This window comes from Streptomyces sp. NPDC020362 (assembly GCF_040642095.1).
Lineage (GTDB): Bacteria > Actinomycetota > Actinomycetes > Streptomycetales > Streptomycetaceae > Streptomyces.
Genome location: NZ_JBFAET010000012.1, coordinates 1 through 57,671, shown reverse-complemented (window position 1 = coordinate 57,671; position 57,671 = coordinate 1). Strand labels below are relative to the sequence as shown.

Genomic DNA, 57,671 nt, shown 5'->3' with positions numbered 1-57,671 from the left:
TACCCGCCCGCAGGCGCACCCGGCGCACCGGGCGCACCAGGGGCGGGCGGCGCGGGATGGCCCGGACGCGCGCCCGGCGTACCAGGGGCGCCCGGCGGAGGCGGAGGCGCGCCCGCCCCGCCGCGCGCCTTGCGCGGCGGTGGCGCGGCCTTGCTCGTCGCGGCATCCGCGATGTCCCCGGCGTTCGACGCGAGCGGCCGCCCGGGACCGGCCGGAGGCTGCGGCGCGTGCGGGGCACCGCCCGGCGCCTGCGGATAGCCGTAACCGGGAGCGGCCTGCGGACCGCCCGGGGCACCCGGACCCTGCGGGTAGCCGTAGCTCGGCCCAGGCGGAGGCGTGCTGCCCAGCGGAGCGCCCGGCGCACCGGGAGCCGCAGGGGGCGCGGGCTGCGTGGTGCCGGGCGCCGCGGAGTAGACCGGCGCGCCCGGCGGGGGCGTACCGGGGGCCGCCGGGCCCTGCGGGTAGCCGTACTGCGGCGCACCCGGAGCCGGCGGAGGCGTACTGCCCGCAGGCGGGGGCGTGCTGCCCAGCGGCGCGGCCGGGGCACCTGGGGCGACCGGGGTGCCCGGGGCGGGCGTGCCGCTCGGCGCACCCGGCGGCGGGAAGTTGTGCGCTCCCGGCGGCGGGAAGTTGTGCGCTCCCGGCACGTTCTGGGCATCGAGCGCCGGCGCGACCGCCGTGGGCGGCAGCTGGCTGCCCCCCGACATCAGCGCCGTCTTCGCCTCCGGCGCCGCCGGAGGCCGCGGAGCCGGGCCGTCCTGCTCACTCAACGGCGGTGCGAACACCGTCGCGGGCAACGGCACCGAACGGTCCTCACCGGCGTCGGCGTTCGTGTCCGTACCGGCCCACGGCGTGGCACCGGCAGGCACCTCCGGCGCACCGGGGACACCCGGGGCACCAGGCACACTGGCCGCAACCGGCCCACTGGGTGCACCTGGCACACGCGACGCATTGGGCACATGGGGCGCATTCGACGCACCCGGCACACCAGGTGCGCCCGATGCCGCAGCCGCAGCACCCGGCACCGCAGGCACCCCGGCCTGCGTCTCGGCAAGCGCCCCGCCCGCGGCAAAACCCCCTCCGGCCGCACTGCCACCCACACCGGCACCGGCACCAGACCCGGTCGCAGCCGGAACCGCAGCGCCCGAGTCCGCCCCCGACCGCCGGTCCGGAAGACCCAGCTTGTCCGCCGCCTCCTGCAACCACTCCGGCGGACTCAGCAGGAACGACGTCTGATTCAGATCCACCCGCGCAGGAGCCGGCGCCGGCACCGCGTCCTCGGGCTCCTCGGCACGGCCGTACTCCTCCTCGTACCGGCGGATCACCTCACCCACCGGCAACGCCGGCCACAGCGTCGCCTCGCCACTGTCCCGGGCGATCACCAGCCGCTGCCCGCCCGCATCCGAACGCGGGCCCTCCGCACGGTCCTCGCCCCACACCACGAAGCCCAGTTCGAACTCCCGCACCCGCACCTCACGATGCTGGTACGCCGGAACGTCCCCGTTGATCCACTCCTCGGCGCGCTCCTGCGCCTGCGCAAACGTCACCATCGCCGAAGCTCACTCCCCCACGGAAGAGACCGGAACGGCACGCGCGAAACCGCCGTCCACCATCAGGTTCGCCACCGTCTCCAACTCCGGCGGATTGCCCGCGAGCCGCGACAGGAAGGCGTCGAAATCGTCACCGCACGGCAGCAACAGCCGCTCCACCCGGTCGGCCGGCGGCCACGACGGATCCACGTCCCGCGCATCGTCGTACGCGCAGAACCACACCGAACCCAGCCGCTCGCCCTTCACCTTCACCGCGAGCAGACCGCCCTGCACAAAACCGACGCACAGATAGTCCTTCGTCAGATGGTCGCGCAGGCACTTGTTGGCGTACACCAGGTCATTGACCGCCGCCTCCTCCCGCACCGTGAAGAACGGCTGGTCCAGCAGCAGCCCCAACTCGGCGACCAGCGCCGTGCCCACGGGCGCACAGCCACCCGCCGCCTTCAGGAACGAGCGGTACGCGCCGGGCAGCCGGTAACCCAGGTCCTCCTCGACGCCCTGCACCTGCGACTCCGTCACCGCCACACCCGACTTCGGCAGCCCGAAGTGCGCCGGACGCGTCTCCTGCAACGGCCGCGTCCCCCGCTTGCCCTGGTCCACCGGAGCCGTCGCGATCCCACCGTGGTGCCGCAGCAACGCCTTCACCTCGACCGGAACCAGCTCCAGCCGCCGCGAGCCCACCACGTGATGCCACGTCCAGCCGTGCGGCGTCGCCACATCCGGCACCGTGTCCCACAACTCGTGCCCCGACGCCGCGAGCGCCGCGTTCGCCGACACATAGTCCGTCAGCCGCAACTCGTCGACACCGAAACCCTCCGGCGGCTCGGCGATCTCCGCCGCCGCGCGCGCGTACGCCGAGAAATCCGGGTAACCACTCTCATCGACCCGTACCCCTCTCGGGTGACGTGCCGCCCGGACCGGATCCGGGAAGTGCACGACCTGCCCGGCGTAGGCCGCGTTCGGCGGCGCGGCTTGCTGCCCGAGCCGACCTGTCGTCATGGCGGTTGCCCCCTGCGGCGTTCTCTCTGGCCTGAACGGCGGTGTCGATCGCGGATGCCGACAGCCTATGCGGTACACGAACCCCGGTCACCGGCCCACCGCATCCACAGGCCCACCCACCCCCCGTTCCCGCCACCCACCGACCCCCCACAACCGTGACCAGCCGTCACCCTGCCGTGACAGCCCGCCCAAACCCGGGCGTGTCGCACCGCCCCAGCTTCCCGACCAGCCACGGCATTTGGCACTCTGTGACCTTCGGGGGACGCCCGGGGAGGGGAAGGCGATCATGAATACCTTGCAGACCGGAGGTAACGACGTGCGGGCCGGAGACCCTCGCATCGGCTGGAGCGGCACCGGCACACCCCCCGCCCCCGCCCTCCTCCACCGCCGCGACGGCATCCTCCCCACCGTCGCCGCAGCCCTCTCCGTCCGCGGCGCCACCCTCACCGGCACCGCAGCCCGCGGCGACCAGCCCCCGCCCCTGCATCCCCTCGTCCAGGACTTCCTCGACACCCTCACCAGCGGCCAGCGCGACCGCTTCACCGGCCGCTGCGCCGAAACCATCCTCATCTCCCGGCACATCGCCGCCGCCGACGCCACCCGCTCCAGACGCGCCGCCCGCAAACCGATGACCAACGGCGAGGCCCGCAAAGTCCTCAAACAGGCCAAACTCACCGCCCGCCGCATACGCGAGGACGGCGACCCCCTCCACGGAAGCTTCGCCACCCCCTGCCGCGCCTGCACCGCCCTCAGCGCCCACTTCGGCGTCCGCATCGTCGACCCGGCCACAACCGACGGCTGAACCGACGCCCCAAGCGACGACCGAACCGGCATCCGAACCGACGCCCCAAGCGACGACCGAACCGGCATCCGAACCGACGACCGACCCGGCCACCGAACCGACCGCCGGACCCCGGCACCCGCCGGCCCAGCCCGGCACCGCACGGCACGACCCAGCAAGCACGACGATCGAAGGGCAGATGCACCCCGACCGCACCTCCACCACACGCTTCCCCGTACCCGTCGACGCCGCCCTGCGCGCCGCCGGCTGGCAACCCGGACGCTGGGACATAAAGCAGGCGGAAGTCTGGGCCGACACCCTGCGCGACCACACCTCACCCGCAGGGCACCGGCACACCGTCTTCCCCGCCGCCGTCGAAGCCTGGGCCGAATTCGGCAGCCTCCGCATCGCCCCCACCGGCCCCGGCCGCCAGATCGCCCCCGCCACCCTCCACCTCGACCCCCTGCACGGCCTCCACCTCGCCCGCACCCTCGGCGACCTCGGCCGCGCCCTCGCCACCGAGGTCTGCCCCCTCGGCGAGGAGACCGACACCGCCGCCCTCCTCGCCATCGACGCCCAGGGCCGCGTCTACACCCTCGACCACACCGGCGACTGGTACGTCGGCCCCGACATCGACCACGCCCTGGCCACCCTCATCGCCGGCATGGAACCCGCCCGCCTCACCACGGGCTGACCCACACACCCGCCTCACCACGGGCCGCCCCACGCCCGCTCACCACCGGCCGGCCTCCCACGGGCCGCCCCACCCCGCCTCACCCACCGGCCGCCCCCACCGAGCCACAGCACGCCGCAGGCCGCCCCACCCGGCCTACGTCGCCGGAATCACCGCCGACACCCGGAAACCGCCCGCATCCGTCGGCCCCGACACGAACACACCCCCCAGCGCCACGACCCGCTCCCGCATCCCCACCAGACCATTGCCGCCCGACGGCAACCGCGCCGCCGCCGCCGACGCCGGCTCCGGAGGCGGCTCGTTCTCCACCTGCATCGCGATCTCCACCCCCCGATGCGCCAGCCGCACATACGTCTTCGCACCCGCCGCATGCTTGTGGACGTTCGTCAACGCCTCCTGCACCACCCGGTACGCCGTCTGCTCCACCTCCGCCGCATACGAACGCGCCTCCCCCTGCACCGACAGATCCACCGCCATCCCCGCCGCGGCCGACTGCCCCACCAGCTCCTCCAGCTCCGACAGACACGGCCCCTCGACACCGCCGCCGTCCTCACCGGCCGCCCGCGACGCCGCCTCCGCGGCAGCCACCCCGACCGCCACCAACGGCGCCGAAGCCGCACGCCGCCCCGCGTCCTCCCCCGCCCGCAGCACCCCGAGCATCTCCCGCAGCTCCGTCAACGCCTGCCGCCCCATGTCCCCCACCAGCGCCGCGTTCTTCACCGCCTTCTCCGGATCCTTACGCGCAACCGCCTGCAACGCAGCCGCATGCACCACCATCAGACTCACCCGATGCGCGACCACGTCATGCATCTCACGGGCGATCCGCGTCCGCTCCTCGTTCCGCGCCCACTCGGCCCGCTCCTCCGCACGCTCCGCCAGCAGCTGAAGCTCCCGCTCCAGACTGTCCGCCCGCTCCCGCAGGCTCTCCATCAGCCGACGCCGCGCCCCCACGTACAACCCGAGCAGCAACGGCGGAGCCGTCAGCCCCAGAGACGTCGTGATCGACGCGAACGGGACAAACCAGTCACCGAGGGTCAGATCACCCCGCGCCATGTCCTGCCGCACCCGCACGAACGTCACGATCATCGTGCCCAGCAGCGTCATCCCCGCCAGCGCCACGATGATCCGGCGCGGCAGCTCACACGCGGCCAGCGTGTACAGGCCCACGATGCCCATCAGGAAACCCATCTGGGCCGGCGTGATCGCGATCGCGACCAGCACGACCGCGATCGGCCACTTCCTGCGCACCAGCAGCACCGAACCGGCGATCAGCCCGAACACGATCCCCACCGACACCGGGATCCCCGCATCCCGGGCGAACGGAATCCCCTCGGCACCGCACTCCACGGCCGACACCAGCGCGAGACTCCCGTCGAGCACCGCACTGCGCCACCTGGCCCACCACCACGGGCCGGTCAGGGCCCTGGCGCGCTCTTCCCCCGTCGTGGTCATGCCTCCAGCGTACGGGCGCGCACCACGGCATTTCCGGTGACTTTCGCCTACTGGCCTGGACCACACTCCGTAATCGAATGACACCAGAACCCACCGGAATCCCTCGAACTGCTGAACCACACCAGTTCGACACCGGAAGCCCACATTCCGCGCGGACGGTGTGCGTATGACACATGCATCCGGCAAGAGCAGCGGCAAGAACGGCAAGTACGAGGACTTCGAGGGATTGCGGGAGCGAGCGGTGGCGTTACGGCGGGAAGGGCTCAGCCGACGACAGATCCGCGACCGGCTGCACGTCGACAACAACGACATCCTCAACCGGCTCCTGGAAGGAGAACCACCGCCGCAGTGGACGAAGCGGCCGAACGCGAAGGACGACCTACAGGAGAAAGCACGGGAGCTGCGCCTCCAGGGGTGGACCTACGACCAGATCCAGGTCGCACTGGGGTGCTCGAAGAGTTCGATCTCCCTGTGGGTGCGGGATCTGCCGAAGCCGGAGCCCCGGGAACCGAGCGAACAAGCGAAGCTGGCAGCCCAGAAGCGGTGGGAGCACGAACTGGCGATCCGTGACGAGCAGCGACGACGCACCAAGACGGCGGCGGCGCAAGAAATCGGCCCCCTGTCCGACCGCGAGCTGTTCATCGCCGGCGTCGCCCTCTATTGGGCCGAGGGCACGAAGGACAAACCCCACGCCCGCCGCGAGCGAGTCGTCTTCGTCAACAGCGACCCCAACATGATTCGCCTGTTCCTGGCCTGGCTCGACCTGCTCCGGGTGCAGCGTGACGACATCGGCTATCGGCTGATGATCCACGAATCGGCCGACATCGAAGGGGCTGAAGAGTACTGGGCCGACCTGATCCCGGCCGACGCCAACGCCTTCGGCAAGACGACGCTGAAACGACACAACCCGAAGACGGTCCGGAAGAACACCGGCGAGGACTACCGCGGCTGCCTCGTCGTCACCGTGCGGCAAAGCGCCGAGTTGTACCGTCGCATCGAGGGCTGGTGGTACGGCATAGTAGGGGCTGTCACCGCAACCGATCTTCCAACTCGGACATAGCGGTAATCCCGGGTCGTCTAAGGGCAAGACGTCAGATTTTGGTTCTGATCATGGGGGTTCGAGTCCTCCCCCGGGAGCACATGCTTGGTTCGGGTCCTGACCGGTGACAGCACCGTCAGGGCCCGCACTCATATCCCCCCAACCCCACCCCGGTATCCTGCGGCTGTCACCCCCACCCATCCAGAGCCGAAGGGCAATTCCGTGAGCGCCATTCGCCCGGCAGCCGTCGTCGTTCTCGCAGCGGGTGAGGGCACCCGTATGAAGTCGGCCACACCGAAGGTCCTGCATCAGATCTGCGGCCGTTCCCTGGTCGGCCATGTGCTGGCCGCCGCCGGTGAGTTGGACCCGGCGAACCTGGTCGTCGTCGTGGGCCACGCCCGTGAGCAGGTCGCCGCGCACCTGGCGGAGATCGACCCGGCCGTGCGGACCGCCGTGCAGGCGCAGCAGAACGGGACCGGTCACGCGGTACGGATGGGGCTGGAGGAGCTGGGCGGGTCGGTCGACGGGACCGTGGTCGTCGTGTGCGGGGACACCCCCCTGCTCACCGGCGAGACGCTCACGCAGCTCGCCGCCACCCACCACGCCGACGGCAATGCCGTGACGGTGCTGACGGCCGAGGTTCCGGATGCGACCGGTTACGGCCGTATCGTGCGCGACGGGGCGAGTGGCGCCGTGACCGCGATCGTGGAGCACAAGGACGCCACCGAGGCGCAGCGGGCGATCCGGGAGATCAACAGCGGGGTGTTCGCGTTCGACGGGCAGTTGCTGTCGGACGCGCTGAAGAAGGTGCGGACGGACAACAGTCAGGGTGAGGAGTACCTGACCGATGTGCTGGGGATTCTGCGGGAGGCCGGGCATCGGGTCGGGGCTTGCGTGGCCGCCGATCACCGGGAGATCGCCGGTATCAACAACCGTGTGCAGCTGGCCGAGGCTCGTCGGATTCTCAATGACCGGCTGCTGACGCGGGCGATGCTGGACGGTGTGACGGTCGTGGATCCGGCCAGCACATGGGTCGATGTGACGGTGACGTTCGAGCAGGATGCGCTCGTGCACCCGAACACGCAGCTCACCGGTTCGACGCACATCGGTGAGGGTGCGGAGGTCGGGCCGAACAGCCGGCTGAAGGACACCCGGGTGGGTGCGGGGGCGCGGGTGGACAACACGGTGTCGGACGGGGCGCGGATCGGTCCGCAGGCGTCGGTGGGGCCGTATGCGTATCTGCGGCCGGGTACCCGTCTCGGGGTGAAGTCCAAGATCGGTACGTATGTGGAGACGAAGAACGCGGCGATCGGTGAGGGGACGAAGATTCCTCATCTGTCGTATGTGGGTGACGCGACGATCGGTGATTTCACGAACATCGGTGCGGCCAGTGTGTTTGTGAACTACGACGGTGAGAACAAGCACCACACGACGGTCGGGTCGCACTGCAAGACGGGTTCGGACAACATGTTTGTGGCTCCTGTCACGGTCGGGGACGGTGCTTACACCGCTGCCGGGTCCGTGATCACGAAGGATGTGCCGCCGGGTTCGCTGGCCGTGGCCCGTGGTCAGCAGCGGAATATCGAGGGTTGGGTGGCCCGGAAGCGTCCTGGGAGTGCGGCCGCGAAGGCGGCCGAGGCGGCGTCCCGGCAGGGTGAGGCCGAGGGCTGACCGGAAACGGGTGCGTCGAAGTCGGCGTACCGTGATAAGTGCACATCCGCACGAGTGCATACCCGCACCCCTACCAGCTGATACGGCCTCTCATGCCCAGCCGTGAGGTCGATCGAGCAGTCGGCTGGCTGAGACACCTCTGAGGAGACAGTGCTGTGACCGGGATCAAGACGACCGGCGAGAAGAAGTTGATGTTCTTCTCCGGCCGCGCCCACCCCGAGCTTGCCGAGGAGGTCGCCCAGCAGCTGGGTGTCGGGGTTGTCCCGACGAAGGCCTTCGATTTCGCCAATGGTGAGATCTACGTCCGTTACCAGGAGTCGGCTCGTGGTGCGGACTGCTTCCTGATCCAGAGCCACACGGCTCCGATCAACAAGTGGATCATGGAGCAGCTGATCATGATCGACGCGCTGAAGCGTGCGTCGGCTCGTTCCATCACGGTCATCGTGCCGTTCTACGGTTACGCGCGGCAGGACAAGAAGCACCGGGGTCGTGAACCGATTTCGGCGCGTCTGATCGCGGATCTGATGAAGACCGCGGGTGCGGACCGGATCCTGACGGTGGATCTGCACACGGATCAGATCCAGGGCTTCTTCGACGGTCCGGTGGATCACCTGTTCGCGCTGCCGCTGCTGGCGGACTACGTGGGCGGGAAGGTGGACCGGGACAAGCTGACCGTGGTGTCGCCGGACGCGGGCCGGGTGCGGGTGGCGGACCGGTGGTGCGACCGGCTGGGTGCGCCGCTGGCGATCGTGCACAAGCGCCGTGACAAGGACGTGGCGAACCAGGTGACCGTCCACGAGGTCGTGGGTGAGGTCAAGGGCCGGGTGTGTGTGCTGGTGGACGACATGATCGACACCGGTGGCACGATCTGTGCGGCCGCGGACGCGCTGTTCGCGCATGGTGCGGAGGACGTCATCGTGACGGCGACGCACGGTGTGCTGTCGGGTCCGGCTGCGGACCGGCTGAAGAACTCGCGGGTGAGTGAGTTCGTGTTCACGAACACGTTGCCGACGCCGGGTGAGCTGAGTGCGGATCTGGACAAGATCAAGGTGCTGTCGATCGCTCCGACGATTGCGAGCGCGGTGCGTGAGGTGTTCGAGGACGGGTCGGTGACCAGCCTCTTCGACGAGCAGTGAGGTTTCTGCACTAGCGTCCGGCGCTAGCGCTCACTGAAGATCCTTTTGGGTGCGGCCTCCCCCTCCGAGTAGACTGCTGCAGTTGCTCGGCGAGGGAGGCCGTAGTCGTGTGTGCGACTTCGGCGGTCCGTTATCGACGCGCTCTTCGTAGCAGGCCGTTCGTGGCCGGGTGACCACGTCCGTTCCCAGTTCTGCGAGGAGTGATCAATATGTCCGAGGTGAAGCTCGCCGCCGAGACGCGCACCGAGTTCGGCAAGGGTGCCGCCCGTCGTATCCGCCGTGACCACAAGGTGCCCGTCGTTCTGTACGGCCACGGTGCCGACCCGCTGCACCTGACCCTGCCGGGCCACGACCTGCTGCTGGCGCTGCGTACGCCGAACGTCCTGATCTCCCTGGACATCGACGGCAAGACCAACGAGCTGGCGATCCCGAAGGCCGTGCAGCGCGACCCGCTGAAGGGCCACCTGGAGCACGTCGACCTGCTGCTGGTCAAGCGTGGCGAGAAGGTCACGGTCGAGATTCCCGTGCACGCCGAGGGCGAGCTGGCCGCCGGTGGCAACCTGCTCGAGCACGTGCTGAACGCGCTGCCGGTCGAGGCCGAGGCCACGCACATCCCCGAGGCGCTCACCGTCTCCGTCGAGGGCCTGGAGGCCGGTGCCTCCGTCCACGCCAAGGACATCAAGCTGCCGTCCGGTGTGACCCTGGCCGTCGACGAGGACGCGGTCGTTCTGCAGGTTCTGCAGGCGCAGGTCGAGGAGGCCGTCGAGGGCGAGGGTGCCGAGGGCGCCGAAGAGGTCGCCGAGGCCTGAGCCTGCCCGACCGGCCCACAGCGGTAACAGCGATTCGGCTGCCACAGCGGAATCAGCCGCTGCTCCCCTTGGGGGAGCAGCGGCTCTCGCGTATCAAGGAGACATGGACGTGACCACCCCCGCCAGCGCACCCTGGCTCATCGTCGGGCTCGGGAATCCCGGGTCGGAGTACGCCATGAACCGGCACAACGTCGGGTTCATGGTGGTGGATCTGCTCGCGGAACGGATCGGGGGGAAGTTCAAGCGGGCGGGCAAGGCGCAGGCGCAGGTGCTGGAGGGGCGGATCGGGCCGGTCGGGCCGGCGGGCCGTCGGGTGGTCCTGGCCAAGCCGATGTCGTTCATGAACGTGTCGGGCGGTCCGGTCAACGCGTTGCGGGACTTCTACAAGGTGCCGGTGGCGAACATCGTCACGGTCCATGACGAGCTGGACATCGACTACGGCACGCTGCGGCTGAAGCTGGGCGGTGGCGACAACGGGCACAACGGTCTGAAGTCGATGACGAAGGCGATGGGGGCGGAGTACCACCGGGTGCGGTTCGGGATCGGCCGGCCGCCGGGGCGGATGCAGGTCGCGGACTTCGTGCTGAAGGACTTCTCGTCGGCGGAGCGCAAGGAGCTGGACTATTTCGTGGACCGTGCGGCGGACTCGGTGGAGTGTCTGGTGACCGAGGGGCTGGAGCGGGCGCAGAGCGCGTACAACACCTGAGCGCACGAGGCCGTCGTACACCTCCTGAGCGCACGAGGGCGGCGTACAACTCCCGACTTGTCGTGGCATCCTTCCCGGCGGAGTTGACCAGCCGCGTGAGTATGGCCAATGATCCCGGCCATGCCTGCCACAGCCGCCACCGCTCGCCAGGCCTCCGTGACCGCGCTGCGGTTCGGGCGGGTCGCATCGATGGGTGCGCTCGCCGCGCTGATTCTGTTCGCCGGGGTGTGGGGTTCCTGGGGGACCGCGCAGTACGTGATGCTGACGAAGGGGCGCGAGCGCGGCACGCTCCAGGTCACCCGGTGTGACGGGGGTACGTGTTCGGGGCGGTTCACGTCGGCGTCGAAGGACACGGCCGGCCGGAAGCGGGTGGTCATCGACGATTCGGTGGCGGTACGCAAGGGCCCGACGTACGCCGTCGTCGTGAAGCCCGGCACCGGGGACGCGGTGCGGTCCGGGCCGGCTGGGATCCTGTACGCCTGGGTGCCGCTCGGCGGGGCGCTGTTGCTGGCCGCGGTGGTGGTCGCCGGCGGGATGCGGCTGACCCGGGTGGCGTGGGTGCTGGGTGGTTCGGGGGCCGCGCTGCTGACGGCGGCGTTCGTGGCCCTGCAGTGACGTGAGACGGGTGTGCCCCCGGGTTCGTACGAACCCGGGGGCACAGTCATGTGCGGGTGGAGTCGTCAGCCGGTGTTGCGCAGGCCCGCCGCCACGCCGTTGACGGTGAGGAGGAGGGCGCGGGACAGGAGCGGGTCGGGCTCGGCGCCCGTGGCCGCGGCGTCGCGCTGGCGCTTGAGCAGGGTGACCTGGAGGTAGGAGATCGGGTCCAGGTAGGCGTCGCGGACGGTGAAGGTCTGGCGGAGGGCGGGCTGGGCGTCGAGGAGTTCGTTCTCGCCGGTGATGCGCAGGACCTCGCTGACGGTCAGCTCGTGTTCGGCCTTGATGGTGTCGAAGACGTGCTTGAGCTCGTCGGGGACGAGCGTGTCGACGTAGTGCTGGGCGATCCTGAGGTCGGTCTTGGCGAGGGTCATCTCGACGTTGGAGATGAAGTTGCGGAAGAAGTGCCACTGCTGGCGCATCTCGTCGAGGACGGTGTCCAGACCGGCCTCGCGCAGGGCCTTGAGGCCGGAGCCGACGCCGAACCAGCCGGGGACGATCTGCCGGGACTGGGTCCAGCCGAACACCCACGGGATGGCGCGCAGGCCGTCCAGGCCGGCGCCGGAGTCGGGGCGGCGGGAGGGCCGGGAGCCGAGGTGGAGGTCGGCGAGCTGGTCCACGGGGGTGGAGGCGAAGAAGTAGGCGGGCAGGTCGGGGTCCTCGACCAGGCTGCGGTAGGCGGCGTGGGCGGCGTCGGAGACGACGTCCATGGCCGCGTCCCAGCGGGCGAGGGCCTCGTCGGACTGGCGGGGGGCGGTGTGCAGGGCGGAGGCCTGCAGGGTGGCCGCGACCGTCAGTTCCAGGTTCTCCCGGGCGAGGGAGGGGATGAGGTACTTGTCGGAGATGACCTCGCCCTGTTCGGTGACCTTGATCTCGCCCTCCAGGGTGCCCCAGGGCTGGGCGAGGATGGCGTCGTGGGAGGGGCCGCCGCCGCGGCCGACGGTGCCGCCGCGGCCGTGGAAGAGGCGCAGGCGCACGCCGTAGCGGTGGGCGACGTCGCGCAGTCGGCGCTGGGCGCGGTGGATCTCCCACTGGCTGGTGGTGATGCCGCCGAACTTGGAGGAGTCGGAGTAGCCGAGCATGACCTCCTGGACGTCGCCGCGCAGCGCGACCAGGCGCCGGTAGGACGGGTCGGAGAGCATGTCCTCGAGGATGGTGTCGGCGGCGCGCAGCTCGTCGGTGGTCTCCAGGAGGGGGACGATACCGATCTTGGCCCAGCCGGCGTGGAGGTCGACGAGTCCGGCCTCGCGGGCGAGGACGGCGGCGGCGAAGACGTCGTCGGCGCCCTGGCACATGGAGATGATGTAGGACTCGACGACCTCGGGTCCGAAGACTTCGAGGGCGCGCTTGACCGTCTCGAAGACGCCGAGGGTCTTGGCGCCGGCCGCGTCGACGGGGGCCGGGGTGGGTGCGAGCGGGCGGCGGGAGCGCAGTTCCTTGGCGAGGAGCTTGGCCCGGTATTCGCGGGGCATGTCGGCGTAGCGCCAGGATTCCTCGCCGAGGCGGTCGAAGAGCTGGCCGAGGGCGTGGTGGTGGGCGTCGGCGTGTTCGCGGACGTCCATGGTGGCGAGCTGGAGGCCGAAGGCGGCCAGGGTGCGGATGGTGCGGCTCATGCGGCCGTCGGCGAAGAGTGCGCCGCGGTGCTCGCGCAGGGAGGTCTGGATGAGCCTGAGGTCGGTGAGCAGTTCGCCGGTGCCGAGGTAGTCGCGGCCGTCCTCGTGCGGGGTGCCCTTGGCGAGGCGCTGCTTGGTGTTCTCCAGCTTCTGCCGGATGCAGGTGGCCTTGAGGCGGTAGGGCTCCTCGGCGTTGAGGCGCTTGTAGCGGGGGCTGATCTCGGGCAGCCGCTCCAGGTCGGTCTGGAGGGACTGGAGGAGTTCGTCGGTGGCGCCGGCGTAGCGGATGGAGTTGGAGAGCAGGCCGCGCAGTTCGTCGATCATCTCCAGGGCGTCGTTGATGCCGTGTTCGTGCTGGAGGATGAGGACGTCCCAGGTGACCTGGGGGGTGACGTTGGGGTTGCCGTCGCGGTCGCCGCCGATCCAGGTGCCGAAGGTGAGGGGGCGGGTGTCGTCGGGGAGCTTGACGCCGACGCGCTCCAGTTCGGCGGTGAGGTCCTCCAGGACGTCGCCGACGGCGTCGGCGTGCAGCTCGTCGAGGTAGTAGATGGCGTTGCGGGCCTCGTCGGCGGGCTCGGGACGTACGACGCGCAGTTCGTCGGTCTGCCAGACGAGGTCGATGTTCTCGGCGAGGCGGACGTCGTGGCGGCGGCGGTCGGAGTCGAGGACGGGGGTGTCCAGGAGCGCGGCGATGCGCCGGAGCTTGTTGAGGACCGAACGGCGCGCGGCCTCGGTGGGGTGTGCCGTGAACACCGGGCGAACGTTGAGGTGCTCGACGGCCTGCCTCAGGTGCTCGGGGTCGGCGTCCTTGAGGCGGTCGGCGGTGCGGGCGAGCAGGCCGCCCTCGGCGGCGCGCCGGGCGCGCAGCTCGCGGCCGCGGTGCACCTGTTCGGTGACGTTGGCCAGGTGGAAGTAGGTGGAGAAGGCTCGGACCAGCTGGGCGGCGGTCTGCAGTTCGGTGCCGCGCAGCAGCTCGGCGGCGGCCTCGCCGTCCTCTCGGGTGAGGCGGCGGACCTTCTCGACCAGTTCCAGGAGGTCGGGGCCTTCCTGCCGTACGAGGGTCTCGCCCAGGAGGTCACCCAGTCGCCTGATGTCGGCGCGCAGCTCGCTGCTGGTCGTGGTGGTCTGGTCGTCGGCACTGCTCACAGGTGCGGCTCCTTGCAGTGTTGAAGCTCATCTGGGAGGGAACCCGGGGCATCGATCCACCACGCGGCGGGTACCGCATACGGGCCGGATGGTCCGGGAAGGAATCAGAGCGGACCGCGCTGTCCGACCGACTCCCAGGATAGGTGTCCACTCGGACGCGCAGGTTCTCGGGCTCTTGCCGCCGGGCGATGCGCTGCCATACTTACGACGCCGTAGGTTACGGAACCGTAGGGAGGTCCCGTTCCTGTCCCGTCCGGTCCGCGGGCACCACGGCAGCTGCTTCCACCCTCGAACCCCCCAGGGGACGCGCATGACCTCAAGTTCCGATGTGATCGAAGAAGCCCGTCAGGCCACCGACACGACCACCCCCTCCGCCACGCTGGGCGGCGAGCAGAAGCGTTCGATCGAGCAGATCACGCTGCTCCTGTTCATCCTCGTGCCGTTCCTGGCACTCGTGGCGGCTGTGCCGCTGGCCTGGGGCTGGGGGGTGAGCTGGCTCGATCTGGGCCTGATGGTGTTCTTCTACTACCTCGGGTGCCACGGCATCACGATCGGTTTCCACCGGTATTTCACCCATGGTTCGTTCAAGGCCAGGCGGCCCCTGCGGATCGCGTTGGCGATCATGGGTTCGATGGCGGTCGAGGGCCCGCTGGTGCGGTGGGTGGCCGACCACCGAAAGCATCACAAGTTCTCCGACGCCGAGGGTGACCCGCATTCGCCGTGGCGGTTCGGGGAGACGGTTCCCGCGCTGGTCAAGGGTCTGTGGTGGGCGCACATCGGCTGGCTGTTCGACGAGGAGCAGACCTCGCAGGAGAAGTACGCGCCGGACCTGATCAAGGACGGCGCCATCCGGGCGGTCTCCCGCCAGTTCGTGCTGTGGACGGCCGTGTCCCTGCTGCTGCCTCCGCTGATCGGCGGGCTGGTGACGATGTCCTGGTGGGGTGCGTTCACCGCGTTCTTCTGGGGGTCACTCGTGCGAGTGGCGCTGCTGCACCATGTGACGTGGTCGATCAACTCGATCTGTCATGCGGTGGGCAAGCGGCCGTTCAAGTCGCGGGACCGTTCGGGCAACGTGTGGTGGCTGGCGGTGCTGTCGTGCGGGGAGTCCTGGCACAACCTGCACCACGCCGACCCGACCTCCGCGCGTCACGGCGTGATGCGCGGCCAGATCGACTCCTCCGCGCGGATCATCCGCTGGTTCGAGCTGCTGGGCTGGGCGTACGACGTGCGCTGGCCGTCACGCTCGCGTATCGATTCGCGGCGTAATACCGAGGAAGGCGGCTCCCGGCGCCGGAAGGAGACCGTAAAGGCGGCATGATTGACGCCGTGGCGACCGACTCCAGCACTCCCAGTACCGATAAGCCGCGGCGAGCGCGCCGGACCCGTATGACCGGTGCCGAGCGCCGCCAGCAGCTGCTGGAGATCGGTCGCACCCTCTTTGCGGCGAAGGGTTTCGAGGGCACTTCGGTGGAGGAGATCGCGGCGAAGGCCGGGGTGTCCAAGCCGGTGGTGTACGAGCACTTCGGTGGCAAGGAGGGGCTGTACGCGGTGGTGGTGGACCGCGAGATGCGCCGCCTGCTGGACATGGTCACCGGTTCCCTCACGGCCGGCCACCCCCGTGAACTGTGCGAGCAGGCCGCTTTCGCTCTCCTGGACTACATCGAGGAGTGCACGGACGGTTTCCGCATCCTGGTGCGTGATTCGCCGATCCCGCAGTCGACCGGCTCGTTCGCGTCGCTGATCTCGGACATCGCCACCCAGGTGGAGGACATCCTGGGCCGCGAGTTCAAGTCCCGCGGCTTCGATCCCAAGCTCGCGCCGCTGTATGCGCAGGCCCTGGTCGGCATGGTCGCGCTGACCGGGCAGTGGTGGCTGGACGTGCGCCGCCCGAAGAAGGCGGAGGTCGCGGCCCATCTGGTGAACCTGGCGTGGCACGGCCTGGACGGGCTGGAGCCGAAGCCGCGGTTGATAGGGCACCGGAAAAGCTGACATTCGCCTCAAGAGGTGACATCAATGGACCACGAGATGCGTCTTGTGGAACGAACGAGGCGCGACCGAGCGTGCGATCAGCGCTGCTCGTGCCCGACTCGGTGACCTCGTCCGGCGTGCGGCGCACGGACGCGGTGTCCGAGCCGGGAGGCCGTCGACGCTCGCCGGAACACCACTCCACCGCCTGCGGTGTCACCGTCCGGCGCCTGCGGGTGGGCGACCACCGCATGCTGTGCGCCGTCGGCGACGAGGTGATCCACGTTCTCGTCACCCACCCGGGCCGGACGGCCTGAGCGCCTCCAGGAACTCCAGCCGGTTGCCGACCGGGTCCTCGGAGTAGAAGCGCAGGTGGCCGGGCAGGTTGTCGTCCCAGGTCACGGGGGCGCCGTGGGCGGCGAGGCGGGCCGCGTAGGCCTCGATGTCCGTCACGCGCAGCCCCGGGTGGGCCTTCCTCGCGGGGCGGAAGTCTTTCTCGATGCCCAGGTGGAGCTGCACGGATCCCGCCTGGAACCAGCAGCCGCCGCGTGCCGCGAGCGCCGGCGGCTTGACGATCTCCGTCATGCCGAGGGCGTCCTCGTAGTACGTCCGCAGCTCCGGCTCGGATCGGGGCGGGGCCGCCAGCTGGACGTGATCGACGGCGGCGAGCATCCTCACGCCCCCTTCACGGCCACGGCGAACAGGCGCCGGAAGGGCAGGACCGTGCCGTAGGGCGCGCTCGGGTAGGCCTCGCGGAGCAGGTCGCGGTACTCGGTGACGAAGGCGTCGCGGGCCTCGGGGTCGTCGGCGAGGGCGGTCAGGGCGGGGCGCAGGCCGGTGCCCTTGACCCAGTCCAGGACCGGGTCCTCACCGGCGAGGACGTGGCAGTAGGTCGTCTGCCACACGTCGGTGGCGCAGCCGAGGCGGGCGAGGCGGTCCAGGTAGGTGCCGGGGGTGTGGACGGAGTCCGTGCGGCGCAGGACGTCGGCGAGGCGGGCCTTCCAGCGGGGTGTGGCGGCGAGGTCGCGCATCAGGGCGTGCAGCGGGGCGTCGATGTTGTCGGGGACCTGGAAGGCGAAGGTGCCGCCGGGTTTCAGGGCGGCGATCCAGTCGGGGAAGCGGTCGGTGTGCCCCGGCACCCAGTGGAGGGTGGCGTTGGAGACGATCAGGTCGCAGGGTTCGTCAGGCGTCCAGGTGCGGGCGTCGGCGGGGGCGAAGTCCAGGCGGCCGCCCTGGGCCGTGGCGCCGGCGTGGTCGACGTGGGCCTTGTCGAGCATCTCGGGCGAGTTGTCGTAGCCGGTGATGTGCGCGGTGGGCCAGCGGTCGGCGAGCAGGGCGGTGACGTTGCCGGGGCCGCAGCCGAGGTCGGCGATGCGCGGGCGCTCGTCCGGGAGGGCGGGGATGCGGGCGAGGAGGTCGGTGAAGGGGCGGGCGCGGTGGCCGGCGTGGCGGAGGTACTGGGCAGGGTCCCAGGTGGGCGTCGTCATGTCGTCCACTGTCCCGCCCCATATATCTTGATGTCAAGAGACTCGAGATCAAGAGACTTCATGTCGACACAACCACTACACTGATCTCCATGGAGGACGAGGTCGATCGACTGGTCGCAGCGTGGCGCCGGGAGCGTCCGGACCTCGATGTGGAGCCGCTGGAAGTGCTCAGCCGGGTGAGCAGACTGGCCCGGCACCTGGACCGCGCACGCCGGCTCGCCTTTTCCGAGCATGAGCTGGAGCCCTGGGAGTTCGACGTGCTGACCGCCCTCAGGCGCGCGGGCACGCCGTACCAGCTCTCGCCCGGGCAGCTGCTGACGCAGACCCTGGTCACCTCGGGCACGATGACCAACCGGATCGACCGGCTCGCGAAGAAGGGCCTGGTGGAGCGGCTGCCCGATCCGAGCGACCGGCGGGGCGTCCTGGTCCGGCTGACCGATACGGGCCGCGACCGTGCCGACCAGGCGCTGGCGGGCCTGCTGGAGCAGGAGCGGGCGATCCTCGCCGAGCTGTCCCGCACCCAGCGGGGCGAACTGGCCGGTCTGCTACGCCAGTTGACGGCCCCGTTCGACAACATCCCCGGTTAGGGACCTGCCGGGCGGCTCCTGCCGAAGACGCGGGGTCCGGCACGCACATCTGCGGCGTTGTCGTCACTCTCCCCCACGCTCGAACGAGCTCGCGCGGGGGCACCCCCATCGCTCCGCCTCGACTCCCTTCTCCGCCTTGCAGCTGCACGCACCAGACCCCGCTCGGGTGTGCGGATCAGGCGCTGTTCGTTTCCTCCGGCATGACCCGCCCGGCAGGCCCCAGGTCGACCGGCCCCACGCCCGCCCGCCGGGCGAGCGCCACGGCGGCCAGCGTCGAGTGGACGCCCAGCTTGCCGAGGACGTTCTGCATATGGGTGCGCACGGTGTGCGGGGAGAGGAACAGCCGCTCGGCGACGGCCTTGCGGCCGAGCCCCGCGACCATGCAGCGCAGCACCTCCCGCTCGCGCGGGGTCAGCGACTCCACCAGCCGCTCGCTCTCGGTGCGGTGCTTGCGCGCCGCCGTCAGCTCCTTGAGGACGCCGGTGAGCAGCGCGGGCGGCAGATGGGTCTCGTCGCGCAGCACCCCTCGTATCACCGTCAGCAGCCGGGACAGCGAGCAGTCCTTGGCGACCCAGCCGGAGGCGCCGGCCTGCAGGGCGAGGGCCGCGCGCCGGGCGTCGTCCTTCTCGGCGAGGACCACGGTGCGCACCGCGGGCTGCGCCGAGCGGACGCCCGCGACCAGCGAGATGCCGTCGACCAGGCCCTCCTCGTCACCCTCCTGCACGGACACGGCCGGGCGTATGGCCGGCAGGTTGCCGCCGAGGTCGGCGTCGACCAGAAGGACGTCGTAGCGGCGGCCCTCGGCGGCCGCGCGCTCCAGGCAGCGCAGCGCGGCCGGGCCGCTGCCCGCGGCAAAGACGTCGACGTCGGGCTCGGCCGCCAGAGCGGCCGCGAGCGACTCCGCGAAGATGCGGTGGTCGTCGACCACCAGGACTCGAATACGAACCACGAAACCCCCTTCCCCGGGCTCCGCACGGAGCAGGGGATAGCCAAGGTCCGGAAAACGGCGACCCGAGCGGGCACGACACCTGCGGAGGGAATGCCGACCGGACGGCCGCCGCCGCCTCGGAAACTGCTACCCCCACCACAGGCGCCGTACCCGCCTGTCTCGCCCCCTGATCAGCACCGGCCCCCACCGGTGCTGTCCATCAGAGTACGGATGGGAGCAGTGCGCGGAAGTCGATTTGCAGAACTGGCTGTCCGGCACGTTTATGGTGTGCCGCATGTTTCGTATTGAGGCGGAAGTCGACAAAGCCCGACGTGATCTGCTCCGCTCCCGGCTGCGGGACACCAACACGGCGGCTTCGCCGGTGCTGGCGGCCCTGCGCGGCACGCCCGGCGAACGCGAAGTGCCCCTCCACGTCTGGGCCATGCACGGCTCGGGCGACCTGGCCGGCGGCATGGTCGGTCACACCTGGGCGACCTGGCTGCACGTCACCTACCTGTGGGTCGACGCCCGGCACCGCGGCGCGGGCCTCGGCTCCCGCCTCCTGGCCGAGGCCGAGCGCATCGCCCGCACCGACCGCGGCTGCGTCTCGGCCCGCCTGGAGACCTGGGACTTCCAGGCACCGCAGTTCTACCGCAGGCAGGGCTACGACGTGGTGTGCGTGGTCCCCGACTATCCGCCGGGGATCACGGAGTTCACGCTGACCAAGCGCCTGGGCTGACGGAGGGTCACTCCGGCGCGGGAGGGTGTGGCGGGGGCGGAGGCGGGGGCGGGTAGAGCGGCCGGGGCGGGATCCTGGGCGCGGGCGGACCCGCCGGTGCGGGCGGAGGCGGCTGAGGCTCCATCGACCGCCGGGGACGGGGTGCCGGCGGCCGGGGCGTCAGGGGCGGCGCCGGGGCCGGCGGCGAAGGCGGAGACAACGGCGGCTCGTCCTCCGCCAGCACCGGGCCGCCCGCCCGCAGCCGCTCGATGGTCCGCTCGGCCCGGCGCCGGGCCCGGGGGTCGTCGTCGCGCCGGAAGCGCAGCCCGACGCTCGAGGGGGTGCGATAGGTGGAGGCGGGGAACTGGACGACTCTGCCGCCGCGCTGCTCGACGGAGACCAACTCGTACCCGAGCGCGTGCGCGATCTGCTCGGCCAGCGCTCTCTGCCCCAGGCCGAGCCGGAGTTCGACGTGACCCCGCCCGTCGAAGCGGGACCGTATCGCGTCGGCGTCCATCAGGCCCCGCCTCCCGTGAAAGTCCGTCGGCCCCGCACAGTCGTGCGAGGCCGACGAGGCTATCGCAGGTTCAGCCGACCCGGCGTGCCCCCGCCGAAGGCACCGCCTCGAACACCCGCGGTGCCGTGAAGCCGGCCGCGGCGAAGGCCTCCTCGACCGCCTTGGTGAGGGTGCCGACGTCCGTGGCCTCCGTGAGGACGATCGCCGAGCCGCCGAAGCCGCCGCCGGTCATCCGGGCGCCGAGCGCGCCGTTCTCCAGCGCGGTGTCCACGACCAGGTCCAGCTCCGGGCAGGAGATGCGGAAGTCGTCCCGCAGGGAGGCGTGGCCCGCGGTGAGGACCGGTCCGATGGCGCGGGTCTCACCGGAACGCAGCAGTTCCACGACCCGCTCCACCCGCTGGTCCTCGGTGACGACGTGCCGGACCAGGCGGACGACCTCCTCCTCGTCGCCGAGGCGGGCGAGGGCCGCGTCGAGTCCGGCGTACGGGATGTCACGGAGGGCGTCGACACCCAGCAGGGCCGCGCCCTTCTCGCAGCCGGCCCGGCGCTTGCCGTACTCGCCGCCGCTGTGGGCGTGCTTGACCTGCGTGTCGACCACCAGCAGACGCAGGCCCTCGGCCGCCAGATCGAACGGGATCTGCTGCTGGGACAGGTCGCGGGTGTCGAGGAAGAGCGCATGGCCCTCCTCGCAGCAGGCCGAGGCCGTCTGGTCCATGATCCCGGTCGGCGCGCCGACGTAGACGTTCTCGGCGCGCTGGCACAGCCGGGCCAGCTGCCAGCGCTGCAGGCCGAGGCCGTACAGGTCGTTCAGCGCGAGCGCGATCACGACCTCCAGGGCCGCGGAGGAGGACAGGCCCGCGCCGGTCGGGACCGTGGCGGCGAGGTGGATGTCGGCACCGGCGACCGGGTGCCCGGCCTCGCGCAGGGCCCAGACCACGCCCGCCGGGTACGCCGTCCACGTCGCGTCGCTCTGCGGTGCGAGAGCCTCCAACGCCAGCTCCACGACCGGGCCCTCGACGTCCGCCGAGTGCAGGCGCAGGATGCCGTCGGTGCGGCGGGAGACGGCCGCCGTCGCGCGGTGCGGCAGCGCGAACGGCATCACGAAGCCGTCGTTGTAGTCGGTGTGCTCGCCGATCAGGTTGACCCGGCCCGGCGCCGCCCACACCCCTTCCGGCTCGGCCCCGTACAGCTCGGCGAAGTGCTCCCGGACCTGCTGTGCCCCCACTAGTGCTCCTCTGCGATGTGCTGAGTGAACTCCCACGCGTCCGCGACGATCCCCGCGAGGTCCGCACGGGACGGGTTCCAGCCCAGCTTCTCGCGGGCCGTGTCCGCCGAGGCGACCAGCACCGCCGGGTCGCCGCCGCGGCGCGGGGCCACGACCTCGGGGATCGGGTGCCCGGTGACCTTGCGGACGGTCTCGACGACCTCGCGGACGGAGAAGCCGCTGCCGTTGCCGAGGTTGCAGATCAGGTGCTCGCCGGGCTGTGCGGCCGTCAGGGCCAGCAGGTGGGCCTCGGCCAGGTCCGCGACGTGGATGTAGTCGCGGATGCAGGTGCCGTCCGGGGTCGGGTAGTCGTCGCCGTAGACGGAGATCGCGTCGCGGCGGCCCTGGGCGACCTGGAGGACGAGCGGGATGAGGTGGGACTCGGGGTCGTGGCGCTCGCCGTGGGCGCCGTACGCACCGGCCACGTTGAAGTAGCGCAGGGACACCGCGGCCAGGCCGTGGGCGTTCGCCTCGCTGGTGATCATGTGGTCGACGGCGAGCTTGCTGGCGCCGTAGGGGTTGGTGGGCCTGGTCGGGGCGCTCTCCACGATCGGGACCTGCTCCGGCTCGCCGTAGGTGGCCGCGGTGGAGGAGAAGACCAGCTTGCGGACGCCCGACTCGCGCATCGCGCCGAGCAGGGCCATGCTGCCGGCCACGTTGTTGTCCCAGTACTTCTCGGGCTTCACCACCGACTCGCCGACCTGCGAGGACGCGGCGAAGTGCAGCACGCCGTCGTAGGAGGAGTCGAGCCACTTCGCGGCGTCGCGGATGTCGCCCTCGACGAACGCGGCACCGGCGGGCACGCCCTCGCGAAAGCCGGTGGAGAGGTTGTCGAGGACGGTGACCTCGTGGCCGGCCTCCAGCAGATGCTGGGCCACGACACTGCCGACGTAACCCGCGCCACCCGTCACCAGGTACTTCATGAACTCGCTACCTCTCGCAGTCGCTCGGCCGCGCGCTCCGGCGGCACGTCGTTGATGAACACACTCATGCCGGACTCGGAACCCGCGAGAAACTTCAGCTTGCCGGAAGTGCGGCGAATGGTGAAAAGCTCGAGGTGGAGCGCGAAGTCGTCCCGCGTCACACCGTCGAACTCCGCCAGCGCGCCGAACGGGGCCTGGTGCCAGGCCGCGATGTACGGCGTCGGCGGCTCGTCCACCGGGTTCTCCCCTCTGTCCAGCGCGAAGTTCTCCCCTCCGACCCGGCCGTCGAAGATCCGGTCGAAGCGCCTCAAGAGTTCCAGATAGATCTGGGGGAATTCTGTGCGTGCCGCCTCGTCGAGCGCGAGCAGATCGGGCACGCGGCGCTTCGGGTACAGGTGGACCTCGTAGGGCCAGTGCGCCGCGTAGGGCACGAAGGCCGCCCAGTGTTCACCCTCAAGGACGACCCGCTCCCCGGCGAGTTCCCGCTCCAGAGCGGCGTCGAACAGGTTCTCCCCGCCCGTCGCCTCCCGGTGGGCGGCGAGCGAGCGGAGCATCAGCGCGGTGCGGGGGGTGGTGAAGGGGTAGGCGTAGATCTGACCGTGCGGGTGGCCGAGCGTCACTCCGATCTCCTCGCCCCGGTTCTCGAAACAGAACACCTGCTCGACGGAGGGCAGATGCGACAGCTCCGACGTGCGGTCCGTCCAGGCGTCCAGCACCAGGCGCGCCTGCTCCTCGGTGAGGTCGGCGAAGGAGGCATCGTGGTCGGAGGTGAAGCAGACCACCTCGCAGCGTCCGAGGTCGCCGGCGAGCGAGGGGAAGCGGTTCTCGAAGACGACGACGTCGTAGGAGGAGTCCGGGATCTCGCTCAGCCGCCCGTCCCGGGTCGGGCACAGCGGGCACTCGTCGGCCGGCGGGTGGTAGGTGCGGCCCTGCCGGTGGGAGGCGATCGCGACCGGGTCGCCGAGCAGCACGTCCCGGCGGATCTCGGACGTGGTGACCGTACGGTCCAGCGGGCGGCGGTCGACCGCGTCCCGCACGGTGTCGTCCCGGAGGTCGTAGTAGATCAGCTCACGACCGTCGGCGAGCCGGGTCGAGGTCTTCTTCACAACAACTCGCCTTTCGTCTGTGCCGAGGGAGACGTCCGCACTCAATCACCCAACACAATCAAACATAACAGACCACAACCCGACAACCTCTAGGACCATCACAATCAAACAAAGAACATCAACAGAAGTGTTCAATTACTGAACGCGGAGGCGTAGGTTCCGCTCTGGATCAGTTCGCGCAACGAAGCGAGTTCTCATGCAAACCCCCACACAAGCCACCCTCCAGCTGGCGGCGGAGCTACGGCTCCCCACCAACTGGCTGGACTACACGATCCTGGCGATCTACTTCGTCGTCGTCCTCGGCATCGGCTTCGCGGCCCGCCGCTCGGTGAAGACCACCCTCGACTTCTTCCTCTCGGGACGCTCGCTGCCCGCGTGGATCACCGGCCTCGCCTTCATCTCCGCGAACCTGGCAGCAACCGAGATCCTGGGCATGGCCGCGAACAGCGCCCAGTACGGCGCCTACACCGTGCACTGGTACTGGATCGGCGCCATCCCGGCCATGGTCTTCCTGGGCCTGGTGATGATGCCCTTCTACTACGGCAGCAAGGTCCGCTCGGTCCCCGAGTTCCTGCTGCTGCGCTTCGACCGGGGCGCCCACCTGCTCAGTTCGATCCTGTTCGCCTTCGCCGCCATCCTGATCGCCGGCGTCAACCTCTACGCCCTCGCGATCGTCGTCGAGGCCCTGCTCGGCTGGCCGCAGTGGGTGGCCATCGTGGTCGCCGGCGCCTTCGTGCTGGCGTACATCACGCTCGGCGGCCTGTCCTCCGCGATCTACAACGAGGTGCTGCAGTTCTTCGTGATCCTGGCCGCCCTCATCCCGATCACCGTCCTCGGCCTGAAGAAGGTCGGCGGCTGGGGCGGCCTGACCGACAAGCTCACCGCCGCCCACGGCGAGCACTTCACCACCGCCTGGGGCGGCACCGGCATCGGCAGCGCCAACCCGCTCGGCGCCAACTGGCTGACCATCGTCCTCGGCCTCGGCTTCGTCCTCTCCTTCGGCTACTGGACGACCAACTTCGCCGAGGTGCAGCGCGCCCTGTCCGCGAAGAACCTCTCCGCCTCCCAGCGCACCCCGCTGATCGCCGCCTACCCGAAGGTCTTCATCGTCTTCCTGGTGATGATCCCCGGCCTGGTCGCCGCCGCGCTCATCCCGAACTTCGGCACCACCGGCTCCGGCTACCAGTACAACGACGCCATCCCGTACCTGATGCAGGAGCTGCTGCCCAACGGCGTGCTCGGCATCGCCGTCACCGGTCTGCTCGCCGCGTTCATGGCCGGCATGGCCGCCAACGTGTCGTCGTTCAACACGGTGTTCACCAACGACATCTGGGGCCGCTACGTCGTGCGGGGACGCGAGGACGGGTACTACGTGCGCTTCGGCCGGCTCATCACCGCGATCGGGGTGGCCGCATCGGTCGGCACGGCGTTCCTGGCGTCCTCGTTCTCGAACATCATGAGCTACCTGCAGACGCTGTTTTCCTTCTTCAACGTGCCGATGTTCGTCGTCTTCATCGTCGGCATGTTCTGGAAGCGGGCGTCCGCCAAGTCCGGCTTCTGGGGCCTGCTCGCCGGCACGGTCACGGCGATGGTCAACTACTTCGTCCTCTACAAGAGGGGCATCATCTCGATCCCCACCGACCAGGGCGCCAACTTCGTCTCCGCCATCGCGGGCTTCGTCGCCGGCGCGGTCGTCATGTTCGCCGTGTCCCTGTTCACCAGGCCGAAGCCGGAGCAGGAGCTGCAGGGTCTCGTCTACGGCACCCGCTCCCCCGGCATGTCCGAACCGCCCGCCCCCGGCGACGAGGCCTGGTACCGCAGGCCCGCCCTGCTGGGCTGGGGCGCGATCGTCCTGGCCGCCGCCTGCTACATCCCGTTCTCGCTCTGACCGCGGGAGGATGAGGAAACCATGACCGAGCACTCCGACCGCTCCCACGAGCACTTCCACTACTCGGAGGAGGACGTCCAGCGGGAGGTCTCCGAGCTGGAGACCAAGTCCGCGACGGCCGCCCGCATCTTCGACCTGCGCCGCATCATCGGCGGCCTGTTCGTGCTCTACGGCGTCATCGTCACGATCACCGGCATCACCGACTCCCAGGCCGCCATCGACAAGGCCGAAGGCGTCAACATCAACCTGTGGACCGGCATCGGCATGCTGCTGCTGGGCCTCTTCTTCCTGGCCTGGCTCAAGCTGCGGCCCACCCCGCCGCCGCTTCCTCCGGAGGGCTTGCCGGAAGAGAAGGAGTAGCGCCGGCGGGTTGAGGATCGTCCCCGGCTGCGGGCCGTTCCCGGCTGCGGCCGCCCCAGGCTTCGGACCGTTCCCGGCTGCGGGCCGCCCCAGGCTTCGGACCGTTCCCGGCTGCGGGTGCGTGGGGGCTGGTCGCGCAGTTCCCCGCGCCCCTTACGGGGGCGCGTGCAGCTTGCGTGGTTGCCAGCCCAGGAGAGCTGGTCGCGCCCAGCGGCGGAGCCGCATGCCGACACAGCCCCGCGCCCCTGACGGGGCGCGCGCAGCTCGCGCAATTGCCCGCCCGCCGTGCTGCGGAGCCGCAGGCCGTTACGGATCCGCGCCCCTTCAACCCGGCTGCGGGCAGTCTTGTCTCCCCCCAGTGCCTTGAGGGCCTCGGGGACCCCAGGGCGGCACGGGTGGGCGCGGCGGCACCCGGTCGGCACCGGTGAGCGTGCCCACCCGGGGCCGGCAGCAACACCGGGCACCCACCAGGGGCCGGGACTCCCTACAGCTCCGGTCCCGGGGCGTCCGTCCGTGCGCCCGCGCGGTCCAGTAGGCCCGTGCGGGCCGCCAGTGCCGCCGCCTCCAGGCGGGACCCCACGCCGAGTTTCATCAGCACCCGCTGCACATGCGTACGCGCAGTGCTCGGCGCGATGCCCATGCCGGCCGCGATCAGTCTGGTGTCCTCGCCGTCGGCCACCCGGACCAGCACCTCCACCTCCCGCGGCGTCAGCATCTGCAGCAGCCGCTGCCCCTCGTCGTCGGGCTGTGCCGCCGGATTGAGCAGCTCACCGAAGGCGCCCTGCAGCAGCTGCGGCGCCACCGCCGCCTCTCCCGCCCTGGCCTTCATGATGGCCCGCTCGACCCCCTCGATCCGCTCGTCGTGCCGCACGTACCCCGACGCGCCGGAGGCGAAGGCCGCCGCGATGCCCCGCGGAGACGGCACCGGACCCAGCACCAGTACCGCGACCTGCGGCCGCTCCCGCTTGATCTTCACCACCGGGTCGAAGGCCCCCGGCTCGGCCGGCGCCGCCGTGCCCAGCAGGCACACTTCCGGCGCCCGCGCGATCACCAGATCCGCCGCGCCCGCGGCGGGCGCAGCCGCAGCCAGCACCCGGTGCCCGCGCAGCTTCAGCGCAGACGCCAGCGCCTCCGCGAGCAGCCGGTGGTCGTCGACCACCATGAGCCGCACTCCCATTAGAGCAACCCCCCAGTCCCCCCCATGGATGCCCCACTATGGACGCCCACCGGACCACAAGGACAGAGGGCCCCCCGGCCCCCGCCCTCCATATGCCCCCGGAAGCTACACGCTTGTTCGACGTCGCGCTGCCCCTACGAAGGAGAAGTGCCCCGGATCGATGAAATCCGGGGCACTCCCTTGGTAATCCCTCGTAAGGGGCCCGGCGCTCGGAAGCGCCGGGAGGCGTACGGTCAGCCGCCTGCGCCGAAGGCGACCAGCAGGTACTCCTTGCCGTAGGACACCTTGTGTGCGAACACCGCCGACATGTACAGCCGGCCCTGCCCGTACAGGAACTCCGCGTAGTCCGGCAGCATCGTGGTCTCCGCCTGCCGTGCGTCCTGTGTGGCCGGGTTCTCCAGCAGCTTGGTCGCCTTGAAGGAGCCGCCGTCGATGCTGACGACCTGGCCGCCCTTGTCGTACGGCGGGTGCTTGTAGGCGAGCAGGTTGCCGCCGTCCATGCGCAGCGGGTAGATCGTGTAGCCGTCGCCGGCGTCGGCCTTCTGGCCGGTCTCCTTGCCGGTGTTCAGGTCGAAGGCGACGATCTCGTTGGTCCTGTTGTACTGCCCGGTGCCGTCGTGCTCCACCGTCGGCAAGTACAGCTTGCCGTTGCCGACGACGATCTCCTTGCAGTCCTCGATGCGGGTGATGCCGTCGCACTTGCCGCCGTAGGTCTTGCCCGGCGCGGAGATGTGGCTGAGCAGCTTGCCGGTCTTGTTGTCGATGGAGAAGTAGTCCAAGCCGTCGTCACCGCCGCCGCTGTCGCCCACGCGGGCAGCCACCACCAGCGGGTCGGTGGAGACGACGGCGGCGTAGTCGATGCCCGGGTCCATCTTGTACTCGGAGATCACCTTCCCGGACTTCGGGTCGATGGTCTGGATGTGCAGCTGGCGGTTGTCGTACTCGCCGCACTTGCGCACCGCGACCAGCTTGGTGCCGCCGCCGTACCCGGCGTCGTAGCAGGTGTCCCCCGGCTTGGGCTGCCACAGCACCTTGCCGGAGTCGATGTCGAACGCGGCGCCGCCGCTGCTGCTGCCGAGGGCGACGGTGTGCTGGGCGACCGTCACGTTGTCGAAGGTCATCGGGGAGTCGCCGTTCTTGACCGTCTTGGTCCACAGCCGGGCGCCCCGGTCGAGGTCGATGGCCGCGATCTGGCTGCATCCCGCGGTGGTGTTCTGCGAGGGCATCTTCGGCTGGAAGGCGATCGCCGTCTTGTTGTCCGCGGTGACCTGCTTGGTGGCCGCGCACACCGGGCCGGGCAGCTTCAGCGTCCACAGCTTGGTGCCCCTGGCGGGGTCGTAGCCGACGACCTCGGCGATGCCGCTCTTGGCGTACACCTTGTCGGTCAGCCAGGAGCCGGAGGTGACGACGGTGTCGTCCGTCTTGGGCAGCGGGACCTGGAAGAGGACCTTGGCGGCGGGGTCCGACGGCACCTTCTCCTTGCCGCCGGTCGTCCCCCCGGAGCCGTCCTTGCCGCCCGTGCCGCCGCTGGAGCTCGCGCTGTCGTGCTTCTTGTCGTCGCCGCCGGAGGACTTGGCGTACCAGACACCACCGGCGACGATCAGGGCGATCACGACGAGCGCGGACACGATGACGGCCACCGTGGTGTTGTTGCGGCCGCCGCCGGACGGCGCGGGCTGCGCGGGCATCGGCGCGGTGGGCGCGCCCGGATAGCCGTACCCCGGCTGCTGGCCGTACGGGGCGGTCTGCCCGTACGGGTTCTGCTGCGTGCCCGGGTAGCCGTAGCCGGGCTGGGGCTGCTGGGGTGCTTGGGGCGCCTGGGGATAGCCGTAGGAGGGCTGCGGCGGCTGGGGGGCCTGCGGGTGCGGGTGGCCGTAGCCGGGCTGGGGCTGCTGGGGCGCCGGGGGCTGCTGGGGGTAGCCGTAGCCGGGCTGGGGGCCGCCCTTCTGCATGCTCGGCGGGGTCTGGGGCGCCGGCGGGCCGGCGGGGGGCGGCGGCGTCGCCGGGGCCGTGGGCGGCTGGTCCTGGGGCGGGCCGAAACCGCCCTGCTGCGGGGGCTGGTTGGGCGGCTGGTTCGGCGGCGGAGGGGGCGGCTGGGTCATGACGGGTGTACCTCGGTGAAGCGCTCGGGGCCGGACGGCGGAAGGGGGACGGAGAACGGGCCGGGGCTCACTTGCCGAAGGCCATCATCAGCTTCTCCTTGGAGGAGTTGCTGCCGGTCAGCCGGGTGGAGGAGATGAAGAAGCGCCCGTCGACCCAGTCGATGGCACCTTGGAAGAAGGTGTTCTCGACCTCCGCGCTGCCCGAAGGGTTCTGCAGCAGCTTGACCGGCTTGTGCGAGCCGCCGGTGACCGGGACGGACACGATCTGGCCACCGGTGTCGTACGACGGCTGCACATAGGCGACGAGCTTGCCGCCCTCGGTCCTGATCGGGGACATGGGCTCGTCCGCCGGCGACTTGACGCGCCACTTCTCCTTGCCGTTGGCAAGGCTGATGGCGACGATCTCGTTGGCGCCGGTCGTCGCGTTCGTGGGCAGGTAGAGCGTGTCGGCGTCGGCGGCGACGCCCTGGCAGCCCTGCAGGTCGCGTGCGAGGAACGACAGGTCGCAGCGCGGGGCGAACTTCTCGTCCACCTTGACCTCGGAGCGGAACTTGCCGTTCTTGGTGAAGGTGGAGATGTTCCAGGCCTTCTTGTCCTGGTTGGTCAGGTAGACCACGAGCGGGTCGAGGGAGTACACCCGCGAGGCCGACCAGCCCTTCTTGACCGGCTGCGTCCACTTGACCTTGCCGGTGGCCGGGTCGAGTTCCTGGATCTCGTCGTGCTCGTTGCTGCCGCCCGCGCCGCAGGAGGCCACCTGGACCAGCCGACCGGAACCGCCCGCGTACCCGGCCGGGAAGCAGGCCGAGCCGTACTTCTCCTTGTCGTACAGCTTGCGGCCGCTGTCGACGTCGTACGCCGTGCCCGACTCCGAGCGGCCCACCATCAGCGTCTTGCCGCTGACGGTCAGCTCGATGCTGATCGCGCTGTCGAACAGCCCGCCGTCGGCGACCTCGCCGCTCCAGCCCTTCTTGCCGGTGTTCAGGTCGATCTGCTGGAGCTGGTTGCACTTGGCACGGCTGCTGACGCCGTTCATGTACGCCACGACGATCTTGTCGTCGGCCGTCTTCTGCGGGGTGACCGCGCAGATCTTCTGCGGGAAGCTGATCGGGTCCCAGGCGGCTGTGCCGTTGCCGACGTTGTAGGCGAAGACCTGCTTGTACGCCGCCTTGACCGCCGTCTTGTCGGTGATCCACATGCCGGGGGCGTCGGCACCGGAACCCGGGGCGTCGGGTGCCGACTTGTACCAGAGCACCTTCGCGTCGCCGGGCTTGCGGCCGTCGTTGAGGTTCTCCGGGTCGCCGCCGCCGTTGCCGTTGCCGGGGTCGACCGGCGTGCCGGAGGAGGACTGCTTGCCGTCGTCGCTCTTCTCGGCGACCGGCTTCTTCTTGCCGCCGCCGTCGTCACTGGTGACCGCGTAGACGGTGCCGCCGACGACGAGCAGCGCGGCCGCCGCCGCGCCGATGATCAGCGCGGTCCTCCCCTTGGACGCCGGCTTGCCGCCGGGCGGGGTGCCGGGACCGCCCGGGTACTGCGGCTGCCCCGGGTACTGGGGCTGCTGCGGGTAGCCGTAGCCGGGCTGCGCGGCGTACGGGCCGGGCTGCGCGGGCTGGCCGTACGGGCCCGGCTGGGCGTAGGGGCCGGGCTGCTGCGGGTAGCCGTAGCCGGGCTGGGGAGGCTGAGCCGGTGCCTGGGGCGGCTGGGCCGGCGGAGGCGGCGTCTGCGGGGCGCCGAATCCGCCGCCGTGCGGCGGCTGGTCCTGCGGTGCTCCGAAGCCACCCTGCGGCGGCTGGTTGGGCGGCTGAGTCATCAGCGCTCTTCCCCCTCGTTCACTGATTTTTAGCCACGCCCTGAGGTTCGCTCACGGACCCAAGGTCGTACTCAGATTGTTCTCAGACGGCTCTTTCTATCACCCGGCACCGACAGGGCACGGGCTCGGAGGCGCCGCTGTTCCCAAGGGAGGACCGGCCTGTGATGCCGCCGTTATGCGCCTTCACGCCCCCTTCACGCGGCGCGCGCAACCGCAGTGCGGGGCCGGTTCGCGCCCCTACGCGTCCTCCGCCAGTTCCAGCCAGCGCAGCTCCAGTTCCTCGCGCTCCCCGGCCAGGTCCCGCAACTCGGCGTCCAGTTCGGCGACCTTCGCGAAGTCCGTGGCGTTCTCGGCGATCTGGGCGTGCAGCTTGGACTCCTTCTCGGAAATCTTGTCCAACTGGCGCTCGATCTTCTGGAGTTCCTTCTTGGCGGCGCGCTGGTCGGCGGCGCTCTTCTCCGGGGCGGCCGCCCTGGGTGCCGCGGCGGCTGCCTGGGCGGCGACCGCCTCCTCCATCCGCTGCCGCCGCTCCAGGTACTCGTCGATGCCGCGCGGCAGCATGCGCAGGGTGCCGTCACCGAGAAGGGCGAACACCCGGTCCGTGGTGCGCTCCACGAAGAACCGGTCGTGGGAGATGACGATCATCGAGCCGGGCCAGCCGTCGAGGACGTCCTCCAACTGGGTGAGGGTCTCGATGTCGAGGTCGTTGGTGGGCTCGTCGAGGAAGAGGACGTTCGGCTCGTCCATGAGCAGGCGCAGCAGCTGCAGGCGCCGCCGCTCGCCGCCCGACAGGTCACCGACCGGCGTCCACTGCTTCTCCTTGTTGAAGCCGAACGTCTCGCACAGCTGTCCGGCGGTCATCTCGCGGCCCTTGCCGAGGTCGACGCGCTCGCGGACCTGCTGCACGGCCTCCAGGACCCGCAGGGCGGGGTCGAGTTCGGCGACCTCCTGGGAGAGGTAGGCGAGCTTGACGGTCTTGCCGACGGCGATGCGTCCGCCGGCCGGCTGTGCCTCGCCCTCGGTCCGCGCCGCCTGGGCCATGGCCCGCAACAGGGAGGTCTTGCCGGCGCCGTTGACACCGACCAGGCCGATGCGGTCGCCGGGGCCGAGCTGCCAGGTGACGTGCTGGAGAAGGACCTTGGGCCCGGCCTGCACGGTGATGTTCTCGAGGTCGAAGACCGTCTTGCCGAGGCGGGAGGAGGCGAACTTCATCAGCTCGCTGCTGTCCCGGGGCGGCGGCACGTCCGCGATCAGCTCGTTGGCGGCCTCGACCCTGAAGCGCGGCTTGGAGGTGCGCGCGGGCGCCCCGCGCCGCAGCCAGGCCAGCTCCTTGCGGATCAGGTTCTGCCGCTTGGCCTCCTCGGTGGCGGCGATCCGCTCGCGCTCCGCGCGCGCGAAGACGTAGTCGGTGTAGCCGCCCTCGTACTCGTAGACGTCACCGCGCTGCACGTCCCACATGCGGGTGCAGACCTGGTCGAGGAACCAGCGGTCGTGGGTCACGCAGACCAGCGCCGAGCGCCGGTTCTGCAGGTGCCGGGCGAGCCAGGCGATGCCCTCGACGTCGAGGTGGTTGGTGGGCTCGTCGAGGACGAGGAGGTCCTGCTCCTCGATGAGCAGCTTGGCGAGCGCGATACGGCGCCGCTCGCCGCCGGACAGCGGTCCGATGACGGTGTCCAGGCCCTTGGGGAAGCCCGGCAGGTCGAGGCCGCCGAACAGTCCGGTCAGCACGTCACGGACCTTGGCGTTGCCCGCCCACTCGTGGTCGGCCATGTCGCCGATGACCTCGTGGCGGACGGTGGCGGCGGGGTCGAGGGAGTCGTGCTGGGTGAGCACGCCGAGGCGCAGCCCGCCGGAGTGGGTGACGCGTCCGGTGTCCGCCTCCTCCAGCTTGGCGAGCATCCGGATGAGGGTGGTCTTGCCGTCGCCGTTGCGGCCCACCACGCCGATCCGATCGCCCTCGGACACGCCGAGCGAGACGCCGTCCAGCAGGGCACGGGTGCCGTACACCTTGCTGACGTTCTCGACATTGACCAGGTTGACGGCCATTTCACTCCTGCCCCGGGGGATGGATCGACCCTCCAGGGTAGTCGGAGGGAAGGTGTCGATCTTCTGCCCGCTCCTCCCGGCGCCGCCGGTAGTGCCAGACCGCCGTCAGCGGCAGCCTCTCGTGCGCGTACTCCCCTTTCGCCTCCAGGGGACCGATGCGGTGTTCGGCCTCCACGCAGCGCGGATCGTCGCGCGCGGCCAGCCCCGCGACCGCGTAGGCGCGCGTGCGCTGCCGCTCGTCACGGGTGAGTTCCAGCAACACGTCCACGATCTCCGGCTCGGTGCCCCGGTAGTGCGCGAGCCAGAAGCACGTCCGGTCCCGTACGTCGGCGTCCGGGTCGCGGGCCAGGGCGAGGACCGCGGCCAGGCTCCGTGGGGCGAGCCCCTGCGGGTCGACGTCCAGCAGATCCGGCACCCAGGAGCGGACGTCCGGATCCGGATGTGTGGCGTACGACAGGCCCACCGCCTCGGTCTCGGGACCATCGACCCAGGTCAGCCCGTTGAGCAGGACCTGCAGCACCTGCCCGTCCCGCTCCCGCTCGGCCCAGGGGACGAACTCCCGGGCCCGGTCCTGGAAGCGGGACTTGCGCTGCCGCGCGTCCGCGATGACCAGGCTCAGCTGCACATCCGCGGCGAAGAGGCGGTTCAGCGGGTCGGGGTCGCGGCTCAGGTCCCCCGCCTCGGCCCAGGTCTCCTCGTCCAGCCGGTTGCCCAGCACCATCACCGTCTCCGACCACGTCTGGTGGTCCCGGTCCGGGTACGCCCGGGCGCGCGCGAGGAGCTCGTCGAAGGGCGTGCGCAGCCGGAGCTTGGCCTCCAGGGAGGTGAGGATCGCCAGATGCCCTTCGCACAGCGTCTGCCCGCCGAGCGTGAGCCGCTCGTACCAGCAGCCGGTCCCGTCCTCCGCTCTGGTGCGCTCGGCCGGGCCGGGCAGGCCGGTCCTGCGCCGCAGTTCGGCCTCCGGGTCGGTCCGCGCCCAGTGGCGGGCGCGGTCCAGCAGCTCCTCGCGGGCCGGGCCGGGCCGGCGTACCACCTCGGGGAACACGGCCCACGTCAGGCACAGCGAGCCGCTCGCCACCGCCCGCAGCAGCGGGGTGGTGCCGTCGGGCAGCCGGCGCAGCGGGTCCGCCCCGTACGCCACCAGAGCCTCGGCGACCGGCTCGTCGTGCGCGGCGATCGCCCGGCACAGCACGGGCAGGCCCGTGCTCTCGTCGAGTGCGTCCGGAGCGGCGCCGGCGTCCAGCAGGTCGCGGACGCGCTCGGCGTCCCCGTGCCGTACGGCTGCGACGAGCCGTCCCCCGTCCCCCGCGCCCATGTGCCCGCCCTCTTTGGCCGTCGGCGGTTCCCCCGTGGAACCGGCCGGGCGAGCTTAGAGCGCCCCTCCGGCGGGGGCAGCCGAATTACGGGGCGGCGGGGTGGCCGGTCACCGTGGCGCCCGGCGCGGGCGCCGTCGCCGTGCGCACCGTGCGGCAGGTGCCGGAGGAGCGGAGGGCGTCGGCGATCTTCGCGGCCGACTCGGGGTCGCGGGCGAGGAAGGCCGTGGTGGGACCCGAGCCGGAGACGAGCGCGGCGAGGGCGCCGGCGCCGCGGCCCGCGTCGAGCGTGCCGGCCAGCTCCGGGAAGAGGGAGAGCGCGGCGGGCTGCAGATCGTTGGAGACGGCGGCCGCGAGCGCGTCGGGGTCGCCCTTGGCGAGCGCGTCGAGGAGGTCGGGCGAGGCGACCGGCTCGGGGATGTCACGTCCCTCGGCGAGGCGGTCGAACTCACGGAAGACGGCCGGGGTCGACAGGCCGCGTCCGGCCATCGCGAACACCCAGTGGAAGGTGCCGCCGACCTCCAGGGCGGTCAGCTGCTCGCCGCGCCCGATGCCGAGGGCCGCGCCCCCGACCAGGCTGAAGGGGACGTCGCTGCCCAGTTCGGCGCAGATGGCGAGCAGCTCGGCGCGGGAGGCGCCGGCGCTCCACAGGGTGTTGCAGGCGAGCAGCGCGCCCGCGCCGTCCGCGCTGCCGCCCGCCATGCCGCCGGCGACCGGGATGTCCTTCGTGATGTGGATGTGCACGGCCGGTTCGATGCCCCGGCGCGTGGCGAGGGCGACGGCCGCGCGCGCGGCGAGGTTGGTGCCGTCCAGCGGGACCTGGTCGGCGTCCGGCCCCTCGCAGGTGATGCGCAGCTCGTCCGCCGGGGTGACGGTGACCTCGTCGTACAGGCCGACGGCGAGGAAGACGTTGGCGAGGTCGTGGAACCCGTCGGGGCGGGCGGCGCCCACCGCGAGCTGGACGTTGACCTTCGCCGGCACCCGGACCGTCACGCTCACTTGCCCGCCTCCTTCTGCTCGGCGATGCGAGCGAACTCCTCCACCGTCAGGGACTCTCCGCGCGCCTGCGGCGAGATGCCGGCCGCGACCAGGGCCGCCTCGGCGGCCGCCGGGGACCCGGCCCAGCCGCCGAGTGCCGCCCGCAGGGTCTTGCGGCGCTGCGCGAACGCCGCGTCGACGACCGCGAAGACCTCCTTCTTGGAGGCCGTGGTCCTGATCGGCTCGGCCCGCCTCACGAGCGAGACCAGCCCGCTGTCGACGTTCGGCGCGGGCCAGAAGACGTTGCGCCCGATGGCACCGGCGCGCTTCACGTCGGCGTACCAGTTGGCCTTCACGGACGGCACGCCGTACACCTTGTTGCCGGGGGCGGCGGCGAGCCGGTCGGCGACCTCGGACTGGACCATCACGAGGGTGCGCTCGATGCCGGGGAAGGTGTCGAGCATGTGCAGCAGCACGGGTACGGCCACGTTGTAGGGCAGGTTGGCCACCAGGGCCGTCGGTGCGGGGCCGGGGAGCTCCGTCACGTCCATGGCGTCGGAGTGGACCAGCGCGAACCGGTCGGCGCGCTCCGGCATGCGGGCGGCGATGGTCGCGGGCAGCGCGCCGGCGAGCACGTCGTCGATCTCGACGACGGTGACCCGGTCGGCGACCTCCAGCAGCGCGAGGGTGAGGGAGCCGAGCCCCGGGCCCACCTCGACGACCACGTCCTCGGGGTGGACCTCGGCGGTGCGGACGATCCGGCGGACCGTGTTCGCGTCGATCACGAAGTTCTGGCCGCGCTGTTTGGTGGGACGGACACCGAGCGCTGCCGCGAGTTCACGGATGTCGGCCGGGCCGAGAAGGGCGTCGGGGGTGGGGCTGCTCACGGGACAAGGGTACGGGGGTGTGAATGCCGGGGTGGCCGGGGTGCCCGGGGCTTCGGCCGGGCGGGGTGGATGTCGCTCACTGCAAGCGCCTCGGAAGGGGCGCGGGGCTGTGACGACATGCGGCTGCGGGTGCGTGTGCGGGGCGCGACCAGCCCCACGCACCCGCAGCCGAACCACGACCCTCAGTGCCCCGGCCGCAACGCCACGGTCACCCGTGCAGCCGCGCCCCGCAGGCCGGCCAGGGGCTCGTGCCACGGCTCATGTACAGCTTCTTCGCCCGGTAGGTCTGCTCCTCCGAGCTCGCGTCCTGCGGCCGTCCGTTGCCGCCGAGGCTGTGCCAGGTGCGCGCGTCGAACTGGTAGAGCCCGCCGTAGGTCCCCGAGGGGTCGACGGCGCCCGGGCGGCCGCCGGACTCGCAGGCGGCGAGGCCGTGCCAGTTGAGGTGGTCGGCTCCCTGCACGGACTTCGGCCGGGGTTTGCTGCCCACCTTCACCACCTGCTTGGTCGGCTTGCGCACCACCTCGGTCTTCTCCCGGCGCGGCTTCTCCTGGACGCCGTTGACGGTGCGCAGGAGGTAGGTGATGCGCCGCAGTCCGGGCTGTCCGAGGCGTTCGATCACCTCGGTGCCCTTGAAGAGGGTGGGGTCCTCGGTCCGCTCCACGTCGAACGGGATCAGCTGCTCGCGCACCTCGGTGACACCGGTCACCCGCAGCACGCTCACCGTCTGACCGTCGCGCGGGAAGCTGGTGAGCGGGACGGAGGTGATGTCCTGCTGGTGCAGGCTGACGCCGGCCTCCTCGACGGCCTCGCGGACGGTGGCCGCGTTGGTGCGGATGGTACGGGTGCGGCCGTCCGCCATGATCGTGACGGCACGCTCGGTGCGTACGTCGAGCGTGAGCCCTGTGCGGCCGATGTTCCGGGAGGGCGAGGCCGACAGGTACGCGCCCTCTGCACGCACCCCCAGCTCCCTGAGCGCCCCGTCCACGGTGTGCGCCGTGGTCCACACCTCGCGCCGCTGGCCGTCCAGGGTGAGCAGGACGGGGCGCCCGTAGTGCACCGCGACCCGGTCGCCGCTGGCGAGCGCCGTGCCGGGGGCGGGCGCGATCCTGTCGTGCTCCCCGACGTGCACGCCCTCGGCGGCCAGCAGTTCCGACGCGTCGTCCGCGAACGTGTGCAGGGTGCGCTGCTTGCCGTCGACGCTCAGCTCGATCGTCTTGTCCTCGGCGACGAAGGCGGTGGTGCCGCCGGCGAGGAACGCGACGACCAGCGCCTGCGGCAGCAGCCTGCGCACCGCGGACTCCGGGCGCTCGGCGGAGCGCGCCCTGCGCCGGCGCGCGGCCCGCCGTCTCGCCCCGGCCCGGGCGCGACGCCGACGCGTCTCCTCACCGGCGGCACGCACGTCGTCGTAGAACGCGCCCCCGCCCCCGTCCTCGTGGGCCGGGCTTTGGTCCTCGCCCTCGTCCTCGTAGAAGGGGTTCCCGTCCGCGTAGAACGGGTTCCCCTCGTCGAAGGGGTTCCCCTGGTCGAACTGGTTCCCCTCGTCGAGCGGGGTCCCGCCCTCGTGGAACGCGCTCTGCTCGTCGACGAGCGTGCCTCCGGCGTCCTCGAAGGCGCTCCCGTGCTGCCGTGGCAGGACGGGCTCCCTCACCCGTGCGTACAACGGGGTCCGCGTCGGCAGCTGGGCCGGCGCGGGCGGCTGCATCTCGTACGCGGGACGATAGGTGTCGTCGTGGATCACCCCGTAGGTCACGCCGTACGCGACGCCGTGCGCCACTCCGTACGCGACCGTCTCCGCGTCGTGCAGGCCGGGCCACACACCGCCGGGCGCGCCGCCCGGCGGGCTGTAGGGGCCGTACGCCTCATACCGCTCGTACTGCGAGTTGCTCACGCCGACACGCTCCAGGGGGCCAGAGGGGTCCGGATCGGGCCCAGAACCTAGCGGAGCGCCGGGCACTCTCCAAAGCGGCGCGACTACGCACAGCGACGAGAGGAGAGGTGAGACCCCAAAGAGCGTTACCCTTCGGTGACAAAACGAACACTGTCAGTAGTCAAAAGCGCGGGCGGTGTTCGCGCCCAGGGCTGTCGCCAGCGCATCCTCGTCCAGGCCGCGCACAGCCGCCATCGCGCGCACCGTGACCGGAACGAGATACGGGGCGTTGGGCCGTCCGCGGTACGGCGCCGGGGTGAGGAAGGGCGCGTCGGTCTCCACGAGGACGAGTTCCAGCGGGGCGACGGCGAGGGCGTCGCGCAGGTTCTGGGCGTTCTTGAAGGTGATGTTTCCGGCGAAGGACATGAAGTATCCCTCACGGGCGCAGATCCGGGCCATCTCGGCGTCGCCGGAGTAGCAGTGGAAGACGGTGCGCTCGGGGGCGCCCTCCTCCTTCAGGACGCGCAGGACGTCGTCGTGGGCGTCGCGGTCGTGGATGACGAGGGCCTTGCCGTGCCGTTTGGCGATCTCGATGTGGGCGCGGAAGGACCGCTCCTGGGCGGCCTTGCCCTCGGGGCCGGTGCGGAAGTGGTCGAGGCCGGTCTCGCCGACGCCCCTGACGTGGGGCAGGGCGGCGAGCCGGTCGATCTCGGCGAGGGCCTCGTCCAGCGCGGCGTCGCCACCCGGCTCGCGGGCGCCCTGCCGGGACCAGCCGTCGGGGTCGCCGTGCACGATGCGCGGGGCCTCGTTGGGGTGGAGGGCGACGGCGGCGTGGACGTTCTCGTACGCGGCGGCCGTCTCGGCGGCCCACTGCGAGCCCTTGATGTCGCAGCCGACCTGGACGACCGCCGTCACGCCCACCGAAGCGGCCTTGGCAAGGCCCTCCTCGACGGTTCCGGACTGCATGTCGAGGTGGGTGTGGGAGTCGGCGACGGGCACCCGGAGGGGAGCCGGGAGCGGCGGTGCGGCGCTCTTGTCGTTCTTGTCGTGGGCGGCGCGGCCGGCGTTCGAAGGCATGCCCCGATCCTACGAAAGGGGCACGACGGGCCGGCCGGGGCTCCGGACCGCCCGTCGTCCGAGGGGGTCAGCTCGCCTTGCGGTGGAACGGATGCAGGAGATCGGACAGGTGCCAGTGGTGGCGCTTGGTCCCGCCGTCGCCGCCGTCCACGCCCTGCCCGTCCGGTACGGCGGGCACCTGGGCCTGCCCGCTGTGACGGTGGTGGGCCGCGCTGCGCACCGACTCGACCTGCCCCGCGCGCATGATCCGCACGACGTGGCCGTCGCAGTTCTGGCACGCGGGCCGGCTCAACGGGGACGGCACGACGCGGCCGTCGGCGACGTACTGGACGAACTCGTGGCCGTCGGCGTCCGTGTGGTGCTCTATCTCGTACGACTGCTCCCAGCCGTGCCCGCAGCGCATGCAGGCGAACGCATACGACTCGTGAACAATGGCTGTGGCCGTACCCCGGAGGCCGGTCTGCCCTGCGATCTCACTCATGCCAGCTCCTCTTGTCCGCTGGACAAGCGCCCCGCATCGGGATTCCCCCCGGAATCCCTGGGGCGAGGGACGGGTGCGTCCCTTTGACCAGTGGACGCCTCCACGGGACCGAATGCATCAGGCCTGTCGAGTGTTGGAGGCGATTTGGACGGGGCTTGCCAAATCGGCCTCTGGACGGGGGTCTGGTCTTTGCTTTCGGCTCCCCCCTTTTGCCCTCGCATGGGGCGCGCGCTCATGGGAGAAGCTCCCTGCTCAGAGGGCGAATTTGCGCAGGCCGGGGGGGCACACGGCAGTCCCGGAAAAGGCATGGGCCCGTAGCGATGCGGGGCTCCGCCGTGTGGGCCCGACCAGCCGCACACGGCCTCTGCCACGCCGACAAGGTCAACCCCGGCGGCGATACCCGGAACCGGCCTATTCGGCCACCCGCTTGGCCGCGACCACCGCGTCGAAGACAACCCGTTTGGGCAACCCGGCCTCCGTCGCCACCGCGGCGATCGCCTCCTTGCGCCGCTCGCCCGCCTCCTCGCGGACCCGCACCCTGCGCACCAGTTCCTCGGCGTCCAGTTCCTCGGGGCCGGCCGCGGGGGCGCCCTCCACGACGACGGTGATCTCCCCGCGCACGCCCTCGGCGGCCCACCGGGCCAGCTCGGCGAGCGGACCGCGGCGTACCTCCTCGTACGTCTTGGTCAGCTCGCGGCAGACGGCGGCCCGCCGGTCGGCGCCGAAGACCTCGGCCATGGCGGCAAGGGTGTCGTCGAGCCGGTGCGGGGCCTCGAAGTAGACGAGCGTCCGCCGCTCGGCGGCGACCTCGCGCAGCCGGGACAGCCGCTCCCCGGCCTTGCGGGGCAGGAAGCCCTCGAAGCAGAACCGGTCGACGGGCAGCCCCGACAGGGCGAGGGCGGTGAGCACGGCGGAGGGACCGGGGACGGCGGTGACCCGGATGTCCTTCTCCACGGCGGCCGCCACCAGCCGGTAGCCGGGGTCGGAGACCGACGGCATCCCGGCGTCCGTGACGAGCAGCACGCGTGCGCCGCCGAGCAGCTCCTCGACCAGCTCAGGGGTGCGCGCGGACTCGTTGCCCTCGAAGTACGACACGACGCGGCCCTTGGGCGTCACGCCCAGCGCCTGGGTGAGCCGGCGCAGCCGCCGGGTGTCCTCGGCGGCGACGACGTCGGCGCCGGCCAGCTCCTCGGCCAGCCGGGGCGGTGCGTCCGCGGTGTCGCCGATGGGGGTACCTGCCAGGACAAGGGTTCCAGTCACGCCCCCATCCTCCCAGGGCCGGGGGAAAGCTCCTCCCGGCACCCGGAGGCGGCGTGCTCGGGGGCCCCGGCCGGGCACCTGCCGCGGGGCTCCCGGGCCTGCGGCAGAGGGGCGGCCGGGGCTTCGGCAGGGGGGCGGCCCGGAACGACCCCGCCCCAACCGGTACCGCCCATGCACGGGACTCACACAGAAGGGTTCCCTACGATGGCGCGGTGACCAGTACCGCGTCCTCCACGGACCTCCGGCAGGGCCAGGCGCCGCACGACCAGCGGCCGTCGTGGCAGCAGCGGCTGCGCCGATTCGGGTACACGCCCGTCCAGGAAGCACCCTCGGGCGACGTACGCGACCGCCTGGTGCCGCCGTACGCCGAGCCGAGCCCGCGCCTGTGGCAGGTGCTGGGTCTCCCGCCGGTCCTCGCGGAGCGGATCGCCCGCTGGTCGGGCTGGGGCGGTCCACTGCTGGTGACGCTGATGGCGGGCCTGATGCGGTTCTGGAACCTGGGCAGCCCCCGTGCGGTGATATTCGACGAGACGTACTACGCCAAGGACGCCTGGGCGCTCGTCCACCGCGGCTACGAGGTCAACTGGGACAAGAACGCCAACGACCTCGTCCTGCAGACGCACGGGCACCTCACCATTCCCACGGACGCGGCCTATGTCGTGCACCCGCCGGTCGGCAAGTACGTCATCGGCCTCGGCGAGCTGATGTTCGGGTTCGACCCGTTCGGCTGGCGGTTCATGACGGCGTTGCTGGGGACCCTCTCCGTCCTGCTGCTGTGCCGGATCGGCCGCCGGATGTTCCGCTCGACGTTCCTCGGCTGTCTGGCGGGCGCGCTGATGGCGGTCGACGGCCTGCACTTCGTGATGAGCCGGACCTCGCTGCTCGACGGCGTGCTGATGTTCTTCGTGGTCGCGGCGTTCGGCTGCCTGATCGTCGACCGGGACCGGTCGCGGCAGAGACTGGCGGCGGCGCTCCCCGCGGGCGCCGACGGCCGGGTCCGCCCGGACGAGCACGTCGGCGACACCTTCCGTTTCGGCTGGCGCCCCTGGCGCTGGGGGGCCGGGCTGATGCTGGGCCTGGCCTTCGGAACGAAGTGGAACGGCCTCTACATCCTGGCCGCGTTCTGCGTCATGGCGGTGCTGTGGGACGTCGGTGCCCGCAGGACGGCCGGGGCCCGGCACCCGTACCAGGCCGCCCTCAAGTACGACACCGGCATCACCTTCCTGGCGACGGTCCCGGTGGCGATCGGCGTCTACCTGCTCTCCTGGATCGGCTGGATCCTCTCCCCCACCGACGGCAGCGGCGGCTACTTCCGCAACTGGGCGGCGACCGACGGCAAGGGCGGCAACTGGACGTTCCTGCCGGACTGGCTGCGCAGCCTGTGGCACTACGAGCACGAGGTCTACAACTTCCACGTCCACCTGTCGTCCCCGCACACCTACCAGTCCAACCCGTGGAGCTGGATCGTGCTGGGCCGCCCGGTGTCGTACTTCTACGAGTCCCCCTCGCCCGGCGCGGACGGCTGCCCGGCCGACGCCGGGCAGAAGTGCGCCCGCGAGGTGCTGGCCATCGGCACGCCGCTGCTGTGGTGGGCGGCCTGCTTCGCGATCCTGTACGTGCTGTGGCGGTGGCTGCTGCGCCGCGACTGGCGGGCCGGCGCCATCGCCTGCGGGATCGCGGCCGGCTACCTGCCCTGGTTCATGTACCAGGAGCGGACGATCTTCCTGTTCTACGCGGTCGTCTTCCTGCCGTTCCTGTGCCTGGCGGTGGCGATGCTGATCGGCGCGGTCGTCGGCCCGCCGGGCTCGTCCGACACCCGCCGGGTGATCGGCGCGTCGGCGGCGGGCGTCCTGGTCCTGCTCATCGCCTGGAACTTCATCTACTTCTGGCCCCTGTACACGGGCACCGCGATCCCGATCGACAGCTGGCGGTCGCGGATGTGGCTGGACACCTGGGTGTAGCTGGGCAGACACGCCACGACGGCGCAGCAAGCTGCTGCGCCGTCGTGGTCGTTGTTGGTCGTCAGCGGCCGTCGCTGGTCCCCCTCCGACGGCCCGGAGACGGCCCAGTACGGGCACTCAGCAGATTTACAGCGGGCTGGCTCCGCCCAGCCTGATTAGGTCTTTCCTTCTCTGCCGTGCCATCTGGGGGACACGTGGGGGAGGCAGCGCCCTTGGACTCATCGGGCGACGCTGTTCGGGGCTCACGTCGACCGCTGTTGCCGTCAAGAACTACCCGTCAAGCACAGTCAGACGTTCTGGCTCGTCTCGGCCTGCCGAGCGTGGTCGGCCAGGCTTTACAGCGCGTTGCATCGTCGTCCTCGTGGGCACGTAGCCGCTGAAGAGCCCGCCGCCGCACCGCTGAGTATCCGCTGCACTACAGACTGGGACTCTCCGAGCGCGGGTGGAGGCAAGCCGGGTGTCTCATGCGGCCGGGCTGACGGTGATGACGGATTCAACTCCGGCCCCCTCTTTCCTCCGGGAGCAACCCCCCGTTTTGCATCGCCAGCGAGGCAACAAAGGGGAGAGCAGCGAAAGAAACCGACCCCCCGCCCCGTAATTGAAAACCTGAATCCTCAAATTGGGAACCATTGCCGGCAAGCACGGGAACGTCGAGGCGTACACTCTCTACCATCACTACCAGGTCCGAATCATGTTCGGTACGGTCGACGTATTTAAGCCTATTGGCGTATGCTTCAACCAGTGGCTGGATTAGATAGCCGCCATTAATCGCAACACATGAAAGGGTGACTCCATGACGCAGGTGGCTCGAAAACTAGTCATTGGAGTCACCCTTTTACTCTCATGTATCTCATGCACTTCAGGAAGCGGGAACAGCGACGCGCCTGAACCATCAGCTGATCAATTCGGACACCTGAGCCAGCTTAAGTCTATCGACTCGAATGAGGAGCGCCTTATTGCGGCGGATGAATTCCCGCCTCAATCTCAGGCCCCTAAAGTCATAGGTGAGGTTCGCAAGGGATCTTACCGCCTGATCGCGTACATCCAGGATGGCTCCTGTGGCCTTCGGGTAGCCAATGCGAAGGACTCTAAGCAATCGCTAATCCATATCACTTCAGCATGGCCCAGAAATGACTCAGAAGGAAGCGCAAGCTACCCCGCCGGCCCCTACGGTTTCGCCTCGGCAGCGGGTCCGAGCGGATCCAGAATTTGGGCTTCGCTGGGTTGCAGCAAGTCAGCGATAGTGATCAATTACTCGTCGCGGGATCATGGATCTGCTTCTGAGCAGCGGGGTAGCGCTACAATCAAGGAGCGCCGCAAGGACCCCGGAACTATGACTCTAATCATCGGTTCGCGGGAAGCTCGCGAGAGAATTATTCCTCGGGTCTAACAAGGGCTAGTACTCCAGCCGTAGATCGTGATCTCGGTGGTGAGGGGCGCCGAGGCAGCAGGTGGCCAGCGTCGATCATCTCGCCCGAGATCGCCCACGCCGTCGCGGGCGTCGGCTCCTTCTCCGTCTACCCGAGTTCACCGAGACGGAGGGCATCCCTTATCTCGCTGAGCTTCGCGGTCGTGGCCGGGGTCCGCTCCTGCGCTTGTTCAGCGAGTCGGAGGGCGTCGTCAATCTCGCTGAGCTTCACGGAGGACAGGACGGCCGCCCGCTCTATCAGGTCGTCCCGGGACACAGTGGTCAGCCACGTGCACGGGGTGAAGCCTGGACGCGGGAACGCGAGCCGCAGCACGCCTTCGAACGGCAGTCCTTCACCGGCGCCGACCGTCACTTCGATGCCCAGACCGCTGATGTCGACGCCCGCCGGAGCGACGACCTGCATCACCCGGATCCCGGACGTGTCGTCTCCCGACAGCAGTACGACCAACCTCCGCTCGTCGAACTGGACCCACCAGACTTCGCCACGTTGCACAAGTCCTCCAGACACATGACGGCAGACAGACGCTGCGCGACCCCGACGCGCTGTGGAGACGGGTGCGGCCACCGTTGATCATCGGTGTGTGAAGACTGAAGATCATGCGGTGGCCGCAGGTCACAGCGTAGACCCTGCCCGCTGGCAGGAGGCGTTCGAGGGCCTGATGGCCCGGATCGCGGGCCGGTTCGCACGGGTCGAACCCCGACGTCGGGTCGGGCGGTTGGTGCTCGGGCTGCTGTCGGACCTGCCGCGCAAAAACTGCTGGACCATCGCAGAGTGGGCCGGAGAGAGCACCCCGGACGGCATGCAGCACCTGCTCGGGCGGGCCAAGTGGGACGCCGACCAGGTCCGCGACGACGTGCGGGCCTACGTGGTGGAGCATCTGCGGGACGACCAGGCGGTTCTGGTGGTCGACGAGACCGGCGACGTGAAGAAGGGCACCGACACCGTCGGTGTCCAGCGCCAGTACACCGGCACCGCGGGCAGGATCGAGAACGCGCAGGTCGCCGTCTATCTCGTCTACGCCGGCCGCCGCGGACACGCCGCGGTAGACCGGGAACTGTACGTTCCGCGTTCCTGGACCTCGGACCCCGACCGCTGCCGGGCCGCCGGACTCGGTGACAAGACCGAATTCGCGACCAAACCGCAGCTTGCCGCCCGCATGATCACCCGATTCCTGGACGCCGGCCACCGGGCCGCCTGGGTCGCGGGAGACGAGGTCTACGGCGGCAACCCGACGCTACGCGCCGCGCTGGAAGAACGCGGCACCGACTACGTCCTCGCGGTGGCCTGCTCGCACGAAGTCACCACAGGCGCCGGGAAGTTCCGCGCGGACACGCCGGCCAGGAAGGTGCCCAAGAGGGCCTGGCAGAAGCTGTCCGCAGGGAGCGGAGCCAAGGGGCCGCCGCTTCTACGACTGGGCCGTCATCGACCTCACCGACCCCGGCCCGGGAGCCGGCAGTTGCTGATCCGCCGCAACCGCAGTACTGGCGAACTCGCGTACTACCGCTGCTACTCGCCGACCGCCGCAGTGCCGCTGACCACCCTGGTGCGCGTCGCTGGATCAAGGTGGCGGGTCGAGGAGTTTTTCCAGTCCGGCAAGGGCCTGGCGGCCTTGGACGAGCACCAGGTCCGCCGCTACCCGTCCTGGTCCCGCTGGGTCACCCTGGCCATGCTCGCGCACGCCTTCCTCGCCGTCGTCCGCGCGAACGAACACGACCGCGATCCCGCACCAGACGCCCTCATACCGCTCGCCTGCAACGAGATCCAACGGCTGTTCATCACGCTCGTCATCCGGCCCGCCTTTGACCCGGTCCACCGGCTCGGCTGGTCCGACTGGCGACGCCGCCACCAGGCCCGATCCCAGACCAGCCACTACCGGCGGCAAGCCGCTCGAACGTGAAGATCACGATTTACGGCTGGAGTACTAGACAGACGCCGTTACTCGGCCATTGCAGTGCCGGGCCCGGACTCGCCGCGTTCCACGGGAACGCCGTTCGATCCGTGGGCGAGGGCATGTTTCGGAGAGGGAGCCGGCGGCACCCACGCTGCGTGACGTCCGGCGGTCGATGTCGTGCCGCGTGGCTGGTGTTCGTGCATCGGTGGTTCGCCCTGAAACGAGCGGCAACGCGCTGACCACAGAAACCTACTCGCGTCACCAATTGGAGTGTGACGCGGCGCCACGCGCCTGTTTCGCTGCGCAAGTGCTTGCAGTGCAACTTCTGCATCCTGTCGCGCTTCGTGCCTCTGTTTGCCCGAACAGTCCACAGGGATCGGCTGCTGTGCCTACGGGCAACAGGGCAATTCACCTATGGAACCCTGCCGATGTCCCCGTACCAGCATCTCCATGTGGGTGGCTCATGCACGACAGCCCAGTCCTTGACGATGGCGACCAGGGGTGTGCCTCGTGTCGAACGCCGACGTTTCAGGTGGAGGCGCTGGCTGCCGCGATGCGGGTGCTGGAGGCGGCCCTGGCGGTGATGCAGGCGCTGCTGGCGGAGTTGGCGAGCACTGGCCGGCCGGACACGGGAACGGTCGGGGCCGAGACAGGGTGGGCTGGGAGCGAGGCGGTAGTTTCACAGCTCACCAGGCGCGAGCGGCAGGTGTTGGAACTCCTGACGCAGGGGCTGTCGAATCGCGCGATCAGCGCCGAGCTGGGGATCGCGGAACGCACGGTGAAGAACCATGTCCAGTCGATCTTCACCAAGCTCGGTACCCACACCCGCACCGAAACGGTGCACCTGGCTCTCACTGGCCGGCGCCCGGTTGCGGGACACCTTCGTGTTTCCGCGCAGCGCAAGAGTGCCGATCAGCCCGGTCCTTTCGGCCTGGACCGATGAGCCTCTAGGCAGTGCCCCGGCCCGGCGCGAAGGCTGAAACGGAGACGGCGCGCGAGGCTGGGGTGCGGTGACATCCCCAGTGCGACTGCCGCGACGGGTTCGACGACAGGGATGGGCGATGCTGCTGTTGACGGGTGCCACCGGGTTTCTCGGCTCGCGGCTGTGTGCTGAACTGCTGCGCCGCACCGACCGGGACATCGCGTGTCTGGTCCGCTCAGACGACGCCGAAGAGGCGGAGCGCAGGGTACGTGCACGGCTTCAGCGGCAGGACTCCGACGTGGCGTCGTACGGCCGGCTGCGATGCGTGCCGGGCGACTTCACGCGGCCGTTCCTCGGCCTCGCTGCCGGGGCTTGGCGGCAGTTGGGCCGACAGGTGACGGAGGTTTACCACTGTGGGGCATCGGTGAACATGGCCGCCCCGTATGAGCACCTGGCGCCGGTGAACGTCGACGGAACCGCGCGAGTGCTGGAGTTTTGCCAGGCCGCGGGGGTGGAACGGCTGCACCATGTCTCGACGCTGGGCGTCTTTCTCAGCGCGCGCCGGACGGGCATGCGAGTGGTGGGCGAGGACGCGGTGCCGTCTGCCGCCACTTGCAGCGACATCGGCTATCCGCGGTCGAAGTACGAGGCGGAGCTGCTGGTACTTCAGGCGGCCGCACGGGGACTTGCAGTGCGGCTGTACCGGCCGGGCGTGGTGTTGGCGGATTCCCGAAGCGGCGCCTGCCCGACCGACGACTTCACGGCACGGTTGCTGGCCGCGATGGTGGCCAGCGGAGTGTTTCCGCGGACGGGCAATGTGCTGCGCACCGTCGCCGCCGATCACGCCGCCCAGCAGATCGCCGTGCTGTCGCTGGCCGCCGATGCGGACAGGATCGCCTTTCCGGTCACTCGCCCGGAGCCGTTCCCCATTACGGAGTTCTGGCACCAGGCCCGGTCCTTCGGCTACCGGATTCAGGCGACCACGCCGGTCGGCTGGTCTGCCGCACTGAAGGCCCTGGGGCCCCGACGGCCGGCCCTGGCGATGCGCGCACTGGGAATCTCCCGCTTCATGCTCGGCCTGGAGAAGGACGCCGTGTTGCCGGACTTCGACTGCGAGCTGACCACCAGGCTTGCCGCCGACCTGGGGGTGGTCTCCCCGCCCATGGATACCGCCTATTTCGCCCGCATGTTCACCCAGTTGATCGATCGCGGGGTCATCCACGGCCCGCTATCGGACGGAGAGTCACCATGACCACGGCCACATCGCTCCAGCAGGCGCTCATCGCGTTCCAGGTTTCAGCAGCGGACATCACCGATGCGGCCACCCTCACCGAGCTCGGGCTGGACTCACTTGCGGTAGTGGAGCTCATCGACACACTTGCCGCCGAGCTGGACCGGCCCCTGGCGGACGACACGCTGCACCCGGCCATGACCGTCGCGGAGGCGATCGCGGCCCTGGAGCGAGGTGGCGCAGCATGATCACCTCGACGGTACCGGAGGTGGTGATCACCGGCATTGGCGTGGTCAGCGCGGCTGGTGTGGGCACCCATGCCGCCTGGAGTACGGTGCTGGCCGGGCACGGAACGGCCCGCCGCGATGCACGGTCGGCCGGGCTGGCGGTGGATGTCGTATGCCGGGTGCCTGACTTCGATCCGGCGGCTCGGCTGGGCGGGATGTGGGCGCGGCGCACCGACCGCTACAGCCAGCTTGCCTTCGTCGCGGGCGCCGAGGCTTTGACCATGGCCGAGTTGGACCCGGCGCAGTGGGACGGCACTCGGGTCGGAGTGGTGATCGGGACCGGCTTCGGCGGTGTGTCCACTTTGAACGAGCAGGTGCTCCGTCTGGAACGCGGTGAGAAGGTCTCGGCGACCACCGTGCCGTTGTACGCGCCGAACATGCTGCCGGGACAGTTGTCACTCATGTGGGGCGCCACGGGCCCGAGCCTGACCGTCTCCACGGCCTGTGCTTCGGGGACCACAGCGATCGGCACGGCCTCGGCGCTGATCCGATCCGGGGTGTGCGACATCGTCCTTGCCGGCGGCAGTGACGCCCCGATCATCCCGGTCATCTCGGCCGCTTTCGCCCGCATGGACGCCCTTGCTTCCGGTGGCACGGACCCCGCCACCGCGTCCCGGCCGTTCGATGTCAGCCGCGGTGGCTTCGTCCTCGGCGAAGGGGCAGCCATTCTGGTGTTGGAGCGTGAGGCGCATGCTGCCGGCCGCCGGGTACCGGCAATGGCGCGGCTGGCCGGGTTCGGTGCCTCCGCCGATGCCCACCACATCACCGATCCGCACCCGCAGGGCTGCGGCCTTCAGCAGGCGATCACCACGGCGCTGGCCCAGGCCGGTGCGACCGCAGGGGAGGTCGACCACGTCAACGCCCACGCCACCGGCACCCCCAAGGGTGATCTGATCGAAGCAACGATGCTCGGCCGGCTGGTGGGCCACGCAAGTGTCACCGCGACCAAGGGAGCCCTCGGACACACCGTAGGCGCGGCTGGTGCCATCGAGGCAGCGCTCACGGTGAAGGCCATCACCGAGCAGACTGTGCCGCCCACCGCCAATCTCGACCGTCTCGATCCGCAGGTCGATCTGGACGTCGTCGCCGACAGTGCCCGCACCCAGCGGATCCGGTTGGCGTTGAGCAATTCCGTCGGTTTCGGCGGCCAGAACGCTGTCCTGGCCCTGGCCGTGCCCTGAGCGGCTCCAAAGGCGCCGACAGATCACCGACAGGACGAGAGAACGGAGGAGCAGTGACAGATGTGGTGGCGACCGGCCGTGCGCCGACCCCGGCGTACGGCGGTCGGTGGGGACTGACGCGGATCACCGAAACGGCGGATGCCCAGGTGAGCGCCCGTCGCGCCGACGAACAGATCGCCTGGCTGCGCGAGTACGCCTCCCGGCGCATCAACTCATGGCTGATCGACGAGCGGCGTTGCATCCCCCCGTACATCGCCCAGGACTTCGGAGCCGCCGGCTTGTTCGGCCCGCTCATCGAGGAGCGCTACGGAGGAACCGGGATGCACTTCGGTGACCTGTTCAGGGTGTTCGAACAGCTGGTGGCGATCGACACGACGCTCGGCACGTGGCTGGGCACCTCTGTCTTCCCCGGCACCCGAGCGCTGTCGGTATGGGCCGGCGACCAGGTCAAACAGGACTGGCTTCCGCTGCTGGCCACCGGCCGGACCCTGGGCGCCTATGCGCAGACCGAGGCCGCCGCGGGCAGCGACTTCTCCCAGCTCACCACGCTGGCCACGCCGGACGGCGCGGGGTGGCGGCTCAACGGCAGCAAACAGCTCATCGGCAACGGCACCTGGGCCGGGATCTGCACCGTCCTCGCCCGAGGGCAGGCAGCCCCGGGCGCACGCACCTCGCTGATCGCGCTGGCGGTGCCCACCGCCACCCCGGGCGTGTACCCCGGTGAGGAACACCTCACCTTCGGCCAGCGTGGCATGGTGCAGAGCCGTCTGCACTTCGCCGACGTCGCGGTATCCGCCACGCAGCTGCTGGGCGACGGAGACGGCCGTGCCGTCGCCATGGACTCCATGAGCGCCTCCCGACTCGCCATCGCCGCCTGCGCCCTCGGTACCCTGAAGCGGATCATCCAGCTCGCCGGCCGGTTCGCCGACCGACGCCGGACCGGCGGAGCGGCATTGAAGGAACGGGCCTGGGTGCGGTTGTGGCTGGCGGACACCCTCGCACGCACCGACATCCTGCACGCCATGGTGTATGACCTTTGCGGCCGACTGGACACCGGCCAATCGGTGGAGATCGAGCCACTCATCGGCGCTAAGGTGCTGGGCTCGGAATGGGCCACCGAGGCCGCCGACCGGCTGATGCAACTGATGGGCGGACGCGGCTACGACGAGGCCAACATCGCCGCGCGCATGTACCGGGACGTGCGCGTCTACCGCACCTTCGAAGGGCCCAGTGAGGCACTGTGCGACTTACTCGGCCGCCGCGCACTACGGCAACCTGCCAAGGTGCAGGAGGTACTCGCTCGTTGCTGCAGCCCCGACCTGGCAGAGCGGTTTTCCGCCGCTCTCGGCGAGCTGCGCCCGCACGGCGGGGCCGCCGCGGACACATCGCATGCCCCGGTGGCCGCGGCAATGCTGTGGACCCTGGCTGCAGGCGCCGTACGCCGGCACGCCCCACACCACACACACGCCCAGGATGTCGCCGAACACAGGCTGCAGCAGGCCCTGGAGCAAGTCCGCGCAGTCTGCCGCCAGCCGGCGACGACGGTCTCGGACGACCTGCTGAGCGACGCCCTCCACCGCTACCAGCAGTCCATCGGCGACGTTGCCCAGCACCTTCCCGGATCCCGCACCGACGTCGACGTCCTTCTCAGCGCAACCTCCAACGACCCAGGCAGCACGCCGTCGGACGCGCGCAGCCAGGACTGCCTGCCCGCACCAGCGGCGCTGCTCACCGGAAAGCCGGTCGCGCAAGCCCGTGGCACACGGGACGGATCCCTCCCATGACCGGTGCCGCAGCAGCACCCTGGGCGATGACTCCCACGCGCACCGACGCGGCTCGGAGACAGTCGCCCGCCGCGTGGTGGCGCTACCGACCGACCGGTTCCCCAAGGCCACCGGCGAGATCATCCACGCCGACATCGGTCTTCATGTGATCGGCCGCTGACCGAGACGCACATCATGCCCAGCCCCGGTCCGTGCCCCTGCCACGTCCGGCTTGCCACCTCTTCCGGGCCGGTTGACCTGTGGTGGCAGTCGCACTCCACCCCACCGGCCCACGGCAGCGGACGCGGTCTGCTCTCTCACGTCCTCAGCCAGACCATCGATTTCCCACCCAGGCAACTTGTCCTCCACGAACACGAAGTCGGCCATCCCGCCCTCCCTTTTCCTCAGTGCACCCCCGCACTACGACTGAGCGTCGCCCAGAGCGGCACGCTGCTCATCGCCGCCCTCGCCTACGGTGTGAATATCGGAATCGGCATGGACACACCGCGCACTTCCCCCTGCCCCCCTGCTGCGTCTGGTCCTGACCGCACGCGAAAGTGCGTGCCTGTCCAGTTTGCCGTCCATCGGCGGGACGCCGCCTACCAGCGGATGCGAACGAGGAAGGAAGCCGTCGCACAGGTCGTCAGCTGGCCCCTGCTACGTGCCCTGATCGACATCGACATCGACATCCTGCTGCACCCACACCCCCATGTCGGACGTCTGAGTAAGGACCACCACCCCACCGGCTGGCAACTGTACGCACTCCAGCCACCCATCCGGGCCGCGACCGTGACCCTGGCGCTCCTCACTCCGTCGACCGAACGTAGCCACGCTCACCACTCGATGCGGCAACGGGACCGATGCGGTTGGCTCCCCATTCAGTGAACCAGCAGTCCCCGGTGGAGGCCGCGACGATGACGTGGGGTTCGGCCGTGCGGTCGGGGAGCAGGACGGGCGAACGCGGTGATCTCTTCATTGCTGGTGATGCGGCCGATTGGGCCGGGTTCAGTTGTCTGAACCACAGGGCGCCGTCGGGGCCGGTGGCGATGCCGTAAGGCCCAGCCCCCTTGTCCGCCACGGAGGCCGACCCGCGAGCGCCATGACGTGCTCGCGGACAGCTGGGCTTGGCCGACGAAGCCCCGGGAGACGAGTATGCGGTAGCCGCCGTCGCCCCCCTGACCCGCCGGATACGCACGAACCACGCACAGTCGGGGGAGACGTACGGATCCAAGCGGATCACCGCTGAACTCCATGACGGCGGCCTGCTCGTCGCGGATGCTGCGCGCGATGCCGGCACTGACTGCGACGGAGACGTGGAATTTGCGCAGTGCCACGACACCAGCACGTGTCTCGCTCTTCGTTTGCGGAGACCCGATAACCCGGACGCTGCGGTCAGCATGGTTCCGAAGAGGGTGGGCTTCCGCGCTCGCCGAGGAAAGGGCGATCCGCCGGCGACTCGCGGCGCGAGTTCGAGAACGCGGTGGTGAGAGGGGCGCGGAAAGTGTGACGGGAGCCCTCACAGATACCTGACTGTCTGTCAGTGACGTCGGCATTGGGTCAGCATCAGTCCGACCAAAGCTGACCACGGCTGGCGAAACTTGCACTTCACGGTGGAGTCGAACGAGTGGTGTGAGGAGGGTTTGCTCACGCGGTCTGAGCGAACCGGGCGGGGTGCGTTTCACCTCGCCCGGCAATGTGCGCGCAGAATCGGAAAATCGCAGCTCAACGCGCTCGACCCCGCGGCTTCAACGGCACAGCCGGCAGCTCCGGCGCAGGCAGCGGATCCCCGTCGTACCCCTTCACTTCCCCGAACCTCGTCCCGTTCGCCCAGTCCTCACGGGCCTGCTTGATGTCGTCCTGCGTGCGTCCGACGAAGTTCCACCACATATCACGGGATCTGCGGTTCTTCCCAGGTCAGAGGTATCGCACACCCTCGGGCGTCAGCAAAAGGTCAGCATCGGACGCCGAGGAGTCACCACCACATGGCAGCACGCGCGCTCGCCCGCGGCATGGGCACCTTCTTCAAGGACTGCGAACACTCTGAGTCCCGTTGGTCGAAGTGCCTGCACGAGTACAAGATCAGGTACCGCAACGCGGCGGCCAAGCAGACCGAGGAGGCCGGCTTCGCTACGCAGGACAGGGCGATTGCTCGTTTGACGGAGATCTACAATGAGAAGAAGGCGACGTCCCGCTCCCAGTCGAAGGCGGAGCGCATCCAGAAGTACGGGACGATGCGGTTCGAGGAGTACACCGAGGAATGGAAAGTCGGCCAACGGCACCTGGCCGTCTCGTCGGTACGGCACCTCGACTCGCTCCTGGAGCATCACCTCTACCCGGCGCTCGGCAGTCGGCGGATGAACTCCTTCGACCATAAGGTGGTCGACGGTTTCATCCGCAGCATGGAGCGCGCGCGAACGGGACTGGCCACTCAAGCGAACGCCTTCGACAAGCTGCGCGCGATCCTCCTCGATGCGCAGCGGCTCGGCATCTTCACTGACAACCCGCTTGCAGGCGTCAAACCGCCCCAGTACGACCCAGCACGAGCCGTGATCCCGTCCCTCGAACAGCTCCGCACGATACGTACCGCAGGCGACGACGCCTTCATGCTGATTGTCGACCTGATGGCCGGCTGCGGCCTGCGGAACGGAGAGGCTGCCGCGGTGAACCTCAAGAACATCGTGGCCGACGACGTGTACCGGGTCACCGAACAGGTCGTTTTGTCGACGCGGCAGTACGGGCCGCTCAAGCACAGGAAGGCGGGGGAGTACCGCGATGTGCCCCTACCGGCTCGGATCAGGGAGACGGTCGAGTGGTACGCCAAGAAGTACGGCACGGTTGACGGCTACTTGCTCCGCCAGCAGATCGACCCGCGCAAGCCGTATCCGCATTGGGGGATGGACAACCAGTGGCGGAGGATCAGGGCATCGGGCAAGGTGGACATCCCGGAAGGGATGGTGCTCTACGGGGTCCGAGTTTCGGTGCATCTCGGTACACCCACGTGATCGACATGTTCAGATACTCGGCGGTCTGCTTGGCGTTCATGAACTGCGCGGGCATGCAGGGTCCTCAAGGTCACGTGGGTCGAGAAGGCCCAAGCCTCCCCCGCAGAGCACGGTTTGCCGACGCGGCGTATCGAGTGGTAGCGAAACGCTCCCTCGTGGTTTCCAAGTGCCGGTATCTGAGCATTGGCCTCAGGGCCGCTCCGCAGTAGGTGACTCGACAGGGGAGACAGCAGTTGCATGGTCTGCTGGTGGCACACGGCCTCGCCCGCTTCGTACCTGCGGCAACGGGTGGAATCGCCCAATGCGAAGCCGTATTGGTCCGCACTTGGTCCGGATCTTGGTATGTGGTGCCAGTGAAGGAGTTTCCCGCGATACTACATGGCACAGGTTGTAGTTGGTGTCTTGTGGGGTCCAGCTGGTCCAGGAAAGGAGTGTTTTCGCAGGTCAGGTTCTTGTGGTCCAGGTGCGTCGACGCCAATGGCGACACGCGTGTGATAGCAGGTGAGAGGTGAGGGACCCCGTCGGCTGGTTCCGGCGAGGGTTTCGGCGTTCGGGGATGGGCCTGGTACGTGGTGTTCGTTGCGGTCCCACGGACGGGACTGTCTGGTCGGTGGGTTTTCCAAGGCGGCAGGCCGCACACAGAGTCGCCGCCAGGTTGCTGACAGTCTCTCATGAACGATCAAGACTAGTCCTGGGGGCTGCGCAGAACTGGCCTGCCCAGCGGCATGGGGAGCCTATGGAGCCATCGCCGTTGGCTAGAGGTTGTCCCGTATGGGTCCTGAGTTATTGGGTGAGGGCCAGGTTGTGGAGTCGGGCGATGCCGAGTATGGCGTGGTGAACGCCGTTGCCTTTGAGTCGGCAGTCCCGCAGGACCTTCCAGTTCTTCAGTCGGGACAGGGCGTGTTCGACTCGGGCTCTGGCGCGGCGATGGACGGCGTTGTCCGTCTCCTGCTGCGGGCTGAGATGCGTCTGCCCGCGCCGTCTGCGGTGCGGGATGAGCAGGCCGGTTCCCTGGTAGCCGCCGTCGGCGATGGTGGGGGCTCCGCGGCAGACCCGGTCGACGCCGGACTCCGTTAACGCCCGGCAGTCGTTGCGGCTGCCGGGCAGCGGCAGGCCGATGGCCACGACCAGGCGGCTGTTGGCGTCGATCACGACCTGCAGGTTGGTCGAGTACCGGTAGTTCTTGCTGGACGCGGCGATACTGCGATCGCGGGTGGGCACGAGGGTGCCGTCGACGATGTATACGGTGTCCTTGCGTGGCCGGCGGGCCGGCGAGATGGCCAGCAAGGGTGCCAGATGGTCCAGGATGCGGTCGGCTGCTGACTTCGAGACCCCGAACAAGGGCGCCACCTGCCGCAATGTGAGGTTCGTGCGCCAGTAGGTGGCCACCAGCAACACCCGGTCCTCGAGCGGCAGCCGCCAGGGCCGGCCCCGCTGGACATCACCACCCCGGCGTCGGACCAGCGCCACCAGCCTGGCGAACTGCACCTCGGTCAGGCCCGAGAACGGTTCGATCCACTTCGGATCATCTGCTGAGATCACCCCACCCATGCCCAGCCAACGCACCAACCACCCCACCGGTTACGGGACAACCTCTAGCACTCCAGTCAGAAATTGCTGCCTGAGCTGGTCCGTTTCATTGGTCCGGGAATGGTGGGGATGGATGAAGCCGGTTTGTGAGCCGCGGAGTTGGACTCGCTACTCGGACGGGTCGCGGACCGGTTCTCGAGAGTGGACTCACACGGAGCCCTGGCGAATGAGTTCGAAGCGACATCGGATCCGGCTGCGAGGCGGACTTCGGCTCGAACTCGGTTTGAACCTTTCGCGACACCGCCCCCGTGTACCTGGCGAACAGCACCCACAGGAACCGGACGGGGGATCCCAATGGCACGTCGGAACGCGAGTCCCGAGGACTTCCAGCTCGTCGGCATGGACTCGGACCCGACACCCGGCGACCCTGACCTGATCCAGGGAGTGATGCAGCGGTACCGGGACATCGGGGACGCAGCGGAGAAGGCGTTGAACGTCCTGAAGAAGGACGGCACCATCTCGCAGGGCCGTGGTTCGGCGATGGACCAGCTGAAGAAGAAGATCGGCGACGATCTCCCCGACAAGCTGACCAAGACCATGACCTCCTACCACGACGCGGCCCAGGCATACAGCGACTACATGCCGCGGCTGCGCGAGGCCCAGGACACCTTCGACCGGGCGGTGGACCAGGCGCGAGCCGCCGCACCACGGGCGAACCAGACGCCCAGGGACCTCGGCGCCAACCCTACGGACGAGGAGAAGTCCGAAGCGCGCAAGACCCAGGACGCCATCGACGCCGGCCGGTCCGAGCTGAGCGCGGCCAAGGGCCTGGCCGAACAGGCCAAGTCCATGCGGGAGAGCGCGCAGCGCCAGTGCGCCGACGTACTGGACCGAGCCGCGAAGGAGGCGATTCCGGAGCGAAACGTCTTCCAGAAGATCGCCGACTTCTTCAAGGACTTCCCGTTCGTCCAGATCCTGCTGGCCGTCCTGGTCGCCGCCGTGGCGGTGTTCTTCCCGGTGGTCGGCGCGCTGCTCGCCGGAGCACTGTTCCTCTTCAATCAAGTCGTGGCCAGTCAGACCGGCGGGATCAAGGCCGGTGACTTCGTCGTCGGTCTGCTCGGGCTCGTCCCTGGCGGCTCCCTGCTGAAGCTCGGCGGCAGGGCGGTCGAGGCGATCGCCCCGGCCGCCGTGGCCGCGGTGAAGAACTCCGGCTTCATCGCCAAGAGCACCGCCTCGCTCACCAAGATCGGGGAGTCCTTCACCAACAGCAAGATCGTGAGCGGTGTCCTCGCCAACCCCGCCGGCAGGGTGGGTGCGGAGATCACCGGCAGCTTCGTGCAGAACTCGGTGCTGGAAGTGGGCGCCAAGGCGGCCAACCACGACAAGATCACGGCCGCTGGTGTGTTCGCGGGGGCCGCGGCCGGGGCTGTGGCCGGGGCCGCCTTCAAGGGCGGCCTCGACAAGATTGGGAAGGCCCGAGGGAAC

47 protein-coding genes, 1 tRNA gene and 2 pseudogenes (1 of these 50 running past the window's edge) are annotated in these 57,671 nt (G+C 70.0%); 25 read left to right on the top strand and 25 right to left on the bottom strand.

Annotated features, from left to right (window positions below; genetic code table 11):
* Together AB0H32_RS08105 and AB0H32_RS08100 are read right to left on the bottom strand one after the other, a co-directional pair.
* Window positions 1-1,550, bottom strand: the beginning of a protein-coding gene (locus AB0H32_RS08105; RefSeq protein ID WP_361116030.1) for an SUKH-4 family immunity protein. Its footprint begins 1,585 nt before the window's first position; 1,550 of the gene's 3,135 nt are visible here — the first part of the coding sequence; it begins with the start codon at window positions 1,548-1,550; its stop codon lies beyond the left edge, outside the window.
* A gap of 9 nt (window positions 1,551-1,559) precedes the next feature.
* Window positions 1,560-2,549, bottom strand: a complete 990-nt coding sequence (locus tag AB0H32_RS08100; RefSeq protein WP_361116027.1) for an SMI1/KNR4 family protein — start codon at window positions 2,547-2,549, stop codon at window positions 1,560-1,562.
* 286 nt (window positions 2,550-2,835) lie between these two features.
* Here AB0H32_RS08100 and AB0H32_RS08095 point away from each other — a divergent pair, with 286 nt between their 5' ends.
* Both AB0H32_RS08095 and AB0H32_RS08090 read left to right on the top strand, forming a co-directional pair.
* Window positions 2,836-3,351: a YwqJ-related putative deaminase gene (locus AB0H32_RS08095; protein ID WP_361116025.1), complete on the top strand. Its 516-nt coding sequence runs from the start codon at window positions 2,836-2,838 to the stop codon at window positions 3,349-3,351.
* Between the two features lie 178 nt (window positions 3,352-3,529).
* Window positions 3,530-4,024, top strand: a complete 495-nt coding sequence (locus AB0H32_RS08090; RefSeq protein WP_361116022.1) for an SUKH-3 domain-containing protein — start codon at window positions 3,530-3,532, stop codon at window positions 4,022-4,024.
* 135 nt (window positions 4,025-4,159) lie between these two features.
* Here the strand turns inward: AB0H32_RS08090 and AB0H32_RS08085 are convergent, their stop codons facing one another.
* Window positions 4,160-5,476, bottom strand: a complete 1,317-nt coding sequence (locus AB0H32_RS08085; RefSeq protein ID WP_361116019.1) for a histidine kinase — start codon at window positions 5,474-5,476, stop codon at window positions 4,160-4,162.
* A gap of 166 nt (window positions 5,477-5,642) precedes the next feature.
* Between AB0H32_RS08085 and AB0H32_RS08080 the strand changes: the two genes are divergently transcribed.
* The 7 genes from AB0H32_RS08080 to AB0H32_RS08050 all read left to right on the top strand — a co-directional run bounded on the left by AB0H32_RS08080 (window position 5,643) and on the right by AB0H32_RS08050 (window position 11,452).
* Window positions 5,643-6,536: a hypothetical protein gene (locus AB0H32_RS08080; protein ID WP_361116016.1), complete on the top strand. Its 894-nt coding sequence runs from the start codon at window positions 5,643-5,645 to the stop codon at window positions 6,534-6,536.
* Between the two features lie 6 nt (window positions 6,537-6,542).
* Window positions 6,543-6,613: transfer RNA gene (locus tag AB0H32_RS08075), tRNA-Gln, on the top strand.
* A 124-nt stretch (window positions 6,614-6,737) separates the two neighbouring features.
* Complete coding sequence (glmU, locus tag AB0H32_RS08070; protein ID WP_361116013.1) at window positions 6,738-8,186, top strand: bifunctional UDP-N-acetylglucosamine diphosphorylase/glucosamine-1-phosphate N-acetyltransferase GlmU; 1,449 nt, start codon at window positions 6,738-6,740, stop codon at window positions 8,184-8,186.
* Window positions 8,187-8,341: 155 nt separating this feature from the next.
* On the top strand, window positions 8,342-9,322 hold the full coding sequence (locus AB0H32_RS08065; RefSeq protein WP_361116010.1) for a ribose-phosphate diphosphokinase: 981 nt from the start codon (window positions 8,342-8,344) through the stop codon (window positions 9,320-9,322).
* A gap of 209 nt (window positions 9,323-9,531) precedes the next feature.
* A complete protein-coding gene (locus tag AB0H32_RS08060; protein WP_361116007.1) occupies window positions 9,532-10,131 on the top strand; it encodes a 50S ribosomal protein L25/general stress protein Ctc in 600 nt (199 codons plus the stop codon).
* A gap of 103 nt (window positions 10,132-10,234) precedes the next feature.
* Window positions 10,235-10,837, top strand: a complete 603-nt coding sequence (gene pth, locus AB0H32_RS08055) for an aminoacyl-tRNA hydrolase (protein ID WP_361116004.1) — start codon at window positions 10,235-10,237, stop codon at window positions 10,835-10,837.
* A 108-nt stretch (window positions 10,838-10,945) separates the two neighbouring features.
* Window positions 10,946-11,452: a hypothetical protein gene (locus AB0H32_RS08050; RefSeq protein WP_361116001.1), complete on the top strand. Its 507-nt coding sequence runs from the start codon at window positions 10,946-10,948 to the stop codon at window positions 11,450-11,452.
* Between the two features lie 65 nt (window positions 11,453-11,517).
* Here AB0H32_RS08050 and ppc read toward each other — a convergent pair whose 3' ends face one another.
* A complete protein-coding gene (gene ppc / locus AB0H32_RS08045; RefSeq protein WP_361115998.1) occupies window positions 11,518-14,250 on the bottom strand; it encodes a phosphoenolpyruvate carboxylase in 2,733 nt (910 codons plus the stop codon).
* Between the two features lie 310 nt (window positions 14,251-14,560).
* On the opposite strand from ppc, the gene AB0H32_RS08040 reads away from it, so the two are divergent.
* From AB0H32_RS08040 to AB0H32_RS08030, 3 genes are all read left to right on the top strand, one after another.
* Window positions 14,561-15,568 carry an acyl-CoA desaturase gene (locus tag AB0H32_RS08040; protein WP_361115995.1) on the top strand — a complete coding sequence of 336 codons (1,008 nt, stop codon included), beginning with the start codon at window positions 14,561-14,563 and terminating at the stop codon, window positions 15,566-15,568.
* Entirely contained in the window at window positions 15,565-16,239 is a 675-nt protein-coding gene (locus AB0H32_RS08035; protein WP_361115992.1) for a TetR/AcrR family transcriptional regulator, read from the top strand. The genes AB0H32_RS08040 and AB0H32_RS08035 overlap by 4 nt, the downstream gene beginning before the upstream one ends.
* A 71-nt stretch (window positions 16,240-16,310) precedes the next feature.
* Complete coding sequence (locus tag AB0H32_RS08030) at window positions 16,311-16,532, top strand: hypothetical protein (protein ID WP_361115989.1); 222 nt, start codon at window positions 16,311-16,313, stop codon at window positions 16,530-16,532.
* On the opposite strand, the gene AB0H32_RS08025 is transcribed toward AB0H32_RS08030, so the two are convergent.
* Both AB0H32_RS08025 and AB0H32_RS08020 read right to left on the bottom strand, forming a co-directional pair.
* Window positions 16,507-16,887 (bottom strand): VOC family protein, encoded by a 381-nt coding sequence (locus AB0H32_RS08025; RefSeq protein ID WP_361116121.1) that lies wholly within the window; start codon window positions 16,885-16,887, stop codon window positions 16,507-16,509. The genes AB0H32_RS08030 and AB0H32_RS08025 overlap by 26 nt on opposite strands.
* A 2-nt stretch (window positions 16,888-16,889) precedes the next feature.
* Window positions 16,890-17,702, bottom strand: coding sequence for a trans-aconitate 2-methyltransferase (locus AB0H32_RS08020; protein ID WP_361115986.1), 813 nt, complete (start codon window positions 17,700-17,702; stop codon window positions 16,890-16,892).
* Between the two features lie 89 nt (window positions 17,703-17,791).
* On the opposite strand from AB0H32_RS08020, the gene tamR reads away from it, so the two are divergent.
* Window positions 17,792-18,289 (top strand): MarR family transcriptional regulator TamR, encoded by a 498-nt coding sequence (gene tamR, locus AB0H32_RS08015; RefSeq protein WP_361115983.1) that lies wholly within the window; start codon window positions 17,792-17,794, stop codon window positions 18,287-18,289.
* 175 nt (window positions 18,290-18,464) lie between these two features.
* On the opposite strand, the gene AB0H32_RS08010 is transcribed toward tamR, so the two are convergent.
* Complete coding sequence (locus AB0H32_RS08010; protein WP_361115980.1) at window positions 18,465-19,238, bottom strand: response regulator transcription factor; 774 nt, start codon at window positions 19,236-19,238, stop codon at window positions 18,465-18,467.
* A 262-nt stretch (window positions 19,239-19,500) separates the two neighbouring features.
* On the opposite strand from AB0H32_RS08010, the gene AB0H32_RS08005 reads away from it, so the two are divergent.
* The gene (locus AB0H32_RS08005; RefSeq protein WP_361116118.1) at window positions 19,501-19,956 is read left to right on the top strand and encodes a GNAT family N-acetyltransferase; all 456 of its coding nucleotides are present in this window, start codon (window positions 19,501-19,503) and stop codon (window positions 19,954-19,956) included.
* Window positions 19,957-19,963: 7 nt separating this feature from the next.
* On the opposite strand, the gene AB0H32_RS08000 is transcribed toward AB0H32_RS08005, so the two are convergent.
* From AB0H32_RS08000 to galT, 4 genes are all read right to left on the bottom strand, one after another.
* A complete protein-coding gene (locus tag AB0H32_RS08000; RefSeq protein WP_361115977.1) occupies window positions 19,964-20,452 on the bottom strand; it encodes a hypothetical protein in 489 nt (162 codons plus the stop codon).
* Between the two features lie 70 nt (window positions 20,453-20,522).
* Window positions 20,523-21,677 carry a galactokinase gene (gene galK, locus AB0H32_RS07995; RefSeq protein WP_361115974.1) on the bottom strand — a complete coding sequence of 385 codons (1,155 nt, stop codon included), beginning with the start codon at window positions 21,675-21,677 and terminating at the stop codon, window positions 20,523-20,525.
* Window positions 21,677-22,639 (bottom strand): UDP-glucose 4-epimerase GalE, encoded by a 963-nt coding sequence (galE, locus tag AB0H32_RS07990; protein WP_361115971.1) that lies wholly within the window; start codon window positions 22,637-22,639, stop codon window positions 21,677-21,679. Before galE ends, galK begins: the two co-directional genes overlap by 1 nt.
* Window positions 22,636-23,745, bottom strand: a complete 1,110-nt coding sequence (gene galT / locus AB0H32_RS07985) for a galactose-1-phosphate uridylyltransferase (protein WP_361115967.1) — start codon at window positions 23,743-23,745, stop codon at window positions 22,636-22,638. Before galT ends, galE begins: the two co-directional genes overlap by 4 nt.
* Before the next feature lie 196 nt (window positions 23,746-23,941).
* Between galT and AB0H32_RS07980 the strand changes: the two genes are divergently transcribed.
* The gene (locus AB0H32_RS07980) at window positions 23,942-25,633 is read left to right on the top strand and encodes a sodium:solute symporter family protein (RefSeq protein ID WP_361115964.1); all 1,692 of its coding nucleotides are present in this window, start codon (window positions 23,942-23,944) and stop codon (window positions 25,631-25,633) included.
* Window positions 25,634-25,654: 21 nt separating this feature from the next.
* Window positions 25,655-25,993, top strand: a complete 339-nt coding sequence (locus tag AB0H32_RS07975; protein WP_361115961.1) for a hypothetical protein — start codon at window positions 25,655-25,657, stop codon at window positions 25,991-25,993.
* 484 nt (window positions 25,994-26,477) lie between these two features.
* Here AB0H32_RS07975 and AB0H32_RS07970 read toward each other — a convergent pair whose 3' ends face one another.
* The 11 genes from AB0H32_RS07970 to rsmI form a co-directional block, all read right to left on the bottom strand.
* Window positions 26,478-27,170 carry a LuxR C-terminal-related transcriptional regulator gene (locus tag AB0H32_RS07970; protein WP_361115958.1) on the bottom strand — a complete coding sequence of 231 codons (693 nt, stop codon included), beginning with the start codon at window positions 27,168-27,170 and terminating at the stop codon, window positions 26,478-26,480.
* A 233-nt stretch (window positions 27,171-27,403) separates the two neighbouring features.
* On the bottom strand, window positions 27,404-29,272 hold the full coding sequence (locus tag AB0H32_RS07965) for a PQQ-binding-like beta-propeller repeat protein (RefSeq protein ID WP_361115955.1): 1,869 nt from the start codon (window positions 29,270-29,272) through the stop codon (window positions 27,404-27,406).
* A 67-nt stretch (window positions 29,273-29,339) separates the two neighbouring features.
* Window positions 29,340-31,079, bottom strand: a complete 1,740-nt coding sequence (locus AB0H32_RS07960) for a PQQ-binding-like beta-propeller repeat protein (RefSeq protein WP_361115953.1) — start codon at window positions 31,077-31,079, stop codon at window positions 29,340-29,342.
* Window positions 31,080-31,316: 237 nt separating this feature from the next.
* The gene (locus tag AB0H32_RS07955; RefSeq protein WP_361115950.1) at window positions 31,317-33,125 is read right to left on the bottom strand and encodes an ABC-F family ATP-binding cassette domain-containing protein; all 1,809 of its coding nucleotides are present in this window, start codon (window positions 33,123-33,125) and stop codon (window positions 31,317-31,319) included.
* 1 nt (window position 33,126) lies between these two features.
* Complete coding sequence (locus AB0H32_RS07950; RefSeq protein ID WP_361115947.1) at window positions 33,127-34,440, bottom strand: HEAT repeat domain-containing protein; 1,314 nt, start codon at window positions 34,438-34,440, stop codon at window positions 33,127-33,129.
* A gap of 85 nt (window positions 34,441-34,525) precedes the next feature.
* On the bottom strand, window positions 34,526-35,437 hold the full coding sequence (locus AB0H32_RS07945) for a 4-(cytidine 5'-diphospho)-2-C-methyl-D-erythritol kinase (RefSeq protein ID WP_361115944.1): 912 nt from the start codon (window positions 35,435-35,437) through the stop codon (window positions 34,526-34,528).
* A complete protein-coding gene (rsmA, locus tag AB0H32_RS07940) occupies window positions 35,434-36,303 on the bottom strand; it encodes a 16S rRNA (adenine(1518)-N(6)/adenine(1519)-N(6))-dimethyltransferase RsmA (RefSeq protein WP_361115941.1) in 870 nt (289 codons plus the stop codon). Before rsmA ends, AB0H32_RS07945 begins: the two co-directional genes overlap by 4 nt.
* 208 nt (window positions 36,304-36,511) lie before the next feature.
* On the bottom strand, window positions 36,512-38,191 hold the full coding sequence (locus tag AB0H32_RS07935; RefSeq protein ID WP_361115938.1) for a ubiquitin-like domain-containing protein: 1,680 nt from the start codon (window positions 38,189-38,191) through the stop codon (window positions 36,512-36,514).
* A gap of 153 nt (window positions 38,192-38,344) precedes the next feature.
* A complete protein-coding gene (locus AB0H32_RS07930) occupies window positions 38,345-39,247 on the bottom strand; it encodes a TatD family hydrolase (protein ID WP_361115935.1) in 903 nt (300 codons plus the stop codon).
* Window positions 39,248-39,314: 67 nt separating this feature from the next.
* The gene (locus tag AB0H32_RS07925) at window positions 39,315-39,728 is read right to left on the bottom strand and encodes a hypothetical protein (protein WP_361115932.1); all 414 of its coding nucleotides are present in this window, start codon (window positions 39,726-39,728) and stop codon (window positions 39,315-39,317) included.
* A 411-nt stretch (window positions 39,729-40,139) separates the two neighbouring features.
* Window positions 40,140-40,988, bottom strand: a complete 849-nt coding sequence (gene rsmI / locus AB0H32_RS07920; RefSeq protein WP_361115929.1) for a 16S rRNA (cytidine(1402)-2'-O)-methyltransferase — start codon at window positions 40,986-40,988, stop codon at window positions 40,140-40,142.
* Between the two features lie 212 nt (window positions 40,989-41,200).
* Here rsmI and AB0H32_RS07915 point away from each other — a divergent pair, with 212 nt between their 5' ends.
* Window positions 41,201-42,949, top strand: a complete 1,749-nt coding sequence (locus tag AB0H32_RS07915) for a phospholipid carrier-dependent glycosyltransferase (protein ID WP_361115926.1) — start codon at window positions 41,201-41,203, stop codon at window positions 42,947-42,949.
* Window positions 42,950-44,466: 1,517 nt separating this feature from the next.
* On the opposite strand, the gene AB0H32_RS07910 is transcribed toward AB0H32_RS07915, so the two are convergent.
* Window positions 44,467-44,871: an mRNA interferase PemK gene (locus AB0H32_RS07910; RefSeq protein WP_023547126.1), complete on the bottom strand. Its 405-nt coding sequence runs from the start codon at window positions 44,869-44,871 to the stop codon at window positions 44,467-44,469.
* A 166-nt stretch (window positions 44,872-45,037) separates the two neighbouring features.
* Between AB0H32_RS07910 and AB0H32_RS07905 the strand changes: the two are divergent.
* From AB0H32_RS07905 to AB0H32_RS07880, 6 genes and pseudogenes are all read left to right on the top strand, one after another.
* Window positions 45,038-46,069 (top strand): annotated as a pseudogene (locus AB0H32_RS07905) (IS701 family transposase); the annotation flags it as partial.
* Window positions 46,070-46,802: 733 nt separating this feature from the next.
* A complete protein-coding gene (locus tag AB0H32_RS07900; protein ID WP_361115922.1) occupies window positions 46,803-47,213 on the top strand; it encodes a response regulator transcription factor in 411 nt (136 codons plus the stop codon).
* A 118-nt stretch (window positions 47,214-47,331) separates the two neighbouring features.
* Window positions 47,332-48,444: a thioester reductase domain-containing protein gene (locus tag AB0H32_RS07895; protein WP_361115919.1), complete on the top strand. Its 1,113-nt coding sequence runs from the start codon at window positions 47,332-47,334 to the stop codon at window positions 48,442-48,444.
* Window positions 48,441-48,671, top strand: a complete 231-nt coding sequence (locus AB0H32_RS07890) for an acyl carrier protein (protein ID WP_361115916.1) — start codon at window positions 48,441-48,443, stop codon at window positions 48,669-48,671. Before AB0H32_RS07895 ends, AB0H32_RS07890 begins: the two co-directional genes overlap by 4 nt.
* Window positions 48,668-49,891 carry a beta-ketoacyl-[acyl-carrier-protein] synthase family protein gene (locus tag AB0H32_RS07885; protein WP_361115913.1) on the top strand — a complete coding sequence of 408 codons (1,224 nt, stop codon included), beginning with the start codon at window positions 48,668-48,670 and terminating at the stop codon, window positions 49,889-49,891. Before AB0H32_RS07890 ends, AB0H32_RS07885 begins: the two co-directional genes overlap by 4 nt.
* 53 nt (window positions 49,892-49,944) lie before the next feature.
* Window positions 49,945-51,675 (top strand): acyl-CoA dehydrogenase family protein, encoded by a 1,731-nt coding sequence (locus AB0H32_RS07880; RefSeq protein WP_361115910.1) that lies wholly within the window; start codon window positions 49,945-49,947, stop codon window positions 51,673-51,675.
* Window positions 51,676-53,376: 1,701 nt separating this feature from the next.
* Here AB0H32_RS07880 and AB0H32_RS07875 read toward each other — a convergent pair.
* A pseudogene (locus tag AB0H32_RS07875) lies at window positions 53,377-53,541 on the bottom strand (pirin family protein); the annotation flags it as partial.
* A 95-nt stretch (window positions 53,542-53,636) separates the two neighbouring features.
* On the opposite strand from AB0H32_RS07875, the gene AB0H32_RS07870 reads away from it, so the two are divergent.
* On the top strand, window positions 53,637-54,656 hold the full coding sequence (locus AB0H32_RS07870) for a site-specific integrase (protein WP_361115907.1): 1,020 nt from the start codon (window positions 53,637-53,639) through the stop codon (window positions 54,654-54,656).
* A 783-nt stretch (window positions 54,657-55,439) separates the two neighbouring features.
* On the opposite strand, the gene AB0H32_RS07865 is transcribed toward AB0H32_RS07870, so the two are convergent.
* Window positions 55,440-56,207: a transposase gene (locus AB0H32_RS07865; RefSeq protein WP_361116115.1), complete on the bottom strand. Its 768-nt coding sequence runs from the start codon at window positions 56,205-56,207 to the stop codon at window positions 55,440-55,442.
* 333 nt (window positions 56,208-56,540) lie between these two features.
* Between AB0H32_RS07865 and AB0H32_RS07860 the strand changes: the two genes are divergently transcribed.
* Window positions 56,541-57,671 (top strand): putative T7SS-secreted protein (locus AB0H32_RS07860; RefSeq protein WP_361115904.1); only part of this gene is annotated, 1,131 nt, incomplete at its 3' end.

Coding starts and splice junctions, on each gene's coding strand:
- AB0H32_RS08025 (WP_361116121.1), bottom strand. CDS start 16,887: ATGCTCGCCGCCGTCGATCACGTCCAGCTGGCGGCCCCGCCCCGATCC.
- AB0H32_RS07890 (WP_361115916.1), top strand. CDS start 48,441: ATGACCACGGCCACATCGCTCCAGCAGGCGCTCATCGCGTTCCAGGTT.
- AB0H32_RS07960 (WP_361115953.1), bottom strand. CDS start 31,079: ATGACTCAGCCGCCCAACCAGCCGCCGCAGGGTGGCTTCGGAGCACCG.
- AB0H32_RS07965 (WP_361115955.1), bottom strand. CDS start 29,272: ATGACCCAGCCGCCCCCTCCGCCGCCGAACCAGCCGCCCAACCAGCCC.
- AB0H32_RS07870 (WP_361115907.1), top strand. CDS start 53,637: ATGGCAGCACGCGCGCTCGCCCGCGGCATGGGCACCTTCTTCAAGGAC.
- AB0H32_RS07980 (WP_361115964.1), top strand. CDS start 23,942: ATGCAAACCCCCACACAAGCCACCCTCCAGCTGGCGGCGGAGCTACGG.
- AB0H32_RS08020 (WP_361115986.1), bottom strand. CDS start 17,702: ATGACGACGCCCACCTGGGACCCTGCCCAGTACCTCCGCCACGCCGGC.
- AB0H32_RS08035 (WP_361115992.1), top strand. CDS start 15,565: ATGATTGACGCCGTGGCGACCGACTCCAGCACTCCCAGTACCGATAAG.
- AB0H32_RS08100 (WP_361116027.1), bottom strand. CDS start 2,549: ATGACGACAGGTCGGCTCGGGCAGCAAGCCGCGCCGCCGAACGCGGCC.
- AB0H32_RS07950 (WP_361115947.1), bottom strand. CDS start 34,440: ATGGGCGCGGGGGACGGGGGACGGCTCGTCGCAGCCGTACGGCACGGG.
- AB0H32_RS07885 (WP_361115913.1), top strand. CDS start 48,668: ATGATCACCTCGACGGTACCGGAGGTGGTGATCACCGGCATTGGCGTG.
- AB0H32_RS08080 (WP_361116016.1), top strand. CDS start 5,643: ATGACACATGCATCCGGCAAGAGCAGCGGCAAGAACGGCAAGTACGAG.
- AB0H32_RS08050 (WP_361116001.1), top strand. CDS start 10,946: ATGATCCCGGCCATGCCTGCCACAGCCGCCACCGCTCGCCAGGCCTCC.
- pth (WP_361116004.1), top strand. CDS start 10,235: ATGGACGTGACCACCCCCGCCAGCGCACCCTGGCTCATCGTCGGGCTC.
- AB0H32_RS07925 (WP_361115932.1), bottom strand. CDS start 39,728: ATGAGTGAGATCGCAGGGCAGACCGGCCTCCGGGGTACGGCCACAGCC.
- AB0H32_RS07955 (WP_361115950.1), bottom strand. CDS start 33,125: ATGGCCGTCAACCTGGTCAATGTCGAGAACGTCAGCAAGGTGTACGGC.
- AB0H32_RS08060 (WP_361116007.1), top strand. CDS start 9,532: ATGTCCGAGGTGAAGCTCGCCGCCGAGACGCGCACCGAGTTCGGCAAG.
- AB0H32_RS07865 (WP_361116115.1), bottom strand. CDS start 56,207: ATGGGTGGGGTGATCTCAGCAGATGATCCGAAGTGGATCGAACCGTTC.
- AB0H32_RS08000 (WP_361115977.1), bottom strand. CDS start 20,452: ATGGACGCCGACGCGATACGGTCCCGCTTCGACGGGCGGGGTCACGTC.
- AB0H32_RS07975 (WP_361115961.1), top strand. CDS start 25,655: ATGACCGAGCACTCCGACCGCTCCCACGAGCACTTCCACTACTCGGAG.
- AB0H32_RS08095 (WP_361116025.1), top strand. CDS start 2,836: ATGAATACCTTGCAGACCGGAGGTAACGACGTGCGGGCCGGAGACCCT.
- AB0H32_RS07930 (WP_361115935.1), bottom strand. CDS start 39,247: ATGCCTTCGAACGCCGGCCGCGCCGCCCACGACAAGAACGACAAGAGC.
- AB0H32_RS07895 (WP_361115919.1), top strand. CDS start 47,332: ATGCTGCTGTTGACGGGTGCCACCGGGTTTCTCGGCTCGCGGCTGTGT.
- tamR (WP_361115983.1), top strand. CDS start 17,792: ATGGAGGACGAGGTCGATCGACTGGTCGCAGCGTGGCGCCGGGAGCGT.
- AB0H32_RS08085 (WP_361116019.1), bottom strand. CDS start 5,476: ATGACCACGACGGGGGAAGAGCGCGCCAGGGCCCTGACCGGCCCGTGG.
- AB0H32_RS08005 (WP_361116118.1), top strand. CDS start 19,501: ATGGTGTGCCGCATGTTTCGTATTGAGGCGGAAGTCGACAAAGCCCGA.
- AB0H32_RS08040 (WP_361115995.1), top strand. CDS start 14,561: ATGACCTCAAGTTCCGATGTGATCGAAGAAGCCCGTCAGGCCACCGAC.
- AB0H32_RS07970 (WP_361115958.1), bottom strand. CDS start 27,170: ATGGGAGTGCGGCTCATGGTGGTCGACGACCACCGGCTGCTCGCGGAG.
- galE (WP_361115971.1), bottom strand. CDS start 22,639: ATGAAGTACCTGGTGACGGGTGGCGCGGGTTACGTCGGCAGTGTCGTG.
- AB0H32_RS08090 (WP_361116022.1), top strand. CDS start 3,530: ATGCACCCCGACCGCACCTCCACCACACGCTTCCCCGTACCCGTCGAC.